Here is a 57,671-nt window from a genome sequence, read left to right on the forward strand (position 1 = left end):
GCGGCACGACCAATCGTCTGAATAAGCGAACGCTCTGAACGCAAGAAACCTTCTTTATCAGCATCAAATATCGCTACCAGTGATACCTCAGGCATATCCAAGCCTTCACGTAATAAGTTGATACCGACCAGCACATCATGTACGCCAGTACGCAGCTCATGAATAATCTGCATACGCTCAACAGTATCGATGTCCGAATGTAGATAGGCGACCTTTACATCGTACTCTTTGAGGTAACTGGTCAGATCTTCCGACATACGCTTGGTCAACGTGGTAATCAGTACACGTTCGTCTTTTTCACGGCGTTTGGTAATCTCAGACAGCACATCATCAACCTGCGTCAAGACAGGACGTATCTCAATCTCAGGATCAATCAGACCCGTCGGACGGACGACCTGCTCTACGACTTGCTCGCTATGCTCGAGCTCATACAATGCTGGCGTGGCACTGACATAAATGGTTTTGGGCTTGATGCGCTCCCATTCTTCAAACTTCATAGGACGATTATTCATCGCACTGGGTAATCTAAAACCATAATTGACCAAGTTTTCTTTACGTGATCTATCGCCTTTATACATCGCGCCAATCTGCGAAACCGTCACATGCGACTCATCCAGGAACAACAAGGCATCTTCTGGAATATAATCAAACAAAGTCGGCGGCGCTTCTCCTGATGGACGACCAGAGAGATGCTGTGAGTAGTTTTCGATACCGTTACAATAGCCTAGCTGCTGAATCATCTCCAAGTCATACTGAGTACGCTCTTTGAGACGCTGTGCTTCGATCAGCTTGTTATTGTCACGGAAGTATTCCAAACGCGGCTCTAACTCAGCACGAATCGTATGGCTAGCAGCTTCTAACTTATTACGCGGCGTCACATAGTGCGACTTTGGATAAATGGTAATACGTGGCACGCTGCGTACCGTCTTACCCGTTAAGGGATCAAACCACGTAATCTTCTCGACTTCGTTGTCAAATAAATGCACACGTACGGCTAGCTGCTCAGACTCAGCAGGATAAATATCTAACAGCTCTCCACGCAAGCGATACGTACCACGACCAAAATCTAGCTCATTACGTGTGTACTGCATCTCAACCAAACGCTTGATAGTCGCTGTACGGTCGATGTTATCGCCTACAACGACATGCAGTAGCATTTTTAGATAGCTCTCTGGATCACCCAAACCATAGATACAGGATACCGAAGCGACGATGATCGCATCACGGCGCTCTAACAAGGCACGCGTGGCTGACAGGCGCATCTGATCAATATGATCATTGATAGCGCTGTCTTTTTCGATGAAGGTATCACTAGCAGCGACATACGCTTCTGGCTGATAGTAATCATAATAGCTGACGAAATATTCGACCGCATTATTAGGAAAGAACGATTTGAACTCACCATATAGCTGAGCGGCTAGCGTTTTATTATGCGCCATAATAATGGTCGGACGCTGAGTTTCAGCGATGACCTTTGCCATGGTATAGGTCTTACCAGAGCCAGTCACACCTAGTAGCAACTGCTCGTCCATGTCCGAGTTGATACCGTTGACTAGCTTTTTGATGGCTTGCGGCTGGTCGCCTGCTGGCTCAAAGTCAGTCACCATCTCAAAGGCACGACTTGATATTTGCGTCCCTGACGCATTAACACCACTAATTTCAGCTTCGCCTTGGAGCTGAGTGGCCAATTGATTTAACTGACGCGATGAGCGCGGTTCAGGCATTCGCATAATGGCTTTCTTCTTCTTAAGGTTTATAACAATATGGGGTCTGAGCAGCGGTTTTTAAAGGAGAATAAGGAGTCTTATCCTATAGTCGAAATGCTCTCTCGCTGCCCAAAATATAAGTATATAAAGGTAAGGTTTATTAAAAGTTAAGGCTTAATATTAGCGGATAAAACTTACATCGTTATAAAAAACGCACACAGTATTCGATAAATTTACAAAGCTTTTCATGGTTAACAAACTCGTTACATGACCACCTAACAAAGCCTAACACTCAAGGGTTCCAACACTGAGTTAAGCTGCTATTATCGTTCTTGAATTAACAAGTTGATGACTTCTAAGTATCAATGATCAGTACTAATGGATAAATAGCTTTATAGCAATTCGTATCATTAGCTTTAACTTAATTGTCATCGAATAGAAGACCAATAAAAATACATTGAACTTTTATTCAATATAATAATTTTAAATAAATGACGGAGTAAAATATGAGAGAACGTTACGCAAGTGGTATTTCAGACGAAACTGCGAAAAAAATGATTGATTTGCTAAACGCTAACCTAGCAAACGTTATCGATTTAACCTTGGATGGCAAACAGTGCCATTGGAATCTACAAGGCACCGGCTTTATCGGTGTGCATCAATTATTAGATGAGACATCAGATCGTATCCTTGAAGTATCAGATACTATCGCAGAGCGTATTGTAATTTTAGGTGGGCAACCAAACGGTTTGGCAAGTCGCGTAGTCAAAGAATCTATTTTAGATGACTATCCAACTGACATCACTGAAGTAGATCAGCATGTTCGTGAGTTGACTAGCCGCTATAAGAAAGTAGCCGAGACATTACGTGAAGCAATTGCTACTGCTGGCGACGCAGGTGATGAAGACACTGCTGACTTATTTACAGAAGCTAGCCGTATCGTTGATAAAGATGCATGGTTCATCGGCGCAAACGCACCAAAAAAATAATAGCATTCAATTTGACTAGTCACTAAGCACTAGAGTTATAGAAAAAGCCGTCATAATTGACGGCTTTTTTGTGCCTTGGGTTTTTGAATTTAGAAAGCGTACTTAAAAGCATTCGATAAGACCTACATATTACACATTCAATCCATCAAATCCCTAGATTAAATATTCTCTAAACTTAGAAGCTCAGCGTTAGGTTCTGATAACGTCAAGATAGCCTCTTGAAAGACTGGGTTACCTCTGAATAGATTTTCAATCTCTTCAAACTTTTGAGCGATATGCTCTTCTTTTTGATTGCCGGCGATATCTACTGCCGCCACCATAAATATCTTCTTTGGTCCGACCCACTCTAAGTGCAGGTAAGACACACTATCGATATCTGGATGATTCAGCAGCTCGCTTAAAACGTATTCGTGCATCCGGTCAGTGACTCTATGCCCGACTAAGAAATCTCGGTTACGACTAATCAAGAATATCGCGACGACGCCCAATAGTAGACCGACAATGATAGACCCTAACGCATCCCAATATGGTTCGCCCGTATAAGCGTGCATACCCATAGCAGCAGCGGCAATCACCAAACCGATGACTGCTGCTAAATCTTCAAAGAATACGCCGCGCAACGTTGGGTTGGACGTATCTACGACATAGCCAAGTGCACTGATATCGAGCGCTTCACCATGCTTTTTACTTTGTCTGTATGCCTGAATCAATGAGATCCCTTCGAGCACAAACGCTACTGCCAATACGATAAAGCCAATCGTATAGTTAGCCTCAGACTCAGTAGCGTTCCATTCCTTAATACCGGTATAGATAGAGACAATCGAACCTGCCGTAAATACACCGAAAGCCGCAATCATCGACCAAACGTAAGACTCTTTGCCATAGCCTAACGGATGGCTTTTGTCAGCAGGTTTGATGGATTTTTTTTCTGCGACGATCAGCAATGTACCATTGCCAGCATCTGCCCATGAGTGAGCTGCTTCTGCAATCATGGAGGCTGAGCCTGTCATAAAGGCGGCAACTGTTTTTGCGATTGCAATAACCAGATTGGCCCCGACCGCAATCAACACAGTGATCAGTGAGCCTGAATGCTCATCGTTGGTTTCAGGGCTTTGATTAAGGGTATGTTTTAATTCAGGGTCGTTTAGAATTTTAGGATTGCCTGCCCCACGCGCGCGAGGTGTTTGCGCCTTAGGAGAGGCTGGTAAATGGCGCTGGGGATTAGCAATAGATGGCTTTAGACTCATGCTAGACTCACTGAAATAACGTATTAATAGTAGAATTTTTCGCCGTAGATGAATGGCTTGAAATATATATCAGCTTAAAATAAGCGCTCTACAATATCAGTGTCTTTTTAGTGAGTCGTTGTATGAATTATTAATTCAATAAAACTAGATAACTTTATACAATATACAATTTTAGCTAGTTCTAAATAACTAGGGCTATTTTTCTATTTCGTCATACTCTTCGTTCTCGCCAAACTGCTTATTAATTTCTTCGAAGTCGCAACTAGGACGATGCGAGCTTTCCATACGCAGCTTTTTTCGTTCTTTGGCCGCATCCGCTCGACATTGCTGCATCTTGTTTTTGATATCGAGTGGCGGTGCGGATGTTGGTTTACCATTGTCATCGATAGCCACCATCGTAAAGTAACAGCTATTGGTATGACGAACAGTACGACCACGCACATCTTCTGCTTCGACGCGGATACCTACTTCCATTGAGGTATTACCAACATAATTGACACTGGCTGCAAAAGTAACCAACTCGCCCACATATATCGGCTCACGGAACATCACCTGATCGACAGACAGTGTCACTACATAGTTACCACTATAGCGACTGGCACAAGCATAAGCGACCTGATCAAGCATCTTGAGCAAATCCCCACCATGCACATTGCCAATGAAATTCGCCATATCAGGCGTCATAAGTACTGACATGTATAGCTCATGGTTTAATGGGGCTTTTTTGGCAGTGGAGCTGGTATTGTATTGCGGCATAATATTCCTTAATGGTTTGACACTTATTTATTATGCCTACCATTTATACAGCAGGTCGCCGTATAGCACAAACAGACCTCTGTCATTAGACAGTCTAAATTGTGTAAATTGGCACTATTTAAACAGCGTTATATAGGCCAAGATATAAGCGCTAGCTCAACCAATGAAAGCGATACGCAAGCCATGCCACTATCGCACTAACCGAACCAGTCAAAATACCACCCCATACAAAATCAACCAACGCTGTATCTAGTGTAAAGCCTTTATACAGTGCCAAATTGGTAAAGTCATATGTCCCGTAAGCCATTAAGCCAATCAGCCCGCCGAGTAGGAAGATATGGCCAACAGATGCGCCAGCTTTGACTTGCGGATACAGAACCAAAATACAAAGTGCCAATATATAAAACATATAAAACACGCCAGCGGCCATCATGTTTGGCTCATCAGCTAATAGATGCCCAATACGCGACTCATAAAAGGCGCCTTTCATGGTCGTCAGCCAGACAGCATCGACACCCAAAAAGATAACCACAGCAGCGAGATAAATAAAAACGTAACCCATGATATTACCTCTTATAAAATGAATAAAAACGGATAAAATTTATAGTGTTAGTCTTGGTTGGATAAATTCTAAAAATGCCAGAATACGCGAAGATACCGCACTGTTTTTGTAATATACCGCCTGTATGGCTTCGCGGTTATTTGGCCTGACTATCGCCTCAGGCAATATTTCAACCAATCTGCCAGATTCCAAGTCTTCACCAATCATGAAATGCGACAATAAAGCGATCCCTTGGTGATTTAAACATAGCTGACGCAAGGTCTCGCCACTACTGCCAGTCATATGAAAATTGAGCTTCACTAGTGTTTTTAGTGGCCAACTATTTAGTTTTGACGCATCGTTAAAGCCAATTAATTTATGAGTGCTCAAATCATCAACATGAGTCACCTCATTATACTGATGTAAATATTCAGGACTGGATACTAGCCGCAGCTTACTTTTACCTAATAGACGTGCATGCAAATTTGAGTCTTTTAAATCGCCAATTCTGATAGCTAGATCCGTCTTATGCTCAAGTAAATCAATAATATTGTCATGCGAGGTGAGGTCGAGAGTGATGTGTGGATATTGCGCCACAAAATCACCAACCAAAGGCGTCAGTTGATGAAAGACAAACGGGCTCGCGGCGTCAATTCTTAGGTGTCCACTCGGCACTTGTTTTAACAGCTTAATCGCCTCTTCACCAGTATATAACGTATTTAAACTCTCACGCGCATATCTAATAAAGACATGCCCTTCCTCCGTCAGCTCCAAGCGCCGTGTCGTTCTATTTAGCAGCGTGCATTGCAGCGTATCTTCGAGTCTGGACACCGCACGAGATACTTTGGCTACTTGCTGATTCAGTAAGTTGGCAGCGCCAGTAAAGCTGCCCGTGTCTACTACCGTCAAAAATATCTCTATGTCTTCTGTTTTAGCATGTCCCATCATCATGATTACCTTTACAAAATTGACAAAGGTATTTTGTCATTTGTGCTGTTTTTTGCAAACTATAAATACGTCAAACTACGCGCATCATTTAATTATTAGGATGTCGTTATGCCACTCGCTTTATGGGCGCTTACTCTAAGCGCATTTGCAATTGGAACAACCGAATTTGTCATCGTTGGATTGGTACCAACTATTGCCGCAGATCTAGGCGTGAGCTTACCTTCAGCAGGGTTACTCGTCAGCCTATATGCTGTCGGTGTTGCTATCGGCGCCCCTATACTTACCGCACTCACTGGCCGCTGGAACCGCAAAATCGTACTGATGAGCCTAATGGGTCTGTTTGTCATCGGCAACTTACTGGCTTGGCAAGCACCCAGTTATGAAACCTTAATACTTGCCCGTATCTTGACCGGTCTGGCGCATGGTGTATTTTTCTCTATTGGTTCCATGATTGCTACTAGCCTTGTCAGTAAAGAAAAAGAAGCCAGCGCGATTGCCATTATGTTTACAGGACTTACCGTGGCGCTCGTCACTGGTGTACCCCTTGGCACATGGATTGGACAGCATTTCGGTTGGCGCGCTACGTTTTTGGTCGTCTCAGTACTGGGTTTAATTGCTTTAATTGGTAGCGCAATATTAGTACCAAAAAACCTAAAAAAATCTATCCCTGCAACGTTCAAAGAGCAATTACAAGTCATTGTAAAACCACAGTTACTGCTGGTTTATCTAATGACTATTCTTGGCTATGGCGGTACGTTTACGGCGTTTACCTACCTAGCACCTATCTTAGAGCAGCAGACCAAATTTGCGCCATCAGCCATTGGTCTTATCATGCTCGTATATGGCGTGTCCGTTGCAATCGGTAATATCTGGGGCGGAAAACTTGCAGATAAACGCGGCCCTATTAGTGCGCTTAGCATTATATTTAGCGCCTTAAGTGTCATTCTTTTATTGTTCACCTTTACTATGCACTCCAAGATTGCTGCTGTACTGACTATTCTGGTATGGGGTGCTTTCGCCTTTGGTAATGTACCGGGTCTACAAATCTACGTGGTCAAGCAAGCTGAAAAATATACGCCAAATGCCGTCGATGTCGCCTCTGGATTGAACATTGCTGCATTCAATATCGGTATTGCACTGGGCTCCATCATCGGTGGTAGCGTGGTTGAAAATATGTCATTACAAGACACGGCTTGGATCGGTGCTGTCATATCTTTAATGGCATTAGCGGTCACACGTTATTCAGGTCTACGTGATAAGCGTGCCCTGCAAGCATCGTAGAACTTTTTAATGTACAACCTTTCAATGTAGAACTGTTCAATACATAGGTCTCAAACTGTTCATGCAGTATGAGACCCTATGAATGTTATGAACAAACCATATCTATATCACCTGACTTATACCGATGCTGTGTCTGACATATCTTCTTCACTAAATGTCTCATCATTCAAAACCGTTTTATGATTTAAGACAGCAGATGGCAGATCAGAAAAATGTAGCGTATCGATATTGTTAGGCTTCACCGCTGTAACTTGTACCACACCGATCGTGCGCTCCAAAAACCCACCTTCGCAATAGCAAAAGTAAAACTCCCATAGGCGGATAAAGGCATCGTCATAGCCAAGCGCTTGAATCTCTGCACGCTGGGCCATAAATGCAGCACGCCAGTCACGCAGCGTGTACGCATAATCAAAGCCATAATCATGCAATTGTTTGACGACCATATCGGTCTGCTCAGTGAATTGGGTCGTCAGCTCTTGGTTTGAAAGCAGACAACCACCTGGGAAGATATGCGTTTGGATAAAATCGACTGAATCGATATAGTCTTGATAATTTTGATCATTAAAAGTGATGGCCTGTAATACCATAAGACCTGTCGGCTTGAGCAAGCTATTACATTTAGCAAAGAAAGTCGGTAAATACTCATGCCCCACCGCTTCAATCATCTCGATACTGACTAACTTGTCATATTGACCTGTCAGCTCGCGGTAATCTTGCTTAAGCAATGTAATCTTGTCAGACAGACCTGCTGCCTCGACTCGTCGCTTCGCTTCATCATACTGGGCATCAGAGATAGTCGTGGTTGTCACATGGCAGCCGTAATGCTTGGCCGCAAAGATAGCAAAGCCGCCCCACCCTGTACCAATTTCAATCACACTATCATCAGCGCTGAGCTGTAAACGTTGGCATATGAGCGACAGTTTGTGCTGCTGAGCATCGCTGAGCGTCACGTCAGGCGTAGGATAGACTGCTGATGAGTACATCATCGTATCGTCCAAAAAACGCTCATACATATCGTTGCCCAAATCATAATGCGCTAGGATATTGGATTTTGAGCCAGATTTGTCATTGCTACGCAGCTGATGCTTCGCTTTTTCAAAGGCTTTACTAATACCAGCAAAACGATTCTCTAGTTTATTGAGCACTGCTAAGTTACGAGCTGCCAAGCGAATCAAACCTGTTAGATCATCCGTATCCCACTCACCATTGATATAACTGTCTGCTAGGGCGATAGAGCCGCCAAGTAATAGCTGGCGATAGACAGCAGAATCATGAATCTGTAACGTCACATGTAGTGAATGGCGACCAACCGCCGAGCTACTAGCATCGTTAGTAGCTACTTTGCCAAAGCTACTTATCTTAGGTTCCTGCTCGTCAAATGTTTCAATCAGCGTGAGACTACCAAACTGAATGTGCTGTAACGCACGAAATATAAGCTTTCTAGCTAAGTGATTCACACTATTGCTGACTGGCTGTAGTACAGCACTTTCATTAACCACTTTGCTCACACGAGCAGTTAATTTTTCTAGTTTTGTGACTGGTGCTCGATCGGTCGGTCGTGCTGGCATCGTGTATTTATCCTTGTTTAAATGCTTTGTTTTTTAGTGGTTCATTTTTAGTATTACATTGACGAGATTTTTGGATTGTTGATATTTAAAAATTACTGTAACTCTAAGACATCTTTTGCGCTCGATACTGCTAGCTGCTTTTCTACTGTCTATTTTTCTGTTGTCCACCTTTCTGCTGACTGTCGGCCAATTTTTCATCGTAGTTGATATACGGCACTTTTTTAATCGCATAGAGCTTAAACGCATGCCAATAAATACGGGTTAAAGACGTTATATTCATCAGAGGGTTTTTTCGTAAGCTATGACGAACAGCCTCTTCTGTCATTGGCACCCCTGATATCTTTATACCAGTTTTTAGAACTTCACCGCGCTCATCGCTGATATTGATAGCAATACGCACTTGCAAGCCAGTATTAGGTTTCTCTTCTGTTTTTGTACGTTTTACCGTAACCTGCCAGCGGTACAGCTGATCAATAGGGTTAAAAGGTGATACGTGAAAATCCTTGTCATGACAGAACTCAGTATCTTCTCCTTCTAACAGAAACCCGTAGTAATGACGCTTGTCCCAAGGCGTATTAGACACTTCAGCCAGCAGATGAGTTGGCGTCTGCTGCGCATCAAATCCTAAGTAAAAGTTGACTGGGCTAAAGTACATGCCCACATTACGGCAGACAAGTAATCCCAAAATATCGCCTTCAGGCGCGCTCCCTGCATGTTTTTCAAATGCTTGAATTAGGCGTTTTTCTAGTGCTTGAATAGACTTTACATTACTATCAAATTTTTTAGCATCACTTAGGCTATTGGCACTCTGTAGGTCAGTATGCTGTAGATAGTCATCAGCACAGAATCGTTGTAGCGATTTTTTCTTTGCTGAAAATAGAGGCAGACCTTTTGCTAGTAGCTTTTTCGGTAATACTTTACGTAATGGTAATTTTTCTAAAAACTTACTCTCATCAAATGATACCGTGTTAATTTCAGGAAGTTCCTTCCCTTTCGCAAGCGCGCTAATATTGACGCCCCAATAGCGATAAGGGTAAACGAATTTATTCACACTAGGTAGCAGCCGACTGTGCCATGTCGTACCCTCAAACAGCTGATGCGGCAATGCAGTGGTATCACAAGAAGACTCATGGTTTGGCGTAGCATTGGTATCTCGAGCAGACATAGTCATCAATAATCTCTTGTATAACAGCGTACTTTTCATATGGCGAATCTTTCAAAACACTTAGAATACATAAAGATATTAATCGTCATATTATTTGGCTTTACGGCGACCGAATAAGCCACGTTTCTTGTATTGGCTCGTATCAGCAGCTACATTCTGCAAACGATTAGCATACTCAACCAGCTCCTGATTGGTCGTCGCTGTGGTTACTTCGCGCTTATTTAACCTACGTAATTTGGTATCCGCTTTTATAGGTAAGTCTTTATAACGAAACGGCGTATGCGCGCTATCAGCGTCAGGTAAATGGGCTGGGTCAACTTCGTCTTTTATATCAATATCAAGACCGAGCGCCTGACAGACACGTAGGCCACTGTGTACGCCATCTTCATGAAAGCCATTAAACCAATAAGCTCCGCAGAAATGCGTGTGCGAACCGTTACCAGAGACACTCGACCATTTAGTCTGCGCATCAATCATCGCAAGATCGAACACTGGATGACTATAATTGATGCTCTTAATTATTTGCTTATCATCGACGCTTTTATTGTCTACAGCTGGGTTCAGTGTGACCAAATAATTGTGCTTTTTAGTCAAGCGTTGCAGGATATTCATGTGATAAGTCAGCACTGGCTTTGCAGGTATCTGTGCGTTTCCAGCCGCTTGCTCATCCTTAGCATTGCCTGAAACTGTTTCATCTATTAAGTAATTCCAGCTTGCCCATGCCAGTGGTTTCTTAGGTAACACACTGGTATCGGTGTGCAGTACAGCCGTATTTTTGGTAAAGCGAAAATGACCTAATACTTCAGATTCATCGGTGCTCGCATCCTTTAAAATCTTTAGTGCGGTATCTGCATGACAAGCAAAAATAACCTCATCGAATACAAGATTTTCGCTACGGATGTCAGCGTTACCTTTATCCTGCACTGTCAAAGCATTCTGTACTGTCAAAGTCACTTGCTCACCATCACGAACCACAGACTGTACTGGGCTATTGACTCGTATCTTGCCACCCACTTTAATAAAGCGTGGAATCAGTTTATTGACGTACTGCTTTGAGCCGCCTTTTATCGTAAACCACTGCGGACGGTTGACCACGTCGAGCAACCCGTGGTTGTCAAAGAATTGTGCAAAAAACACTAGTGGAAATTCTTGTACTTCATCTAGGCTGGTTGACCAAATAGCCGAGACCATTGGCAGTAAATAGTTATCGGTAAATAGCTGACCATATTTCTTTTGCGTCAAATAACCACCGAGCGTTTGCTCTGCAAAGCTACTGACATCTTGTCCTTGGGTACGCGCGCTATCATAATCTTGGCGTAGCTGTTTGATATGCTTATTAAACTGCAAAATATCTTTGATAAACTGCCAGAATTTTGGATTGAGTAAATTTTTACGTTGTGACAATAAAGTGTTGAGCGTATGACCATTGTATTCAAAATGACGTGCAGTATTTTTGACAGAAAAGCTCATATCCGTTGCCTGAAAAGGTACCTGCAACTCATGAAGCAAACGAAAGAAGTTCGGGTATGTGCGCTCATTAAAAACAATAAAACCTGTATCTATCGCACTACTCTCTACATTGCTACTCTTTGCTTTTTTACCGTCTTGTAGTGCCACATCAATCGTGTTTACATGCCCGCCGATATAATCATTGGCTTCAAATACCGTCACATCATGTTGTGTACCTAAATAATGCGCGCATGTCAGTCCTGATACACCTGAGCCGATGATAGCAATACGTTTTTGGGTAGTCTGATGGTCAGAATCTGTTGTAGCATTGGTAGCATTTTTTTGGTTACTTGCACGCTTGAAACGAGTAAACGGCATAAAAGCATTCCCTTCTGTATTTTTCTGTCGATATGATGGCTGAGAGTTCTACTGATAGTAGATTATTTTTTATTAAGTTTTTCACTAACTTGCTGCCAAACCAAATCAGGCAACGTACCCAATGCTTTTAATGGCATAGTTAGTTTTTTCGGAAATTCAATCACCTCATGCCCGCTTTCGATACCGTCACGTATGGCTTGACTTGCCTGCGCTGGCGTCTGGATAAATGGCATCGGAAAGTCATTCTGTTTGGTCATCGGTGTCTCAACAAAACCAGGTACAACTAAGCTAACTGACACATCGTGCGGAGCAAGGCTAATCTGTAGAGTCTTCATTAGATAATGGATAGCAGCTTTTGAGCTACCATAGGCTTCAGCGCGCGCAAAAGGCACATAAGCAGACGCTGAACCGATACCGACCAAGCGACCTTTTGAAGCGATTAGCTTTGGCAGCACTCCTTCGATCGCATGGGACAACGTACCCATATTGACCGACATGACTTTCATAAAGACACTGCTATCAAAGTTCGGCATATCTAAGTACTCGCACATACCAGCGCCGCAAATAGCTAGATCGACATTGTCGATTTTTTCAAAAGCTTCGATGACCTTTTCTCGATCCATTAAGTCTAAATCAATCGTTTCTGCGCCTAACGCCTGAAGTTCAGCCAACGCTTCGTCGTCACGGCCGACCGCATATACATGATGATCTGCTAGCAGATAGTCTTTTGCCAACTGCTTACCAATGCCTGACGTCGCCCCAGTAATGAGAATATGTAATTTTTCAGTAGAATCTGTCATCGTAAATATCCTTTTTGAGTATTCTTATCTTTTTAAGTATTTTCATAATATGGAATTAATGCTCTTAAACTGATTGCTTAATGAAAATTTAGATGTGTGATAACAGCTAGCTATTATTGTTATTCTTCGCAGCTATCATTGGTCGCATTTAATTAAGCTATAAGCCATTCTATTTAACAAATCTAAATAATTATAGTGGTCGGCTACAGGTTTATTGTTGTGTCTTCGCAATCGTCTGGGCTCAAGCTTAATCTCAGCGTGTTGTTTACTACCTTCACAAGGATACTGCTATCACAAGCGACAACACAATATTCTGTTACTAGGGCCATAAGACAGCTCAATATCAGCATGCTACAATGCAAAAATTAGCAATCGCGTCGTTTGCCGAAGCATCATCACCATTATCTATAATCGAATGATCGCCGTATTACGGTAAGATGACATTATCTTTTTTCAAACTGCATGACATCTTGTCCTGATAGCAATGAAAACGTTATATAATTAATATCAGATTTTCACCAACCCCACCCTCATATAAAAAAGGATCTCTCATGAGCGAGTTGCAACTGTCTGACCGCGTTAACAACATCCAACCATCACCTACGCTAGCGATCACCAATAAAGCCAAAGAGTTAAAAGCAGCTGGTAAAGATATTATCGGTTTGGGCGCTGGTGAACCTGATTTTGATACCCCTGAACACATCAAAAAAGCAGCAATCGATGCAATCAATAATGGCTTCACTAAATATACAGCTGTCGATGGTACGCCAGAGCTAAAAACAGCCATCATCGAGAAATTCAAGCGCGACAACAACATCAGCTATGAGCCAAACGAAATCCTAGTATCGGTCGGCGGTAAGCAGTCGTTTTTTAACCTTGCCCAAGCATTTATCAATCCTGGCGACGAAGTCATCATTCCAGCACCATATTGGGTCAGCTATCCTGACATGGTTATCATCGCAGAAGGCGTGCCAGTCATCGTCAAATGCCCAGCTGAACAAGATTTCAAAATCACTCCTGAGCAGCTAGAAGAAGCGATCACTGACAAGACTAAACTATTGGTATTAAACAGCCCATCTAACCCAACGGGTATGATTTATACATTAGATGAGCTAAAGGCCATCGCTGAAGTATTGAAAAAACATCCACAAGTCTATGTAGCTTCAGACGATATGTACGAGCACATCCGCTGGACAGGCGATAAGTTCTACAATATCTTAAACGCGGCGCCTGAGCTAAAAGATCGTACCATCATCTTGAACGGTGTATCTAAAGCGTATGCGATGACAGGCTGGCGTATCGGCTATGCGGGTGGCCCTGCTAAGCTAATCGGCGCGATGAAAAAGGTACAGTCACAATCTACCTCATGCCCAACATCAATCAGCCAAGTAGCAGCGGAAGTCGCTATCAGTGGTGATCAGAGCGTACTAGAGCCGATGGTAGCCGCCTTTAAGAAACGCTGTGACCTAGTCGTAGATGGTTTAAATGCGATTAAAGGTATTACCTGCCTGCGTCCTGATGGCGCATTCTATGTGTATCCAAATATCGTACCGCTAATCAAAGCGGCTGGCCTGTCGTCATGTACTGAATTCTCAGCATGGTTATTGGACAAAGTTGGCGTGGCAGTCGTACCTGGTGATGCGTTCGGTCTTGGCGGCTATATGCGTATCTCGTACGCTACTGATGAGGCGACGTTAAAAGACGCCCTATCGCGTATCGAAAAAGCAGTGGCTGACTTAGACGTTGCTGAATAAATCGTAAATAGCAACAAGTCTTACCGCTGTTCATAAAAAAGACGCCCTATACATTCTATAGGGCGTCTTTTTTACGCGAGTCTTAGGCATAACTAGGAAAAACACGCTATCTCATCATTAAAATGACAATTTTTACTAATTATGCAAAAAAAGGCTTGACGTATTTTTTAACTTTGCTAGAATACGCCCCACTTAGCAAGAACTCGTTAGAGACTTCTAAGGCTCGTTGTAAGCGATTAAACACTTACAGCCTATTCTCCAATAGCTCAGTTGGTAGAGCAACGGACTGTTAATCCGTGTGTCCCTGGTTCGAGCCCAGGTTGGAGAGCCACATTTTAGTAGTAAATTTCTTGAGTCAACTTTGATTCAATTATGGCATTTGCCAAAACCCTCATCAATTTGATGAGGGTTTTTTTATGCGTATCATTTAAGGTCTGTTGAACATTCAAATATTAGGACTGCTGATCACTAAAATCGCATCAAAATAGGCGTAAACTGACGATAATGTCGAGACCTTAACTAGGCTTGCAACAACGTTTGAGGTGATTTTAGCATCAGCCTTTCAGGGCAGGGCTATTTTTTGCCAATACCACATTTTGAATGTTCAATAGACCCTAATATTGGTTATCTATTTTGCCAATTTGATAAGCGCTAATCACTACTTTATTTCATACTCGATTATGACAATCATATTCAAAAGTAAATATCATTGTCACGATAAAATATTACTGTAGTAAGTTTTCTATTGGCTAGCTTAGCTTGGCAACATTGTTAGCATTGGCAACCATAACACCAATGCCAACAGTGTCACTAACAACACAGGCGGCGTGATCAGTAGACCAATCTTTATGTACTGTCCCCAGCTGATTTTGTAGTCCTTCTCTGCCAACACATGTAACCATAGCAAAGTAGCAAGACTGCCAATCGGCGTAAACTTAGGGCCCAAATCATTGCCGATGACATTGGCATAAATCATTAGCTCTCGTGTTGCTGCAGGCACTTGTGCTTGATCAATCGCAAGTGCGCCGACTAGGGTCGCTGGCATATTATTCATAACAGAAGCAACTATGGCGGATAAGAACCCTGTTCCAACCGTAGCAATGACTTCGCCTTGTTGTCCCAACCAGTTGAGTACTTGCGCCCCATAGGCAGTGAGACCTGCATTACCCAGACCGTATACCACTAGATACATACCGATTGAAAATAGTACGATTTGCCAAGGCGCTTTACGTACTACATCGGTCACTGAGACCACCGCACCCTGCCCGCCTTGCCATATACGACCAGCGATTGCCATTAACGCGACAGCAGCGATACCTGTAACCAGTGAAATAGGTAGCCCCAACGGCTCTGTTGCAAAATAGGCGACTAGTAGCAAACCTAATAGTGGAAAAGCAGCTCGGAATACCAATGGATCGGTAATAGCAGACTCTGGAGCGCTGAGCTCGCTAGTCGAGTAGGTTTTTGGAATATGACGTGCGTAGACAACCCACAATACCAGTAGCGTCGCTAAGACAGACACTATATTGACCGGTACCATCACCGCCGCATAACGACCAAAGCCTATGTCAAAATAATTGGCACTGACGATATTGACTAAATTTGAGGTAACCAATGGCAGGCTTGCCGTATCAGCGATAAAACCAGTCGCTATAATAAATGCCAGAGCTGATGGTGGCGAAAATTTCAGACGCAGCAAGATAGCGATGACAATCGGGGTTAGTAATAGCGCAGCACCATCATTGGCAAAAAAGGCAGAAATAAAGGCGCCGAGTACGACAATCATCGGAAACAATAAGCGCCCTTGCCCATTACCAAGGCGTGCCACATGTAATGCAGCCCAGCCGAAAAACCCTGCCCGATCTAAGATAAGCGAGATGATAATCAGTGCCACAAAAGTAAAGGTCGCATCCCAGACAATATCCCAGACGATACCCACATCTGATAACTGCACGACGCCAAGCGCTAACGCGACTAAGGCACCACCCATGGCGCTCCAGCCGATACCCAATCCTTTAGGTTGCCAGATAACTAAGACTAAAGTGACCACAAAAATAGCGAATGCAAGCATTGTACGACCTTACTTGAGCTGACTTTATTCAGCCGATTTAATATAGGAAATTAGATCGATTAGGGGGTTAGATCGATTTTTGATTGACGCGGCTCGATAGTTCTTCAGCACTCTCGACGCGTTCTGAATAGCGATCAGTGAGATAATCTGAACGTCCACGTGTAAGCCAAGTAAACTTCACTAACTCCTCACAGACATCGACAAGCCGCAGATATAACGGAGACATATCCATGCGATTGTCGTCGTTAAACTCCAAAAATGCTTTGGGTATCGAAGATTGATTGGGGATAGTGATCATCCGCATCCAGCGTCCGAGAATACGCATTTGATTAACCGTATTAAAGCTCTGACTACCACCGCTGACTTGCATCAGTGCTAGGGTTTTACCTTGAGTTGGACGTACGCCACCTAGTGACAGCGGTATCCAGTCGATTTGCGCTTTCATAATACTGGTGATACTGCCGTGACGCTCTGGACTCACCCACAGCATACCTTCTGACCACTGCGCCAGCTCCCGCAATTCTTGCACTTTAGGATGGTCTGAGTCTACATCGTCAGGTAACGGCAAGCCGGATGGATCAAACATTTTTACTTCACAACCATACCAACGCAGCAACCGGCTTGACTCTTCAGCGGCCAATCTAGAAAACGAGCGTGCACGGACAGAACCGTATAGCACTAATATTTTCGGTGGATGACGTGAGTCATTCGGTGCAACCAAAGACTCAATGTCGATAGGTTGAAGATTATCTATATCAATATTGGGCAAATCGTCTAAGCTAAATTTTGGCGAAACAGTAGATTCGGCTTCTAATACTTGGTCAACCTCAGTGTTTGTCATGAGTAATAACCTCGCCGTCTTCTTTTGTGAAGCTACTTACTGGATTGGCTAGCAATTCAAACACACGCTCTGAAGGACGACATAGAGCAGCGCCTTTATCAGTCACTACGATAGGACGGTTGATTAAAATAGGATGCGCAATCATGGCATCGATAATTTGATCGTCAGACAACTCAGGATTATCCAGACCAAGCTCATCATTGATAGCTTCTTTGCTTCTTAATAGCTCTCTAGGCGAAATCTGCATTTGTGCCAACAGCTCCACTAAACGGTCGCGCGTTGGTGTATTTTTCAGATATTCCACCACTTCTGGCTCTTCACCTGATGCTTTAATAATGGCAAGTGTGTTACGAGATGTACCGCATTTAGGATTATGAAAAATTAATGGCTCCATAGTGTTTACACCTATTTTATGTATTTATTGAAATGATAATTGGTTTAATCATTACTTTGCTCAGTAGACTCATTTACTTTGCAGCCACTCAGGCTATCCATGAGTGACGCACATAATTCTGGATGTCCCGCACAGCAATCTTGCAACAGGAACTGAATGACGTTTTCCATATGTGATAGCGAAGCACGATAGATAATCTGTCGGCTATGACGCTGTGAGACCACCCATCCTGCCCGTGCTAGCACCGATAAGTGGGCTGACATTGTGTTATGAGGAACAGAGAGCTGACGGGCTATTTCACCCGCAGGTAGGCCTTCAGGCTCATGGCTGACTAGCAGCTTAAAAGCCTTTAAACGAGTATCTTGAGAGAGCGCAGCAAAGCTTGCGATAGCATTAGTTATTTCCATATGTCCAATAATACAGACATATTAAAATAATTCAATGTTTTTTGAACGGTTTTTTCGCTTATTTTAAGTGTCAAAACTTAGTAAAAATGCGACGATAAATATATTTTCTAAGCAGTTGATGCTAATACTTACTAACATAAGATTAATTACTACGTATGCTCAAGTAGCTATATTACATGTTCGCGTGAAGACAATGCTTAACCACTTTGAGTCTAACCTTCTCTGATGGTTTGAGGCTACCATTTATCCAAAAATCATTATCTAGCTTATCCATATGATTTTCAGATCTTTTCGAATGCTCTTTTTTAAAACCAAAATCCTTTAACTCAATTAACGTATAGCCCTGCTTTTCCTCCTCGCTGAGTAACACTTTAGGAATCCAACCATTAATTTTTATTGCATGATCTAGCTTAAAATTAATACTAAAAATTAACCAATATTGAGTTTCCTCGCCTTCATCTGTTAAATAACTCAATGTAAAATTATTTTTATACCAAAAAATAAAATTATCCGTGGATTTTAAGAAATACCAAGTTAAATCCAACAATTCTCTACAACGTTCAATATTAGGCGGTAGAGCATCATTATGTTCAATGTCATTTCTAATAATCATCATCTGTTTTAACATATAAGGTCGAACTAAGCCCAAAGACTCTAAGTATTCTAGATATCCTTTTGGTGAATCAGATAAAGCAATTTTTTTGAGCGAATATACGTGTTCTATAAACTTTAGTCTTTGATTGAGACAGCGCTTTAAGTTAGAAACAACATCTACTCGATTAAACTCATTTGCATTCCCTGTCAAAATTAAGTCAGCATGATTCCAAAGATCGTATGCTCTCAGATGATCTGCTTCGTTCGTATAACTATAGCTCTCTATTGTTGCAGGCCAATCTAATACTGAATCGCATAACCACATATATTCTTTCTTCATATTTTATTACTCAATTTTTCTAACTGATTAACATCATTATATAGAAACTTAGAACAGACCAACCTTAAAAAACAATCTTTGTAAAGTTGCCTCACCTAGCCTTTCAATTAAATGCTTACAGATAAAAAAGCCAAGAAATCTAATGGTAAAAGTGAGCATTTCTTAACCTTCTCAACCTAAAGCCTTCTACGTTTGGCCTTATGTAAATAACAAGTTTAATATATGTTATTGTATATTGATGATACTTAGAAGTTCATGCTAGATTGAGTGCAAGTTTATGCAACAGTAAAACTAGATTTGGCTGGTAGCTCTCGCTCTGTACTGCCAATAAACCTGATTAAAATAACTATTATGATTAAAATAACTATTATGATTAAAACAACAATAAGGAAATGACCATGCTACTAGAGAAAATTAAAACACCTGGACTTTCGCACTTATCCTACTTGGTAGGCTCTGGCGGTCAAGCAGCGGTAATTGACCCACGTCGTGACTGCGCGATATATGTAGAAAAGGCGCGCGCAGCAGGGCTTGAGATTACTCATATTTTTGAGACACATCGTAATGAAGATTTGGTTTCTGGCGCACCTATCTTGGCCGCAATGACAGGGGCAACAGTTTTACATGGCCCTAATCCAGAACGACCTGTTGTCTACGCTGAGACCGCACGTAATGGTGATTGCTTTTCAATTGGCCAATTAGAAATCCGTGTCTTAGAAACGCCTGGCCATACCGATGATCATCTTGCTTATGCGCTGTTTGACACGGCGTACCCTGACAAGGCGGTTGGCGTTTTTACTGGCGATGCGCTTTTTGTAGGTGATGTCGGTCGTACTGACTTTTATCCTGAGCGTCGCAGAGAAGTCGCAGGTCTACTTTATGACTCGTTGCAAGACATTTTGGCACTCGGAGATCAGGCAATTATTTATCCGGCTCATGGTGCTGGGTCCGTCTGCGGATCAGGTATGGCGGAACGTGAGTTTTCTACCGTTGGTCACGAAAGAATCAACAACCCACGTTTACAGATTACCGATCGTGAGACATTTATTGACTTCAAGACGAGCGAAAACCATTATCAACCACCCTACTTCAGATTGATGGAGCGCCTTAATATGGAAGGTGGTGAAGCGCCTCCAGTCGTTATGCGTCCGCGTAACCTTTCGCTCAAACAGCTGCATGACTGCGATGCTGATCATCTCATCGATATTCGTGAACCAATGGCGTATGCGTCAGGACACCTGCCCGGTTCTATGAGCTTACCTGTCAACATGCTACCTGCGTTTGCTGGATGGTTTATCGAGGAAGGGCAAAGCTTGGTACTGATTGCCTCTGATGAAGAACAACTTGCGACTGCGATGGAGCATCTGGTACGTATTGCTTTTGATAATGTTATAGGTGGCTATGTGGGTGTCGTCCCTGCCGCTGCTAAAGGTGAGCAGATGCAGCAAACCCCTATGATCGATACAACCGAGGTAGAAAATCGTCTTAATAATGCTCAGAACTGGACATTGCTTGATGTACGCGATATTGATGAGAGGAATACCAATGCGATTGAAGGTTCACAGCATATCTATGTTGGTCACCTAAACAAGCGTTGGCATGAGCTTGACCAAAGTCGCCACTATACATTGATGTGCGCCAGTGGTGCTCGAGCAACAATAGCAGCAGGGTGGCTCGCTAGTCGAGGTTTTGAGAACATTGATATTTATCTAGGGTCTATGGGCGCATGGCAAGCAACGCATAAGTAAGTCTTTACCCGTAGCTAAAATCTACAACTATCTAAAACGCGTCATAGATTCTGGATAATGCGTTTTAAGCAAAGGCATTTTAAAGTGCTGTAACTAAGATAAATACGACAACCCTTCTTTTATTCAATATAAGACTGATATAAAAGAAGGGTTTACGTTTTAGCTGACCTTTGATTGATACGACTTAAGTGAATATAAGTCATAGTACTAGGTTCTAACTCTTACTGTACTTCCTTATATGACTTATAACTCATAGAACATAGATACATAAAAAACAGACACAAAAAAACCTCAAACAATCTAATGCTTGAGGCGAAACTTGCTTAAACCCAAAGGTTTAAATTCGTTTTAAATATGGCGCAGCGGACGGGACTCGAACCCGCGACCCCCGGCGTGACAGGCCGGTATTCTAACCAACTGAACTACCGCTGCTTAGGTCTCTTAGCTTGTTTAGCCACTTGCTAAGAAGTGGTGGGTGATGACGGATTCGAACCGCCGACATTCTGCGTGTAAGGCAGACGCTCTACCAACTGAGCTAATCACCCTTCGAATAATTGCTAGGCAATTTATTCAACATCAACTGAGCTCTTAAGTTTGTCACTAAGCTCCGTTGCTGTGGGTGTGTATTATATAGATTTACTGTTGGGTGTCAAACAGTATTTACCACTTTTTTAGATATTTTTTCTATTTTTATTAGAATACCCAGCAAGCATTTGTTTTTATTGATTTTATATTTTCACACAAAACCAATATTTCTTAGATTTAATGCTTATTTGTTAGCTAATGCTTGCTCGATGTCATTTTTGATGGCTTCTGGCTTGGTCGTTGGTGCATAACGGTCAATCACCTGACCTTTACTATCGACTAGGAACTTGGTGAAATTCCACTTGATACCATCTGTCAGTACGCCACCCTTTTGTTCCTTGAGCCATTGATAGATAGGATGAGCATCTGCGCCATTGACATCAGTCTTTGCCATCATCGGAAAGCTGACTCCATAGTTCTTTTGGCAAAACGCACCAATCTCGTCATTGCTACCTGGGTCTTGGCTACCAAATTGGTTACAAGGAAAACCGACGACGACCAGTCCTTGATCTTTATACTGTTGATATAGCGACTCTAAACCTTCGAACTGCGGCGTAAATCCACATTTGCTTGCGGTATTGACGATTAATAATACTTTATCTTGGTAATCTGAAAATGCTTGCGAGCTACCATCCATGCGCTCAACCGTAAAATCATAAATTGTACTCATCATTTATCCTTAAATTGAGGTTTTTATTGTTTTGGGTGTTTATGCACTACTTCTTTTTCTATCATACACATAATAAAACTATTGAAAAGGAAGCACCCTGTACTTCCCTTTCACGTTTCTAATACTACCTAAGCTACTTATTTCTCAGACTTATCTAAATCGATAGATACTGAGTTAATGCAATAGCGCATGCCTGTTGTCTCAGTAGGACCATCAGGGAATACATGGCCTAAATGTGCGCCGCAGTTGCTACAAGTGACTTCGGTGCGAGTCATGCCTAGCGAGTTATCTACGTGCTCTTCAATCGCGCTGTTATCGATACCTTGATCAAAACTTGGCCAGCCACAGCTCGCATCAAATTTATTGCTTGAGTCAAATAAGCTTGCACCGCAGCCTTTACAACGGTAAACGCCATCGTCGGTCGCATCATTATATACACCTGTAAATGGGCGTTCAGTGCCCTTCTCACGCATAATATGATACTCATCAGCGGTTAAACGCTCTTTCCAGTCAGCTTCAGTCAACTGGCTGATCTCTTCTTTGCTTAGTTGATTGTCTTGCATAATTTATCCTTATTCGAGTATTTATTATCTAATCTTGGTAACTATTTTATCGCCATATAATTATGAAAACGACGTGCTCTATCTGTTGGTTATCGACGCACTATTCAAGGCATATATAAGAAAAGCACTCTCTATATTGTGAGATAGACAACATGATTGAGGAGATTAACTAAGCTAAATATACCAAATTAATTTTAGATAATGATGGGTAAAGATGTAATTTTGATACCTATACATTTTATAGTCTATATAAGAGATTTAGAGCCATATAAATATAAGCCAAATGCCAATTGCAAGATATACTTGCAAATACTAATAGGGCTGATTATAAAATCATTTGCAAATTAACTATCAATGCAATAATATCTTGCATTAGTGTTTAACTAAAATGTTTAATATATCTCTGCACAGAATATTTACTGATTAACAAAGGCTCAAACGACAATGTCTGACGACAATAGCAAAAGTACGCAAGCGGAACGACTGGTACAGTTGCGCCGTGACAAAGGATTTACTGCTGAGCAGCTAGCACAAGCCATGACAGCCGCTGGTGCAAAAGTGAGTCGTGGTGCTATTTCAAACTGGGAGCGCGGTACCAACGGCATTGTCTCATCCAAGCTGCCTACGCTCGCGCGTATTTTGGGCTGTAGTGAGGGATATCTGTTGCGCGGCGACCTCAACAATGAGGCTATTGATTCAGACGAGTCGACATCATCTGTAGAGCGCAATGAACATCAAGAAATAGGCAAGGCTTCACATACCCAGTCAGATATTAAAATAACTGATGCTCAATCAACAAAACCTTTTACTGCTCCTAAAGGCTCAAAAACCAATTCGAAAAACGGTCATGCTATGAACACTATAAAAAAATCTGATAAATTACAAAACGTTTGCTATGACATTCGTGGCCCTCTATTGCAGACTGCCAATAAGATGGAGGCAGAAGGCAAACGCATATTAAAACTAAACGTGGGCAATCCAGCGCCTTTTGGTTTAGAAGCCCCGCATGAGATTTTGCGCGATGTCGCTATGAACTTATCTGAGGCAACTGGCTATTCAGACTCGCAGGGGATTTTCTCAGCGCGTAAAGCCATTTTGCAATATTACCAATCAAAGGGGTTGCTGTCGGCCGTTGACGTACGTGACGTGTATTTGGGCAATGGGGTTTCTGAGCTTATTGTCATGACTATGCAGGCGTTGATGAATGACGGTGATGAAGTCCTAATTCCAATGCCAGACTACCCGCTTTGGACTGCAGCGGCCAACCTCGCTGGTGGTACTGCGGTGCACTATCGCTGCAATGAAGAGGACAACTGGCATCCTGATATTGAAGACATTAAGTCTAAAATCACGAGCAAAACGAAAGGTATCGTGGTCATTAACCCAAATAACCCGACAGGCTCCCTTTATAGTGATGAGCTATTAAAGCAAATCATCGAAGTTGCTAAAGAGCATGATTTAATCATCATGGCTGATGAGATTTACGATCGTATTCTCTATGATGATAATGTACATACCCCGATGAGCACCCTAACTGACGACGTGCTGGTACTTTCTTACAATGGCTTGTCGAAGTCACATCGTATTGCAGGATTCCGCTCAGGTTGGATGATGGTATCGGGTCGTAAACAGCATGCAGCTGACTTTATTGAAGGCTTAGATATGCTCGCATCTATGCGTCTTTGCTCTAACGTGCAAGGACAGTATGCTATTCAAACAGCGATGGGTGGGCATCAGAGCATGCAAGACCTGACTTCTGAAAAGGGTCGCCTATATAAGCAACGTGAAATGGCAGTCTCACGTCTTAATGCTATTAAAGGCATTTCTTGTACCATGCCTCAAGGCGCGTTTTACTGTTTTCCAAAAATGGATCCAGAGGTTTACCCTATCACCGATGATATGGATTTTATGATGGACTTGCTCGTTGAAGAAAACGTATTGATGGTTCAAGGTACTGGGTTTAACTGGGACAGACCCGACCATTTCCGTCTGGTGTTCTTACCTAACTTGCTTGACCTAGAGAATGCGATGGATAGATTAGACAGATTTTTTGCCAAAAAACGTAAGCAATTTGGTACCGAGTAAATCGTCATACATCATTAAAAAAACGCTTATCGGCATGATGCTGATAAGCGTTTTTTATTGCGTTGAACCTAATTATTCAAACTCAATTATGATAATTCACTGATAAAAACAGCGCATTAAAAAATATTGCTCAATACGAGATAACTGATAGCTGACATAGTAGCCGCTGCAGGCAGTGTCACAATCCAAGCCAAGCCAATCGGCTTCATAAGCTTCCAGTTAGTATCTCTGTTGACGATACCGATACCCAGTACCGCACCTACTAGCGTGTGAGTACTTGATACAGGCAGACCCATCGTCGATGCACCCATCACAACAGCTGCTGCTGCCAACTCAGCTGAGAAGCCTGAAGCTGGATGCATTTTTGCTAGATTGGTACCAACGGTTTGAATCACTTCTTTACCAATGAACCAAAGACCAACGATTAATGCTACACCAAAAGTCAGCATGACAGCAGGTGGCACGGCAGCTTCAGTAGCGATACTATTAGTACGAATCACATCCATAATGGCGGCAAAAGGACCAACCGCGTTGGCGATATCGTTTGAACCATGACTAAAGGCAAAAGCTGACGCGGTAAAGACCTGCATCCAGCTAAACATAATAAATGTCGCTTTGGTCAAATCTTCTTTGTGCTTACCGCGGATACTTTTGGTATAGATATAGGTCGCTAACCATACTAGCGCCGCTATCATCCCCATAATCAAGAAGCCCTGTAGTGTGGTCAGGCCGCTATTAACGTTTTTTAGACCTTTAAAGACGACTAGAGAAGTCATCACCGCACCACCTGCGGCAGCAATGATAGGTACCCACTGCTTAAGTGCTTTTAGAGTATCAAGGCTACTACGCTCATTCTCAATATCATAAAGCTTTTTATAATAATCAGTTTCTAAATCTTCAACGATACAATCATCATCTTTATAGATTTCCTGATCGCGTAACATCGCTGACGTATATGCCAATTGCTCAGACTCTGTCAAACCATCCAAAAACTCTTTATGGTTTTGCTTTAAGACTTTTTTATTGCCTTTTAGCGTCGCAATATAGGCTTCGGTTTTATCATTATATTCAATGATGTTTTTCTTGATTTGTCCATATAAAAGATAAGACAACACGCCACCTAGTAGCGGTGACAGCACCCAAGAAATAGCGATAGTTCCAACCGTTCCCCAGTCTACCGTTGATAGCGCCATGTCCGTACCACCCAACGTGATACCTAAAACAATGGAGCTACCAATCACACCGCCAATAATGGAGTGAGTGGTCGAAACAGGCAGACCTTTTTTGGTTGCAAATAACAGCCAAAATGCTGCTGCAACCAATGCGGAGAGCATGACATAAATGAACTGATTGGGCGTCACTGATAGACCATCTAGATCGACAATGCCGCTTCGAATCGTATCAGTCACCTCCCCGCCTGCAAGGACTGCCCCCGATACTTCAAATATCGCGGCAATACCCAATGCTTGCGGGATAGTCAACGTCCCTGCACCCACCGAAGTACCAAAGGAGTTGGCGACATCGTTACCACCGATATTGAATGCCATAAAGACACCAAAAGCGGTCGCCACGATGAATAGCGTCGTTTGCTGACGCATGGTGTAATCTAAACCCCACCACAAAAAGTAGGAAGTCATCGCAATCAGTAAAATGGCAAAAAATAGATTGATTCTCATAGAGCCAACTGGCTTGACTGACTCTGTAGAACTGCTGCTAATACCCATACGTTAGTACGTCCTGCGTAAGCTGATTAAAATTATATGAGGTTGATAATATTGCGCTGCTACTCACAATGCTTTTTACGGCATCTAATGAAGTAGCATATATAAAATATACAACATGCGATTAGAAGGTCTTAAACCGACTAGAGCGAAAGTAAATAATACATCTCTCAACATGTCACAAAGCCGCAAGTGATATTGCCAAATCGTCTGATTACAGCATCTTGCGGCTTATATATTTCTTAGCGATATTTGTGGTACTACTAACAGCTATTGTAACAATTTTTGTCGTAATTATTAAGTTATCTATACTAAATAACTAAAACACGTTGTTTGCTAAATTAAAATTATTATTTAGCAGAAGCTGTTTTGCGCTCTATTATATTAAATATGAGCACATAATGCATAATGATATTGCGAGATTTGTAACTGCGAGTGTATACGGACAAGACCACACTCTATAAAAGACAGGATAGCTCGAATATGGTTCGAGCCATCCTACTTAGAAAATACAATTATATAAATCTATAATAGTCCTTAAACTTCAGGCATCTTTGACAACTATTTGCTTTCAGTCAGTGCAGACAACTGCTCAATAGCATGATCTAACACGTCTAAACGCGCCTGACGCTTTTCGTTGGTCGCAATAACACACCATGGCGCTGTCGTTGTATCCGTGCGTGCCAGCATATCTGCTGCAGACTGCACATAGTCTGACCATTTATCACGGTTACGCCAGTCATCATCTGTCAGTTTAAATTGCTTATGCGGTGTTTCTTGACGATCTTCAAACCGTTTAAGCTGCTCTTTTTTATCAATCGCTAACCAATATTTGATAACCAACGTTCCTGCTGCTGCCAAATCCGCCTCAAAACGATTGATTTCATCATATGCTCGTTGCCATTCATCAATAGACGCAAATCCTTCAATACGCTCAACCAGCACGCGTCCATACCACGTACGATCAAAAATGGCGATACGGCTAATACGATTGGTTTGCTCGTCAGGCAATCTCGTCCAGAATCGCCACAAGTAAGGATGCTGAGTCTCATATAACATCGGTGCGCCAATATTATAGATTTGATACTCGCGAGGATCTAGCGGTGCGACCAACCTTTTGATTGCGCCGCCCTTGCCAGCAGCGTCCATTCCTTCAAAGGCAAACACAACATGCCGACCTTGGCGTGCACGTAGCAACTCAGCTAGTTTTGCTTGCTTCTCCGCCAACGCCTCACGATAGTCGGACTTACTGATTTTTTTATCTTTAATAGACGTCAGCTGCTTAGGTATCGGTACAGGCTCAAACTGTTTTTGTTTAGTATCTGAGTTAAGTTCCAGTGTCTCGGACTGGGAATGGTTTTCTGATGTTTCATTGTTATTGTCGTTGTCATTGCCATTGCTATCTGTCTGACTACTCGCCAACGCGGTTTGCATAGCATGTAGCACCAAGTGACAAAAGTTATCAGCGGCCTCTAACTTATCGTCACCATCAATGATGACCCAATCATCCTGTTGACGCAGCAAGGTCGCAGCCACCTCGTTGAACTTCTCGATGACTTGTTTGTTATTCCAGTCAATTTGATACAAAAACTGCGGATCTGCTTCATCATCCTTTAAGCGACTGTGCAACGTTTCAATATCAACATGGAACCAACATTTTAATAATTTGGTTTGATTGGCAATGAGGTCGTTTTCAAATGCCTTTAGCGTGTCTAACTGCTGCTGTAGATAGTCTTGCCACTGAGCGATAGGAAGCGAATTTTTACCTTTTTGACCTTTATCATTTGATAATGCTTCAAGGTTCTCACTATCTGATGTCGCTAGTCGCATGACATTGTATAATAAATCAGCATACCAGTTGCCGAAATAAACCATGACATCACCATGGCGCGGCATTGCGCTAGTATGCGCTTGCCAAATGGGTTGATAACTCAATGGCGAATGACCAATGGTTGCCTCAACTTTAAGCAGTCTTGGATCCACCCATTGCCTTAACTGCTTAACGGCGGTGCCTTTACCTGCCTGCTCCATTCCGTTCACTAGTACTAACAGGCCTGTTGGTTTATTGAGGGTCGGTGGCGTTTGTTGGCGAGTGGCTTTTAAAGCATACTGAGCTGTCACCAGTGCCAATCTAAGCGAATCCTCATCCAGTGAAAACTGACTCAAAGGATTCGGCTTTAGACGCTGCTCCACAACTTGCTCACTAAATTGTGTACTTACTGCTTGTGGTGCTTTTGGTTCAGTAGTATCATTTTTTTTAGACATGATTACACTCGCTATTATTGTTATTGGGCTGCTTTACTGTTGAGTGACTTATGGGATAGCTATTAATAGGACAACTCTTAATATTTCGATCTTATCGCTCATATTTATCTCATTTAATCATAGCACTGCGCCAATCGAGTAAATAATATTGCTGTGTAACAGATTGGTATTTGTATTCTTAATTATTTTCTTTTAAGGTGAACACAATTTTGGGTATAGGGTAGAACAGTTGTTGAAAACCTTATAACCCTGAACCACTATACTTAAAACAACCATACTCAAACTTGATTACCCTATTTACTTCTACAGGATTCACTGCCATGACCGCTTTAGCTGATTTACAACAGCATTTGACACGTTTTTGGGCGATGCCTCATCACCAAGATGATGAATTAAATGCTAAGCTCAAAGAAGTACAATCATGGCAACAAGCACGTCTCCAGCAGACGCATCGCGAACTATTTGAACAACCTAAAAACCAGCTAATGGCAGATTACTTTCTCACCCAACTATATGGCGGCGAAGAATTCAAGTTATTGGCAGAGCAGTTAGCACGTATCTTGCCAAAAGCGAAAAAGCTAGAGCGTCTTGCTAAAGAGTCAGCTCTAGAGGCTGGTAGCATGGGTATCCAAGCAGCGATTTTTGCCATTGAGCTAGATCTGCATTTAGCCCAGTGGTTACTCGCTCAAGATTTACCAGTAAACGAAGAGAACATGCTAACCGCCTACCGTACTGTCGATGAAGAAGACGAGCGTAGAGTTCAGATTACCAATCTAAAAGACGTCTGCTATCGCACGGACAAACATCTAAATTCGTTTATGCTCAAAAAAGCCTTTGCACTAGCAAAAAGCACAGCCTATCGTCATGGTTACCAGCCGCTTTATGATTTTATTGATACAGGCTTTAAGGCCATGAAACCTCTGAGCAGCGTCAGCGATTTTATTGAGCCGTTCTGCAAGCGTGAACTATCCATTATCGATCAGGTTCATGATACGGATAATGGCAGTAAGCCAGTAGCGTTTGGTGTATCATAAGCTCAATATGTTAAATAGCCAATTGACGCTTACTATTTAACGACTTCCTCCGATAAAGACAATCATAAAAATAAATTCTAGGACAACATGATGACTGATAATTCAAAAGATAGCAGCGCTCCTTCCAATCAAGCCACAACGACCAATGGTCATTTGCAAGACAAGCTGGTAAAAGACAGCATTGCTCATAATCAGCAGATTAGCGCGCAGATATTACGCAATCAAACCACCAATGTCGTGCCGAGCAAGAATAACAGCGTTGCTAGTGATGACAATAGCGACTTTACTAAAGTTCAAGACCTACCTACTGGAACGCCGCAAGGCCAACAAACCACTATGCCAAACAACGACAAAACGACTCGCACAAACCCTTCAGAGCAAACCATAAAACAAACGCTATTCAATCAGCGTGATGACATCAATAATCCTCACACGCCTGAAACAGATGGTAATGAGCAGACGCATTTTGGCTATAAGACCGTCAATAAAGCAGAAAAACAAGCACGTGTGGCTGACGTATTCACTTCTGTTGCCAAAAAATACGACATCATGAATGATTTGATGTCATTCGGTATTCATCGTCTGTGGAAACGCTATGCGATTAGTCTATCAGGCGTGCGTGCTGGTCAGCATGTCCTTGATATCGCTGGTGGTACGGGCGATTTGGCCAAAGTATTTAGCCGTGAAGTCGGTAGAAATGGCCACGTGGTACTATCTGATATCAATGCTGCGATGCTAGAAGTGGGCCGTGAGCGCCTAATCAATGCTGGTTGTAATAACGTTGACTTTGTATTAGCAAACGCTGAAACATTAGCTCCTTTTGATGACGAAAGCTTCGATTTAGTCACTATTAGCTTTGGTTTGCGTAACGTCACAGACAAAGATGCTGCGCTGAAGTCTATGTATCGCGTCCTAAAGCCAGGCGGTCGTCTATTGATTTTAGAATTCTCAAAGCCAGTCTTTGAGCCACTCTCTAAAGCCTATGATTTGTATTCATTTACCGCGTTGCCAGTGATGGGTAAACTGATTGCGAATGATGCTGAAAGTTATCAGTACTTGGCTGAGTCAATTCGTATGCATCCTGATCAGCAGACACTTAAGCAGATGATGCAACAAGCTGGGTTTGAGAACTGTGACTATCATAACCTGACTGCTGGTATCGTGGCTGTCCATCGCGGCTTTAAAGCGTAACGCTAAATTACGATTGGCAAGACCATTACGTTTAACAGGCCCTATTGAACCTAACACAAACATACTATGCGCTGATGCAGCTAATGCAAAAGCGCTCATTTACCGATGCGAGAGCCTTATGCTGACTGTCTTTCTATTAGCTGGAGCCGAAAAGCTAATTAACATTGCCATTGCTAGTGATGAGATTACCAAAGCAGGTTTAGCGCCGCTTGCAGGTAAAGTGTTACGTCTTAATATGGGGCTGCCTGAGATTCATTTAGACATCCTGTTCACTCATGAGCGTTTGCGCTTTGAGCCGGTCACAACGGAGAGCGTATTTGAGCCAAGTGGCCAGATGAATGAGCGCCAAAAAGCTAGCACGGAGCGCGCGCGTTTTGGTCACAGTCGTCCAGACTGTACTATTAACGTAGATAATGCTGCTCAACTGCTCAATCTGATGCGTGGCGCTGAAGGTAACCTGCCAATCGCTGGCGATTACAAAGTGCTAATGCAGCTCAAGCAATTGGTTGCAGGGTTTGACCCTGACGTGGCTGGACAGCTTGAACCATTTATTGGTAAACCAATGGCTAACCAGTTACACATTCTTATCTCTCAGCTTAAAGGTAGCTGGCGTCATAGTGCCAAACGTGCTTTTGATGACGTCAGTGATTGGGCCAATGAAGTGGCTGGCAATAGCACACCTGATCCTATCGAGGTTGCTGAAGTAACTGATCTAAAACAGCAACTGTTAAAATTACGTGCTGACGTCGAACGGGAAGAAGCCAAACTTGCTGCTATCAAAGAAGAGCAAGCACAGTTTCTTAATAACTCGTTTCATCAATAGCCGATTACATCAATCATAAATAAACGCTATTACCGATGGCACTATTTATGATTAAGCACAGCGCTTACCCCCTTTTCGTCTTTGTTTAGAGTACTTAATCCCATGCTATTATCGCACCGCGCTCGTCTACTTGAGCTTTGGCGTATCGCCGCAATGTATCGCCTTGATACCCATTTTTCTATCGAAGAAGCACCGCAGCTGCAGCCTTTGGCGCGATTGATTCGCATGCATCCAGCAGCATGGGGCAAGAAGCACCAACCAAATGCGATTAAGTATGCGCTTGAGGACATGGGTACGCTGTTTTTGAAACTTGGCCAGTTACTCTCAACACGTCGCGACTTGGTACCGCCTGAGATTATCGCTCAATTGATTCAATTGCAGGACAAAGTTAAGCCTTTTGACGCTGATATTGCTGTCGCTCAAATTCAACACCCTAAACATGGTCTTGGCCAGCCGATTGAAACGCTGTTTGCCCGATTTGATATCAAACCGCTAGCGGCCGCTTCTATCGCCCAAGTTCATACTGCTGCTCTACATGATGGGCGTGAAGTCGTGGTAAAAGTAGTGCGCCCTGATATTCGCACTGTGATTGTCTCTGATTTTGAGCTACTGCGGGAATTGGCAAGTTGGGCATCTGCACGCATTGAGGCGGCACGTGCCATCCATATCATTGATATTGTCGAAGACTATCGGCAAGTCATGCTCAATGAGCTTGATTTGACACTTGAGGCTGACAATACTACTCAGATGCGTAATAACTTCTTGGGTTCAGCATTGATGTATGTGCCTGAAGTTTATGACGCTGCCAAAAACGTGATAGTCATGGAGCGTATCCAAGGCGTCCCTATTTCACAAGTTGAGATGTTTGATCAGTTAGGCTATGACCGTGCAGCGCTTGCAGAAAAAGGCTTAACGATATTTTTTACTCAGGTCTTCCGTGATAATTTCTTTCATGCTGATATGCATCCAGGCAATGTGTTCGTAGAGACGCCACCTGTGCAAACTCTACATGCAGGTATGGCCGCAGTTGATTTAGGTCATGAGCCACGTTATATCGGGCTTGATTGCGCCATCATGGGCACTTTATCAAAAGACGATCAGCTCATCGTGGCGCGGATGTTACTTGCCGTGATGAACAATAACTTTACCGCTGTGGTTGATATTGTGAGCCGTGCAGGTTGGATACCACCAAATGCTGATAAGCATGCCCTGATGCGTGATATGAAACGTACCGTCGGCCCTATGCTACAAAAGTCAATCGATGATATCGACTTTGCTGGCGTACTGATGCAGATTTTGGACATTGCGCGTAGACATCATATGAGTATCCCGCCGCAGCTGATGCTCCTGCTAAAAACTTTGGTCCATGTAGAAGGGCTCGGTCGTGATTTATATCCTGATCTAGACATTTGGTCACTTGCCAAACCAATTCTAAGCAGTTGGATTAAAGAGCAGTTAGATCCTATGCGTAATCTATATCAACTGCGCCAACAACTGCCTGAAATGCTCCTGTCTACCACTGATATTCCTAAACTATTAGATCAAGGACTACAAAGCCTTGCCTCACAGGGCTCTCGTCAGGACAGTCAACTACGCGAGATACAACAGATTCGCGCTGACATGCTAAACGACCGTCGTCGTGATTGGTTGGCCCTTGCAGGGTTTGCTATTTTTATCGCTATCGCTACGCAAGTTATCGGTTGGCTATCACCTATATTTTATATACTGGCTATCTTGGTAGTGGTTTGGCGAATTTTAGCTTAGACAGCAGATTTATTTTTACTCAATCAGTTCAGAAAAATTTTCATAATTTTAGATTTAAATGAAGAAAATGCGCCTACTTTCAATCAAAAGCAGGCGCATTTTTTGTGCTGAATATTGAATACTATAACATCTGATCGATTGCCATCTGTGTCAGTACGCGGCCACGAGCAGTACGCAGCACATAACCTTGTTGAATCAGATACGGCTCAATCACATCTTCGAGCGTACCACGGTCTTCAGCCATCGCTGCTGCCACTGCTTCAACACCAGCAGGACCACCGTCAAAGCGCTCGTGCAATATTTCGATATAGCGTCTGTCTAGATGATCAAGACCGCGTCTATCCACTGCCAACATATCTAGCGCGCTACCTGCAATCGCGCCATTAATACTACCGTCGCCTCTCACCTCGGCATAGTCACGCACACGGCGTAATAGGCGGTTAGCAATCCTTGGTGTACCACGTGCGCGGCGCGCAATCTCTACAGCGCCATCTTCACTCATTGGTACACGCATTAAACGTGCGGCGCGACTGACAATCGTCGTTAGATCAGCGATATTATAAAATTCAAGGCGCTGTACAATCCCAAAACGGTCACGTAGTGGTGAGGTTAGCAGCCCTGCTCTAGTCGTTGCTGCTACTAAGGTAAACGGCGGCAAATCAAGCTTGATAGAACGCGCAGCAGGCCCTTCACCAATCATAATGTCTAATTGGAAATCTTCCATTGCTGGATAAAGGATCTCTTCAATAACCGAGCTTAGACGGTGAATTTCATCAATAAACAGTACGTCACCCGCTTCTAGATTGGTCAGCATGGCTGCCAAATCTCCTGGGCGCTCAAGCACAGGCCCTGAAGTAGAACGCAAATTGCCACCCATTTCACGAGCGATAATATTGGCGAGGGTCGTCTTGCCCAGACCCGGTGGACCAAATATAAGTGTGTGATCTAGCGCTTCGTCACGGCCACGAGCAGCACCGATGAACACTTCCATCTGCTCACGCACCACCGGCTGACCAATATACTCGGCCAATAATGCTGGTCGGATATTGGCATCAGGAGCGTCACTTGCACCTTCTAGCGGATTAATTAAACGATCTTGCGTCATAGAATTTATCATTATATTAAAAAATTAGTTAACAAATAGCATAACCAAACGCTGCGCATAAGTCATGCAAAACCTCATTACGCGAGCATTAAAACGAAAATAAGCGACATTTAATGTCGCTTATTAATTTAATACATTATGTGGCTGTCATCGATAGAAGGCTAATTAATATGAATTAAAAGCCAGATAGCTGCTGCAAAGTAGCTTTTAACAAGCCCTGAGTATCAGCAAAAGTATCTCCTTTACTCTTAGCAGCTTTAATCGCTAGCTGAGCTTCTTTTTCTTTGTAGCCCAAGCTAATCAACGCGCCTTCCACTTCAGCGATGATACTGCCTTCGTGAGAAATCGTAGTTTCCTGAGGTGTCAATTCAAACGTACCATTATCAACGTCGATATTCTTTAACTTGTCTTTTAGCTCAATCAATAAACGTTGCGCCGTCTTTTTACCGATGCCAGGGATACGAGTTAATGCTGTTTCCGACTCTTGCTCGACGTGCATCTTTAGCTCAGCTGCTGACATTGCAGACAGCATCGCCAAGGCCATTTTTGCCCCAACCCCGTTAATTTTAATTAACTGGCGAAAAACATCACGCTCTTTTCGATCGATAAAGCCATAGAGCAATTGGGCATCTTCGCGAACATGGAAATGTGTCCAAATGCTGGCTTGTTCATTCAGCTGTAACTGACAAAATGAAGGCAATGGCAGTTCGATATCATAACCCACACCAGAGGTCGTCATGATACAAGCCGTCGGTGCCATCAAGTACTGCACCTGTCCGGTAATCAATCCAATCATTATTTACGACCTCTTATGTAAAATATTATAAAATCTGCTGCTACTTCATGATTAACAACTACGTTCTACAACACAGTCTTATTGGTAAAAGTTCACCATACCTTCAAGACTGGTTGGGCGAATTTTGTGTGCTTGACCTGCAGAGCCGAACGCTTCAAAACGATTGGTACAGATATCTGACATCGCTACCATAGACGCTTTGAAATATTTGCGTGGATCAAATTCACTTGGATTTTTTGCAAGGAATTCACGGATAGCACCAGTTGATGCCAGACGTAAATCCGTATCGATGTTTACTTTGCGTACGCCATGTTTAATCGCTTCAACGATTTGCTCAACTGGCACACCATAAGTTTCGCCGATATCACCGCCATTTTCATTAATAACTTTTAGCCATTCTTGTGGCACTGATGAAGAACCATGCATAACAAGATGAGTATTAGGAATACGGGCATGAATCTCTTTTACGCGCTCAATAGATAAGATATCGCCTGTCGGTGGACGTGTGAACTTATAGGCACCATGACTAGTACCGATAGCAATCGCTAACGCATCGACATTGGTATCTTTTACAAACTGCTCAGCTTCATCAGCACTGGTCAAAAGCTGCTCATGATCCAATACGCCTTCAGCGCCAGAGCCGTCTTCTTCACCAGCCATACCAGTTTCAAGACTACCTAAACAACCAATTTCGCCCTCTACAGAGACGCCGCAAGCATGAGCCATCTTAACAACTTCGCGCGTGACGCTAGCATTGTAATCATAGTCCATTGGCGTTTTGCCATCTTCACCAAGTGAGCCATCCATCATCACTGATGAGAAACCTAATTGGATTGAGCGTTGGCAGATAGCTGGCGACATACCATGATCTTGATGCATTACCACTGGAATATGTGGCCATTCTTCGATCGCAGCGATAATCAAATGACGCAAAAATGCTGACCCTGCATAGTTACGTGCGCCTGCACTGGCTTGGACAATAACAGGTGAATCACAAGCATCCGCAGCCATCATGATTGCACGCATTTGCTCTAAGTTATTGACGTTAAAGGCAGGAACACCATAGCTGTGTTCAGCGGCATGATCTAGAAGTTGACGTAAGGATATTAGGGCCATAAGACGCTCTCTGATTGGATTTTGAATAGTATTTTAAAAAACAGCTTAATAGCAATCATTTCACTGTATATTCGACCATACTGACCGTATATAGGCTAGTGAAAGTCTGAATGATATTGGATATGATTACCATGCGGTGATTATAGCAAAAATTGTTCTGTCTTCGTAGCGGTTGACCGACTATTTGTCAGTCTATACCGTCTCTTGATATCAGTTTAATTTTATAAACTGTCACTTTATAAACTGCCACAACAACATACAACGCAAAAAGCCTTGGCAATCACCAAGGCTTTTCTAGTATTTTGAGGCTTATAAAGCAATGACCGTTTTTATAGATTATTTACCAATGAGTATCTACCAATCGATAGCATCCCAGCAAATCAGTCATTATAGTGCTTAGTTATCGCGTAGCTTAGTACTGTTGCTCTGCATCAACTGCAACATCATTTGCGCCATCAGCAACAGCGTTAGCGCCATCAGCAACAGCTTCAGCAGTATTTTCAACCGCTGTGTTAGTGCTTTCAGCAATAGCATCCCCAGTGTTTTCTAGAGCGTCTGTCGCAGCTGCACCGGCAGTTTCAGCGCCTTCAGCAACTTCAGTACCAGCGTCTTGAGCAGCAGCTTCAGCTTCAGCAGCAGCAGCGTCTGTTTCAGCGGCAGCAGCATCAGCGTTTGCAGCAGCATCGTCGCCAGCAGATTCAACAGCAGCTTCAGTGTTTTCTTCTGTTTGTTGGCTACATGCAGTGATTGCAAAGGTACCAGCAAGTACGCTAGCAAGTAATAAATGACGTTTTAACATAATAAACCTCTCGTAAATAATGCATGTCAAAATACATGGTCGCGCTATTTTATAGAGTGCGAATCAGACATGCAATAATAATTTTCAGTATATAAATAAATAATTACTGCTTAATAATAATCGATGGCTATTGCGCTTACTTATATCAATAAAAACAAGCAAATCAACAGCCAAAATATTATTTTTACAGACTACATTAGTTATTTAAAGTTAGTTGTACATCTAATGTTACTAAGCTACAGAGTATCGTTAATTAGTTAGGCATCTATTTGCAGCGCAGCGACTGCTGGAAGTACTTTACCTTCTACAAACTCTAAAAACGCACCGCCACCCGTTGACATATAGCTCACACCGTCAGCAACCTGATATTTATCAATAGCCGCTAACGTATCACCGCCGCCCGCGATAGAGAAACCATCGCTGTCTCTTACAGCAGTGGCCAATATCTGTGTGCCTTGCCCGAAAGCATCGACTTCAAAGACACCCACTGGACCATTCCACAAGATAGTTTTTGCATTGATAATGGCATCAGCAAGCTGCTTTGCGCTTTCTGGTGCGATGTCCAATATCATATCATTGTCACCGATCGCATCAACTGATTTGATCGTTGCAGTGGCTTTTTGCAATGAGCCAGTAAAGTCAGCGAAATCGATGTCGTTTTTATCAGCGACTACGACATATTCAGGCAGCAAAATTTCAGTCTTGGTCATAATGTCACGTGCAGTATCAAGCAAATCTGCTTCGTACAATGAGGCCCCAACACTGTGTCCTTGTGCTGCTAAGAAAGTATTGGCAATACCGCCACCAACGATAATCTGTGTGCAAACTTCAGCCAAGCTGTGTAGCACTTCTAATTTGGTAGACACTTTTGACCCACCAACGATAGCAAGCATTGGCTGTGCTGGTGTTTCAAGTGCTAGGCTCAACGCATCAAGCTCAGCAGCTAACAATGGCCCTGCACAAACGGTTTTGTCTGCTTGACGCATCGCTTGCGTAACGCCTTCTGTTGATGCCTGTGCACGGTGCGCTGTACCAAAAGCATCCATCACAAACACATCGCACAAATCAGCGTACTTTTTCGCTAACATGGCATCGTTTTTCTTTTCACCGTCATTGAAGCGTACATTTTCTAATAGAACCACTTCGCCAGATTTTACATTGGCACCTTGGGTAAGATAATCACTATTAAGACGTACAGGTGTCGATAGTTGCGAGCTTAATTTGTCCGTCAAATAGTCAGCAACCGGCGCTAATGAATATACAGCTTCAGGATTGCCTTCTGTTGGGCGGCCTAAATGTGAGCAAACAATTACCGCGGCGCCTTTTTCGAGCGCCATCTTGATGGTAGGAAGACTGGCTTGCAAGCGCGCATCGCTCGTGACCTTACCATCTTTAATAGGCACATTTAAATCTTCTCGGATCAACACCACTTTATCTGTTAAGTTCAACTCACTCATACGCAAAAAATTCATCACCTGCTCCTATGCATCAATATATCTGTTAATTTGCGATTACTGTCGTTACTGATATGACTATTATAATCAGCTCTATATAAATCAGACCCAGTGTTAAGCTCGATCAATCTACTATTTAGTAGCATTCTTACTCGCCTGCTTTATAACTACGCTATCTTATATCTAAGCTATATAGTCACTATCAGCTTTATTACGTTTTAATGTTTTTTAACGCTTGGCTCTTACACTTATCAAACCACTCTGATGAGCCGATTAAGTAAGCAGAATTCAGCGGCGGTGTATTCTACCAGTTTTCTAGCGCAGTCTCACAAGCAACCTGTCACAAATTTCAGCACGTTTAAAATATTCAGTCTAAATTCTCAGACTGTTATTCAATGGCAACAATTGCAGTTGCTAGCTTTAAGCATAGTCAATAAACCGTAACATTTCGTGGTGGTACTCAGCAGTCAAGCTCTTTATGATAGAAACATTGACAATAAAAATAATCCATTAGGAGAAAATAATGAGCATCAATCTAGACACTGCTAAACAAAACCTATTAAAATTAAAAGATGAGTACGAATCTCGAATTGATAAGATAGAAGATCATATCCAAAACCCACAAGATGATCTCAATGAACATTGGGAAGATCAGGCCATATCCTATCGTCAAAACGACATGCGCAAAAACTTAATGAGCGAGGCGCGTCAAAGCTTAATCTATGTCGAGAATGCATTGAGTCGAATTGAAAATGGTACTTATGGCGAGTGCGAAGTCTGCGGTGAACAGATCGAAGAGCAACGCTTAGAAGCGCTACCCTATGCTACCTTATGTATGGAACATGCTGAGTAACGCTGTCATATTAATATTCTATTGTAAGACTATTGCTACTCTAAAACTTCTCTAAGAAGTATGTTTCAAGTAGGTGTTTTCCATTTAGAAAATGCCTGCTGCCACTCACAACAGCGCTGAGCTATGTCCGCTACCGGCAAGTCCATAATATCCCCGACTACTGCCACAAGCGCAATGGGCAAATCTACTAGCGCTGAGATATTTTCTGCAGTTAACCCACCTATCACACATATTGGTATGCCTTGCTGACACCCTTCCTCAAGCTGCTGACGTGAAACGATATTAGCATCTGGCTTAGTTGTAGAGGTAAATACTGCACCCATCGCAGCATAACTTGCGCCATCATTTTTTGCTTCTTTAATCAGCGCTATATCACCATGACAGGTACGACCAATTATTTGATGTGGTAAAAGAGACTGTAGAGCATCACCGATACTGCCGTCTGTTTGTCCAAGGTGCACCCCAACGCCAAGCCTTTCGGCTAACTTCACGTCATCATTAATAACAACTGGCACGTTGTATATTTTAGCTAACTCGACGATTTTTTGCGCTTCATCAAAAAGCTTCAAAGCTCCATCAGGTAGACTAAGAACTTGCTTACGACGAATTTGTAATAGTGCAATTAACCCTGTCGATAAGGCTGCCTCTAGCTTTTGATACAACAGCTCGAACTCATCGTCGTTGGTCAACAAATATAGCTTAGGTATAACTGAGGAGAATGGTGAATAAATCATAGCGTGTATCCTTAATTCTTAAATTCAACACAATAAAAAAGCTGTTATATGATATAACAGCTTTTTTATACATTTAGAACCGATAGCTTATACTGTACGGCGTGTAGCCAAACTATTTAAGATATTTTTAGCATCGCCCCAACGTGTTGCTGAGCTGTTTGCACCTAAGATAACGATAATCGCAGGACGGTTATTGACCCGAGTTTCCATTACAACACAACGTCCGGCTTCATTAATAAATCCTGTCTTAGAAATCCCGATTGGATAGCTGCCATCACGAACCAACGTGCTGGTATTACTGGCTTTATAGGTACGGTTACCACTTGAGTAATTTGAGACAAAAAAGTCATAGCTCTTAGTGGTAGAAAAACGACGAATCACATCATAGTTACCAGCGGCACGTACCATCTTAACCAGATCCTTTGACGAAGCTACGTTGCGCTTATCAAGTCCAGTTGGATCACCAAAAAATGCTGTATTCATGCCCAAATCTTGCGCTTTACGATTCATCGCACGCATAAAGGCATCATAGCCACCTGGGTAATTACGCGCTAAACTCTTCGCTGCTGGATTTTCAGACTTCATCAACGCCATCAATAGCATCTCAGCGCGGTTTAAACGATCACCTGATTTCAAACGTGAGCTTGCACGCTTTGGACCAACGAAATCTTCTGGATCAAGCGTGATTTCTTCACGCATATCAAGGCCTGCATCCAACACGACCATAGCCGTCATAACCTTAGTGATACTAGCCATTGGGCGCGCGATATCAGCATCTTTTTCGTAGATAGATTCGCCAGTTTCAGCATCGATCACCGCAACACTACGTGAATCAGTACTAATCGGAATCATATCGCTACTACCGAAAGCCCCGCGATAGGTTGTGTTATAGCGAGCACTATTGGTGTTATTACTACTAGCAAAACTATTAGTATTCGTGATGTTGGTAGTGCCGTAGCCATTATCGACTTTCTTAATAGCAGAGCCATTAGACTTGTACATTATGTTGCGGGCTTCAGACAAACTATCAGCGCCGCCCCAACTCAGGCGTGCACTAGAGGCAGTGTCAGTGCTACCATTAATTGTAAGTGCGGCTTGTGCAACACTGCCCAAACTCAATGAAATCATAGCAGCGATCAATTGCTGTTTGGTTAATGGTAGTTGCTTCATTATGCCTCCTGCTGTCGCTATTACGCCAGTTACATATTGTCTGACGCCAAAAACGTACGTAGCGTTTATAGATGTGTTTGTAAGTACTCACATAGAGCTTTTGTATTTTTAGTGTATCATGGTTTACATTTAAGTTTAATCTATCAAACTGATTTAGTAGTTTTTTTTGGCTTCGTTCAAACTTTGCTACAACCAATTTATATTATAGAAACATCAATTCACACTGCAGCAATATAATTTAACTTCGAATGTTATGATTACTCGTATTTTGTTATATTAATCAGCGGTATTTTGAATATACGAAGATAAAAACAATGGTTGAAATATATTCATTTTTTATACTATTTGGACCTAATAAAGCGTTCATTCTGACAATCAATAAAGAGTATGGTTATGATTAAAGTATTAGTGGTAGATGATCATGATTTGGTACGGATGGGTATTAGCCGTATGTTGTCAGACAGCCCCGATATTGAAGTAGTAGGTGAAGCAGACAGCGGTGACATGGCTATCAAACAAGCCAAACAACTACATCCTGATGTAATTTTGCTAGACGTCAATATGCCGAATATTGGCGGGCTTGAAGCAACCAAACGTCTGATACAACTCGACATGGGTATCAAGATTTTGGCGGTCAGTAGTATGTCTGCACAGCCCTATCCTTCAATGCTGATTAAAGCAGGTGTCAATGGTTACATTACTAAAGGCACGCCGCTTGATGAAATGATACGTGCGGTCAAAAAGATTTATCAAGGAGGTCGTTACTTCAGTCAAGATGTCGCTGAACAGTTAGCAGACGTTTTATTGTCTGATAATGCTAATTCACCTTTTGACTTATTAAGTGACAGAGAGAAACAAGTGGCTATGATGGTTGTCAATTGTCAGAGCCCTCAGCAAATAGCCGATCAATTGTTTGTTAGCGTCAAGACCATTAATACGTATCGCTACCGTATTTATGAAAAAGTTGGGGTTGATAGTGATGTTAAATTAACTCATTTGGCCATTCGTCATGGTCTGATTCAACCATAAACCATTTAGCGTTTATTTTATTACGGCCAGTTTATGAACCCTGCTACCAATCTTAGCTCTGCCATTACTCGTTATGTTCATCATGACGATACGCTTCCTCTGCCGCAATTACGTAAATTAGGGCTAATCTATAGCAGTTATCGTTTCGTCGTCAGCCTGTTTTCTATGCTCATGCTATACATCTCTGCTCGTACTGGTGATAGCGCGTCTTTACCGAGTTTTTTGCAACAAACGACTCTAAGCTTCTACGTCCTGTTAAGCTTGATATTGCTTGGGCTATTTTATGTTGTTAGAAAACATATGCGCCGCCAACTGGCATTCGGACTGGCCTTAGACGTTATTATATTAAGTCTGCTGCTCTACACGACAGGTAACCCTGATTTGCAGTTAACCATGCTATACATGGTGGTCGTCGCGGCCAGCTTTATGCTACTACATGGCTCGCAAGCATTGGTTATTACTTTACTTGCCATCATTCTCGTTATTTATCAGCAATTTTTTTACGCTATTGCTAATAGCATGAGTTTAGCTAATCTAGGCGATGCGCTACTGATGTCAGCGAGCTTCTTAGCAGTGGGCGGTTTGAGTTGGTCTATCTCTCAGCGATTGGTACAGCTTGAAAAGGTCGCGGCAAACCATGCTAAGGAAGTTGAGCGACTCAACGTGATTAATCAAGAGGTTATCACGCAGATGGTGAATGGTGTTATCGTTATCGATAAGCAACATGTTGTCTTAGCAAATCTTGCCGCACATCAGTTGCTGAGTCTATCACTTGTCACGCCTGTCACAGCACAGAATACCCTTGAAGATGTGAAAGAGACTCATAGCAAAGCACTTCTCTCTAATTTTGAGCAGCAACTCAATGAACAGCATTCACAGTTGTTTAATGCCTGCTTGTCGGTAGCATCTGGGCAGTCACGCGCTTTTACCTACGATGTGCCAGCTGTGGCAAATGCCTCAATATTTGGCAAATTACGCGTACAGATTATTCCACTAAAAGACGATAGCAAACTTGTCATATTAGAAGACTTACGCCGTGAGCAAGCCAGTGCTCAACAGTTGAAACTGGCTTCTTTAGGGCAATTAACTGCCAGTATTGCCCATGAAATCAGAAACCCATTAGCAGCGATATCGCAAGCCAGTCAGCTATTAATGGAAGATGTTGCAGAACAAATGGAAGATGACAGTGCATCAACAAGTGAATCGAATACTGCCATAACCGGCAACCATGAGCTTTATGAGATGATATTTTCACAGACAAAACGTGTAAACCGTATCATTGAGGATATTTTAAAGCTGTCTCGTCAGCAGACGGCTACCCAGCAGGTGCTCGAATTGGCTGAATGGATGCCATCGTTTTTGGAGAATTACTTTCAAGGACACGACATTTTTCTACGAATCAAAACCAAACCCATCATATCATTTGATACTCATCAGTTAGAGCAGATATTAATCAACCTAATCAACAATGGCTTGCGTTATAGCAGCTATGCTCATCCCCACGCTTATGTGGAAATCGACATTTACTGCGCAGACAACGATGTTATAATCGATATATTAGATAATGGTAATGGTGTTAGTGCTGGAAATTTAGAACTTTTGTTTGATCCGTTTTTTACAACAGATAAAGCTGGTACAGGACTGGGGCTCTATTTATCACAAGCATTTTGTGAAGCCAATCAAGCGCGTTTACTCTACATTCCTGAACATGAGAAAACATGTTTTCGGTTAATTGTACCTTCTATTAAATCTGATAATAAATTTCAAACTATCGAAGAAAATCTTACCTAAATTTGCCCTTTAAAAGCTATTACACCCATTTAGACCCAGCTATTGATTTTATAGCCATAAAATACGATGAGATGATGTATGACAACAACCGCGCTAGTCGTCGATGATGAAGTAGATTTATGTCGATTGATGCAAATTACCTTGACTAAAATGGGTATCAAAAGTGATGTGGCTTATACATTGTCGCAAGCAAGAACGTTTTGGCAAGACAATGACTACGATTTCTGTCTGACGGATTTAAAACTGCCAGATGGCTCTGGACTGGAGCTGGTAAAAGAAATTAGCAATAGCTCTAATATTCCAATAGCAGTGATTACGGCTCATGGCAGCATGGATTTAGCTATTGAAGCGTTAAAGCTTGGTGCCTTTGATTTTGTCAATAAACCGCTAGAACTACCACGTTTACGTCAACTGGTAGAGAATGCCATAAAAGTTATTCATCAAGACAACGAAGTACAGGTCGCACCGGAATGCTCTCCTGAACAAAAAATGCTAGATAGTAGATTGATTGGTAATTCTGCTGTCATGCATCCCCTCAAAAACACTATTCTAAAGCTAGCACGCTCACAGGCACCTGTGTTTTTATCGGGCGCTTCTGGCACAGGTAAAGAAGTGGTCGCCAGATTGATTCATGATTTAAGTCCACGGCGTGATGGCAGCTTTGTACCAGTGAACTGCGGTGCGATACCATCGGAGTTAATGGAGTCGGAGTTTTTTGGTCATAAAAAAGGCAGCTTTACAGGGGCTGTCGCTGATAAACAGGGATTATTCCAGCAAGCCAATGGCGGCACGTTATTTTTAGATGAAGTGGCAGACTTACCTTTAGCCATGCAGGTTAAATTGTTACGTGCCATTCAAGAAAAAACAGTAAGGGCAATTGGTGATACAAAAGAAGTTCCAGTAGACATCCGCATTTTGTCTGCCACTCACAAAGACCTGAGCCAATTGGTACAAGATGGTGCATTTCGACAAGATTTGTATTATCGCATCAATGTCATTGAGCTAAAGCTTCCAACACTTAATGCACGCCGTGATGACATCCCTGTGTTGGCAGACCACTTTTTGGCGATGATTGCTGACGACTGGCAACTAGAGTCGCCGCCGTCACTGACGGTGGAAGCCTGCGAACGCTTACAACGCCACGATTTTGCGGGTAATGTCCGTGAACTGCGCAACTTATTGGAGCGTGCAGTTACGTTAGCTGAGGCCTCATACATAGACGTTAGTCATTTAGGTCTTCCTGACATTGAACCTGAGCTTATAAATATACAAGAGCAAAATCATAGTTCAACTATCAATAGCTCTGAGCTACCTGCCCGTAACGTAGAAAGTCAAATAGACGTTCAATCTACAGTCCAATCAACAAAGGACGATGAGCAAGTCATTCAATCTAGTCGCAATATGACGACGCAGGTTGAACAAAGAGCGACCAATTTACATCCTTATCGTACTAATATCAACCACTACCCTTCAACGGTACAGCATTCGTCAGCTAGTCATAACAGTTCGTCAACCAACGTAGCAAGTACCCATGACAAAGAGTCGATCCTTGACTCCACCGCCCAACAAGAAACCTCTAAAGACATATCAGGTTTACAAGAATTGTTCGACGGTCAACTACCGCCTCAAGGGTTAGAGCATTATTTACAGGAACAAGAAAAACAGCTGATTATCACGGCACTCAAACAAACTGGCTGGAACAAAACCCAAGCAGCTGAATTATTAGGAACCACCTTTCGCTCTTTACGCTACCGTATGAAAAAGCTCGAAATTTCTGAAGATGCGTTCGACTAGTTTCTTTTGAACGTCGTCATCAAATATTTTTAAGCGTTGAATGGTATGTGCTGTTAATTAATTGCTACGAAATTCTATTCTTTCGTAGCATTTTTTCTAACAAAGCGAATACCAGAATCAAGTGCGCGCGCCTTTACTAATTCTAATGCTTGCTGCGCCCACGTGTTCTCGCTGCCTGATAAGGTCACATCAGGTTCTACACCGATCTCGTCTATTTGTTTGCCTGCTGCCGTCATATAATTGGCCACAGTCAATTTGACGGCTTGCTCATCGTTTAGCGGTATGACCGACTGTACTGAGCCCTTACCATAGCTAACTTCACCGATAATAGTAGCGCGTTTTTGTGCTTGTAAACTACTGGCAAGCACCTCTGCTGCTGATGCTGAATAGCGGTTTTGTAATACCACTAATGGCAAAGGTTTAAGTATCGCATCACCTTGGGTCGATAGTACCCGTGATTTATTTTGACGTGCTTGCACCTGCACCACATCGGTATCATCCATAAATAAACTGGCCACGCTCACTGCCGATGTCAGTACACCACCTGGATTATCACGCATATCTAGTAAAATGCCTGAGATAGGTGCATCTAAATTAATCAAACCTTCCAACAGCTTTTCACGGCTGTTGTTTTGAAATGCTGGTAATTTAACAATGGCAATACCATCAACCAGTTTGGTCTCGATAATCTGCGGATGACTATTATTACGCTGCAACGTCGTTGTGTGCTTACGGCGACCAGCTTTGGAAGTAATAATATCTACCTGCGTACCGGCAATACCCGTTAAGAGTTGCTCAACATCATTGACCTGTCGCCCGTCGTCTAGCTTAAACTCATCAACCTGATGCAAATAATCACCAACTGCGATGCCTTTTTTGTCTGCAGGTGAATCATCGATAACCTCTGTCACGACCCAATAACCTGCTTCTGGCTGGTAATTAACCTTAATACCAATATCACCAACGTCGCCCTCAGTGAAAGCACGTAGATTCTCATAAGCTTCTGCGTCCAAAAACTCAGCATGGCTGTCAAGCTTGGTCAGCATACCGCTCATCGCATTGCTAAATAACTCTTCATCATTGACCGCATCGACATATTGACGACGTACTAAATCTACCACAGCCACAAATGTCTTTAGCGTCTCAGGAGAGATAGCATTTAGCGATACTTGTGCGACCTCTGCTGGAATGTCCGTATCAATATCATCGGCATCATCCGTTAGCGCGCTTTCATCTGGCACACTATCTATCGAGTCATCTGGCTCATCAGCGACATCTAACATATCAGCAATGTTAGATAAATTATCAGCGTCGTTTTCATCCGCTATCTCATCTGCATTTAAACTGATGAGCTGTAGGCCATTTGTAGGATTATCATTATTTGTAGAAGCTCCCACTGCTGCTTGTGCATTTATGCTAATCACACAACCAAGCACACCTATTAAAATTGCAGGCTGCAAAATCTTGGACGCGACTGATGCTTTCCCTACTGATTTACTTAACCCTTTGGATAAAAAAGAACGTGCAAAAGAAATAGGCTGCATAAAAGAACTCATTTAAATAATAGAGAATACGAATTTATCGTTATATAGCGACTTATAAGATAGCACCAAACGCATATTTCGAACTAGCATAGTATTGCAAGTAAATTAAGTAAAATGTATCACAAAAAAAGGAAAGGATAATAGGTTATCCTTTCCTTTTTGATATCTTCTGGTACAGCTGTCAAGTCAGTATAAACCACAGTCATTCAAGTACTGTGTTTTAATTCGACTGGCCTAGACTGCTGGAACCAATAAGCTTTCACCTGTCATTTCGGTAGGGGCATCAACATTCATCAATGATAAAATAGTCGGTGCCACATCACTGAGTTTACCGCCGCGGCGCACTTGCAGCTTTTGGTCGCCTACATAAATCAATGGCACATGCTCTGTCGTATGCTGTGTATGTACTTGTCCGCTTTCATAGTCTTGCATCTGCTCGCAGTTACCATGGTCAGCTGTGATAAGCATATCACCACCAGCAGCACGCACCGCTGACTCGATACGGCCAACACATACATCTAAAGCTTCTACTGCTTTTACCGCTGCATCAAAGATACCTGTGTGTCCAACCATATCACCATTGGCATAATTGACCACCAATACGTCATACTTACCAGACTCAATCGCTTCTACTAATTTATCAGTGACTTCAGGCGCGCTCATCTCAGGCTGTAGGTCATAAGTTGCAACGTCTGGAGATGGCACTAGAATACGAGTTTCACCCTGATACTCTTCTTCGCGGCCGCCACTAAAGAAAAACGTCACATGCGCATATTTTTCAGTTTCAGCGATTCGCAGCTGGGTTTTTCCTTGATCCTGCAAGTACTCTCCCAATGTGTTGGCTAAAGACGTTGGGTAGTAAGCAATGCTGGTTTTTGGATTGTCAGCTAGGACATCTGAATACTTAGTTAGCATCACAAACGCCGCCAGTTTTGGCTGCTTTTGACGCGCAAATCCAGAAAACTCATGATCTGGCAAGACAAACGCTTGGGCAAGCTCACGAGCACGGTCGGCACGGAAATTCATAAAAATAAGTGCGTCATTGTCATTGACAGTATATGGCACTTCATCACGTCCAATTACGGTCGTTGGACTGACAAACTCATCGGTCTCACGCGCTTTATAAGCAGCTTGAACAGCGCCATCTGCCCGTGTCGATAGACGATCAGCTTTGCCTTCAGTAATCAGCTCATAGGCTTTTTGTACTCTATCCCAACGATTGTCGCGATCCATTGCATAGTAGCGACCGATGATACTCGCAATCTGTACGCGGCCACCTTCGTAATGAGCATTCAATTTATTGACATAGTCGCGCAGACGATTGATGTACTTATCAGCAGATTTAGGCGGGGTATCACGGCCATCTAAAAAGCAATGAATAAAGACATTCTTGGCACCATGGACCAATGCTGAATGACACATACCTTCGATATGGTCTTGATGAGAGTGAACACCGCCATCAGAGAGCAAGCCCATAATATGGACGTTACCGCCACGTTCATTGGCCGCTTTTACCGCATTGACCAATGCTTCGTTTTTATAAAATTCACGATTGGCCAGCTCACTTGAGATACGAGTTGAGTCCTGATAAAGAACACGCCCCGCCCCTAAATTCATGTGACCAACTTCTGAATTACCAAACTGACCATCTGGCAAACCAACATCTTCCCCTGAAGCTGAAATCAGCCCATGAGGATATTGCTGATAAATCTTGTCTAAATTTGGCATATTGGCGGCAGCGATGGCGTTATCTTTATCTTCTTCACGATGACCAAAGCCGTCCAATATCATCAAGACATGCGGTATTTTTTTATTCTGTGCACCGTCTTGGTTATTGCTAAGCTGTGTTTTATTATTATCAATAGAGTCTGATGCTTGTTGGGTACTGGTCATATATTACCGCTCCTCGAGTGAATGAACGCCTATAATGCTGTGTAAGGGAATATAAAGCCCTCTATATTAACACACATCTTGAAATAGCTGAAAAACTGAGCATTTTTCGTGAGTTTATGAATAATTTTATAGGGTTATCTTGCGATGATTTTTCTATATAATATAATATGAATGCGGCCAATCAACCAAGCTACGTATCAATCTGTAATTCAGACTTGCAATCACTCTTTTCATTGGTTAAGATAAAACTATTCTGAAGTGTTGGCTAGTAGATGTTTATTCCCTGAGCCGATAATGCTTTACCAGGATGTGGTACCTATTGTCTCATTGTGTATGCCTGCACCGCTTGCGGTGTATCAGGAAACCTGCAGAGATGATGACGCATCCGCCCTGAACTTCACGGTTCATGGGTCACCATCTTACAGCGGCACTTCGGTTGTTTCATTCGGTTAGTAAATATATTTCTTATAATTTGTTCACTACCACCAAAAAGCCCCTTTCGTCATCGACTAGAGGGGCTTTTTTTATGCTTACGATTTAACTGAATAGTTATTCGTCATTAGCAGACTTGGTAATTTTCTTTACATCTTTAGGGATGTTTTTGGCAGTACCATCAACCGTAGTATGCTGTTTAAACACATCACCAAATGGGTTTTGCTGCTGTTGACCAAATGGATTTTGACCATTCATGCCACCTGCGCCACCGAACGGGTTTTGACCGCCCATGCCCCCAGCACCGCCAAACGGATTTTGACCACCACCCATTTGACCACCCATCTGCTTGGCCATCATTTCCATCATCTTTTGCTGATTATTCATGACGTAATTATTGGCCAAGTCTTTTAGCTTTTTCTGCACAGGTGGCAATACGACCAACAGCGCCATCAAATCACTAAGTACCCCAGGAATAAGCAGTAAAATACCAGCAGCTGCCATCGCGATACTCTTAATCATCGTGGTCTCTGGCGGACGCATCGCAGGGTTCATCATGCCACCAGCTTTCATTTGCTGCGCCATTGGATTAAGAGCAGCCATACCTTTGCGCATCAAGGAGATACCGATAACCGCGGCGATAATAAACCACATAAACACCCACCAGCCGCTCATAAACTGAGCAAGCAAATACCACAGTAGCATCTCGATAATAAACCAAACGATGGCTATACCAACTATCTGACCCATAAAGTGTCGTCCTATAAAATAAAAACCAATAAATTGAGCGCCATGAAAATTAAAATGGCTAACATATGATGTATATGGGGATTGGTTGCTATACTATCAAACTTAAGGCTAATTTTTAAGCCATATAGTCGGTACGATATAATTTGGATACAAGTAAAGTGAGCGACAGTACTACGAGTAGCATGCTGAGCAAGTCTGACTCCGTATCCGATTTATATAGGATTGAATATAAAATGACAGGTAAGCAAGACGGAATATTATGGCAATTATTATAGGAATTGATCCAGGGTCACGCATGACCGGTTATGGGATAGTACAGCAGACAGGTGACAAGCTGACCTATATCGATGCAGGGACGATTCGCACAGATACTAAAGAGATGCCTGAACGCCTCAAACGTATCTTTAATGGATTAACGCGTATCACACAGCATCATTTAAAATATGCAGACGAGCCTATCTATACAGCGATTGAGCAAGTATTTATGGCGGAAAACCCTGATTCTGCACTTAAGCTTGGGCAAGCAAGAGGTGCAGCGATTGCAGCAATGGTTGCACTAGATTTAGAAGTGTCAGAATATACGGCTCGGCAAATCAAACAAGCCGTCTGTGGTTATGGAGCGGCAGCCAAAGAGCAAGTACAAGAGATGGTCTGCCGGATATTAGCGTTAGAAGTCGTACCGCAACAAGATGCTGCCGATGGACTTGCCTGCGCCATCTGTCACGCTCACTCAAGCCATTCAATGAACAAACTGATATTGAATAGCGCTATGCGTGGTCGCAGCGCTTCCAAGAAGAAAGGTCGTTGGCGTTTAACTGAAGAAGATTTGGGTAACTTGCGTTAAAAATCAGCGTTGAAACAGAAACGCGTCAAAATAGATAAACAGCAAAGTAGACATCCCATAAAAAAACACGCGCTATTAGACGCGTGTTTTTTATGACTATGAACATTTCAAATGCTCAAACTATAATAAGCTACTCTACAACTGCACTTTCAATGACAGCATCTAATATATAAGCATACTTTTCATCAGCAGTATCATCTTTAGTTGGTTCACTGGTCTCTGATAATTCATCGATGTTTAGCGGATAGCGTTGTAAGCGTAGTACTTCTTCGTGTTTGCTATCATGCTGATAGCCATCGATTTCACCAACGAATACTCGCCACTGTCCTTCGTGAGTTTTAATACCTTGATCATTATAAGTAATAGGCTTAACTTGTAGACACTGCTCAGAGTTACCTGCTTCGCAAGGTATAGTTTCGGAGTTTACTGCCCAAAATACTGTTTCACCCTTACTGTTATATTTCGCTTGTGCAGTAAGCCTACCATTCCAAACCAGAGTTACATCATCGTCGGTAAACTGGGTTAATACTGGATTATCGCCTTGATCAATTTTGAACTCACTACTGCCCTGCATCAACGTATTCAAGGTGTTTTCTGCCACGTCTAAATCGCTACAAGACATCTTTGTACTCATACCCTCTTCAGTAGTTAAGGTATGCCCTTTTAACTGATAGCCAGCACTAATCGTATTACAGCCTACGCTATAGCTTAGCGTGTCTTGCCCTTGATATTGGTTGAATGCAAGCGTTACCTGACTGTTGATATTCGCAAATTCAGCCATAGGTTGTTCATTGGCGTCGACTGCATTTACTAACGTCCAGCGATGATGAGATAAGGTGGTCGTCAGCTTGTCTTGAGCGGTTAATTCAACAGGTTCAGATTCGTCTGATGTAGGGCTCATACTAGATACCAGACCTTCACTTACGGCTGAGTCTGTCATCTTGCCAGCTTCAGCACCCTGCGATGTATCATTTTCACTAGACGCCGCTTCTTTTTGACACGCACTTAGCATCAGACTAACTGCCATCATACTGGGTAATAGCAGTAATTTTAACGTTGACTTATTTCGGCTACCTACCATATTACATACCTCTTAGTAAGCTTGTACAACTTATCTCGCGTACCATCTATGTTTTAAAAACCTATTCAAAAGAAGTCATAATTTAAAAGCATTCCTCTTTAATGAATAAGTAAGAAACATAATTGATATAACTAAGCTAGATTAACCACTATAACCTTGGCTCTATTAACTTATGTAACGAAATGTTGATTTTTATTATATTTCATAAAAAAACAGCTAACGATTGAGGTTAGCTGTTTTGCTTTATAGTGATCAGTTTACTAAACAGGTTAATAGATAAATTTTATGATTTAAACTATTTTTCTAGAACCTTTTAGTCATTCACACTTGCAGGTTTGGCTTTAGCCATATTCTTAATACTGAAACGTTCATTCATCTTTTGATAAAAACGAGCTAGGTTTTCGCCTTGCTCATTAGGATTAATTTTTAATACTTTACCAAAATCCAAACTGAGATATAGCACAATATCCGCAAAACTTAATTGCTCACCTACTAGGTATTCACGACCTTCTAATATCGTCTCAAAATATGCCATGGCTTTAACCGCACGAGCAATTGATGGTGCGACGAACTCTGGCACTTGCTCAATACGTTGTGCTTTAGATGGATGACTGTGCTGAAACGCGAGCATCAAGTTATACATCACTTCAAACTCTGCAACACGGCGCATAGAGCAAACTTGCGCACGCTGTACCACATCATTACCCATGACCGAACGCTCACCGTAAACACGATCCAGATACTCACAAACTGCCTGCGAATCATTCAGTACTGTACCATCATCTAAGGTCAAAACAGGTACGGTCTGCATTGGATTCATTTGCGTAAAGGCTTCTGACATTTGCTCATTTGCCGCAAAATCAATATCGATCACATCCACATCATCCATATCATCAACATCGATACCTTTTGAAGCTAATAGGATAAGTGCTTTACGTGGATTGGGCGCTGTACGGGTAATATATAGTTTTTTCATAGCAAACTCCTTGTAAGAATGATTGGACAGCGATTTGACGCTGATACGCTTTATTATGGTTGTTGTACTGATAAGCACAAATATTGATACGCTATACCACAGTTATAGCCTAATCTGGCCATCATGGCAAAGTGTTATTAATCATAAAGTAGAAATAATAAAAGCCCCATAACCTTGAGTCATGGGGCTTTATTTAATCACATTTATACATCAGTCTAATTATTTGTTTGGTGCAGGTGTGGTGCGTAGATACGGCTTAATCTCTTTGTGACCTTTTGGATATTTTGCAGCGATATCTTCATTTTTCACACTTGGTGGAATGATCACATCGTCGCCATCTTTCCAGTCTACAGGTGTTGCAATGTTGTACTCATCCGACAACTGTAGTGCGTCAATTACGCGGATAATTTCATCAAAGTTACGGCCACAGCTGGCAGGATATGTCAGCGTTAGACGAACTTTTTTGCTTGGATCAATGATAAAGACGCTACGTACTGTATGAGTGCTGTCGGCATTAGGATGCATCATGTCATATAGCTCAGCGACTTCTTTATTAGGATCAGCGATGATTGGGAAGTTCATATCTGTGCCTTGAGTCTCACCGATATCGCTCGCCCACGCTTTGTGATCTTCTAAGCTATCAACAGAAATACAAATCGGCTTTACATTGCGCTTTTGGAACTCGCCATTCAGTGCAGCGGCGCGACCAAGCTCAGTGGTACATACTGGCGTAAAATCTGCTGGATGCGAGAAGAAAACGACCCAATGATCACCTGCCCACTCGTGAAAATTGATGTCACCTTCTGTGGTTGTAGCGTCAAAATTTGGTGCGGTATCACCTAAACGTAAATGTGCCATGCTTGATTCCTTAGCTATGTGAATGAACGCTTATATCGACACGTCGGCCTCGCGTTCTATTATTATCATCGACGTGCTCAGTTATCAAATATAACATAAAGCACATCCGTAAAAACTGACTTTATCTTAACAAACTGGTTATGAATGTCTTGTGACGGATTGTAATGCGGTTATTCCGTTTAACTCTAAGCTGATGGACAAATCTTTTAATGAACTCTTATGGACAAGTAGCTTTGATAAATAATTAAACCACCATCCCTGCATCCCATAAGCAAAACTCGCCAAACTTACCCTTCTTGCTCGTACCACCAGCTGCACGTCCAGCATCGGTCAATACTAGCTCACCATCTTGCGATTGTAGGTAACCCGCTGCAAGCAGCTTGTCATTCAACTCTTGCGTTTTAAAGCCCAACTCTTTAGCAAGCTTGGCGGTGGTCAGTTTAGAGTAATTAGGTGTGATTTCTGTCGTAGAGTTAACGCTTACGTTGGTAGTAGAGTTTGTTGTTTTGGTACTAGGCTCAGACTCACTTTCAGTTTCGGTCACTTTTTCAAGAGACATTCTCACTTCATCACTGATACGAATGATGCGCTGCGCTTCCTCATAAGTATCGGCATAAAGTTTGGCATCATCATTACGATAAATCAGTACGCCCATCTCATTGTTATTAACTTGGCTAAATTCATAAAGATTTAAACTGGTAATAATGCACTCATTTTCATTCAGGTAGCATTTCGCATGTAAGTTTTTGCAAAAGCTAGTACGAATAAAGGTCAGGTTTTTGAGCCAGTTTATTTCTTCAGGGTGCAAATCATTCTTGCCATAAACAATTCGAATGTCGATCTTGAGACGGTTGCGGTCTTCCAATAATTCTTTGATACGTTCATTAAGCTTCAAGTATGGGCTAATAATAATCAACCGATCAGACGCATTTTTAATCAACTCTTCTAAATGATACGTTGTACCACTGCTGTTTAGAAACTTTGCCATTCTTATTTCCTCAAATCTTACTATGCTTAACTTTATAACTACACACAAAAAAGCCCATTCCTAGCGTACTAGAAATGGGCTAATTTGCAAACTACTATTGTTCAGTATTATTCCAAAATATCTATTTGAATAACGATACTTTTCATATACTGAGTCAACATAAATTAAGCTGGCTTATAGCTATCACGCAAGCTAACGATTTGGTTAAATACTGGCTTATCCGTGCTGTGATCTTCGCTATCAGAGATGAAGTAACCTTCACGCTCAAACTGGAAGCGCGTGCCAGCATCTGCATTGACCAGAGACGGCTCAACCACTGCATTTAGCTCAGTGAGCGAGTTCGGGTTTAGCGCTTGATGAACATCAGCGACGCCACTTGGGTCCTCAGCACTGAATAGCTGCTCGTACATACGTACGGTCGCTGGTACGCCTTGACTGGCTGATACCCAATGAATCACGCCTTTAACCTTACGTCCTTCAGGGTTATTGCCCAAAGTAGCAGGGTCAATCGTCGCTTTTAGCTCAACGACATTGCCATTTTCATCAGTGATATGCTCAGTGACTGCTAGTACGTAGGTGTTACGCAGACGAATCTCTGGCTTTTCTGGAGAGAGACGCTTGTAGCCTGCAGGCGGCTCAATTTCATAATCACCTTGGTCAATGTATAGCGTTTCGGTGAATGGAATCTCACGCTCACCCATATCGACGTTAGGATGGTTCGGCTGAGTCAACCAAAGCGTCTGAGTCGCATCGTCAAAACGTGCATTAACGCTATCGGCTTTTTGCGACTCCCAGCTGCTGACCGCTTCGCTAAAGTTAGTGATGGTCACTTTTAATGGCTTTAGTACCGCCATACCGCGACCAGTTGTCGTCTCTAATGACTGACGAACGCTAAACTCTAGCAAACGGAAATCAACCACACTATCCGCTTTGGTCACACCCACACGCTCACAAAAATCACGCAAGCCCTCTGGCGTATAACCACGGCGACGCATGCCAGCGACAGTCGGCATACGTGGATCGTCCCAACCGCTTACGATACCTTCATCTACTAGCTGCTTTAGCTTACGCTTACTGGTCAATGTATGGTCAACGTTTAAGCGGCTAAACTCGTACTGATGCGGCGGTACGTCAAAGCCGATTTTTTCGATGACCCAATCATAGAATGGACGATGATCTTCAAACTCAAGCGTACATAATGAATGGGTAATCCCTTCTAACGCATCCGAGAGTGGATGAGCAAAGTCATACATCGGATAGATGCACCATTTATCACCAGTCTGATGATGCGCTTGATGCATCACGCGATAGATAACAGGATCACGTAGGTTCATATTTGGGCTGGCCATATCGATCTTGGCGCGCAAAATAGCCTTTCCTTCAGCGTATTTACCGTCTTTCATATCATTGAACAGCGCTAGGTTTTCTTCAACGCTGGCATCACGATATGGTGAAGGCGTTCCCGCTTCATTGAATGAACCACGGTTTTCTTTGATTTGCTCAGGGGTTTGCAAATCAACATAAGCGTCGCCTTGCTCAATCAACTGAATTGCCCATGCATGCAATTGATCAAAATAACCTGAGGCATGATGCGCCTCGCCTGCCCACTCGAAACCTAACCATTGCACATCGTTCTTAATATTGTCGATGTAATCTTGCTTTTCAGCAGTTGGGTTGGTGTCATCAAAACGCAGGTTGCACACACCGCCGAACTCTTTGGCCACACCAAAGTTTAAGCAGATAGATTTTACGTGACCTAAATGCAGGTAGCCATTTGGCTCAGGCGGAAAGCGCGTTACAATTTGCTGGTATTTTTGCGCATTGACATCGTCACGAATGATATTACGAATAAAATCGTTTTTTGCTTCGTCTTTTTGTGCATTGTTGCTTGAGTGATCACTCATCGGGCATTGCTCCTAACGCAAATTGTCAGTTCATGGTGCGTGCCATCACGCATCACGAAACGTTTAAACTAAAGTGTTAAAA

Annotated in this window: 46 protein-coding genes, 3 tRNA genes, 1 other RNA gene and 2 pseudogenes (1 of these 52 running past the window's edge); 17 read left to right on the forward strand and 35 right to left on the reverse strand. The window is 42.6% G+C overall.

Annotation, left to right across the window (positions count from 1 at the left end; genetic code table 11):
- On the reverse strand, window positions 1–1,730 hold the 5' portion of the coding sequence (uvrB, locus tag V6252_RS05320; protein ID WP_101206411.1) for an excinuclease ABC subunit UvrB. Its footprint begins 382 nt before the window's first position; the window shows 1,730 of its 2,112 coding nt (coding positions 1–1,730); the start codon lies at window positions 1,728–1,730; its stop codon lies off the left edge, out of view.
- A gap of 482 nt (window positions 1,731–2,212) precedes the next feature.
- On the opposite strand from uvrB, the gene dps reads away from it, so the two are divergent.
- Window positions 2,213–2,695, forward strand: a complete 483-nt coding sequence (gene dps, locus V6252_RS05325; RefSeq protein WP_057760902.1) for a DNA starvation/stationary phase protection protein Dps — start codon at window positions 2,213–2,215, stop codon at window positions 2,693–2,695.
- 158 nt (window positions 2,696–2,853) lie between these two features.
- Here dps and V6252_RS05330 read toward each other — a convergent pair whose 3' ends face one another.
- The 4 genes from V6252_RS05330 to V6252_RS05345 form a co-directional block, all read right to left on the reverse strand.
- Window positions 2,854–3,942 (reverse strand): cation diffusion facilitator family transporter, encoded by a 1,089-nt coding sequence (locus V6252_RS05330; RefSeq protein WP_341609648.1) that lies wholly within the window; start codon window positions 3,940–3,942, stop codon window positions 2,854–2,856.
- 195 nt (window positions 3,943–4,137) lie between these two features.
- Window positions 4,138–4,698 (reverse strand): acyl-CoA thioesterase, encoded by a 561-nt coding sequence (locus tag V6252_RS05335; RefSeq protein ID WP_341609649.1) that lies wholly within the window; start codon window positions 4,696–4,698, stop codon window positions 4,138–4,140.
- 151 nt (window positions 4,699–4,849) lie between these two features.
- A complete protein-coding gene (locus V6252_RS05340; RefSeq protein ID WP_341609650.1) occupies window positions 4,850–5,260 on the reverse strand; it encodes a DUF2177 family protein in 411 nt (136 codons plus the stop codon).
- Window positions 5,261–5,299: 39 nt separating this feature from the next.
- Entirely contained in the window at window positions 5,300–6,190 is an 891-nt protein-coding gene (locus V6252_RS05345) for a LysR substrate-binding domain-containing protein (RefSeq protein WP_341609651.1), read from the reverse strand.
- A gap of 105 nt (window positions 6,191–6,295) precedes the next feature.
- On the opposite strand from V6252_RS05345, the gene V6252_RS05350 reads away from it, so the two are divergent.
- Complete coding sequence (locus V6252_RS05350) at window positions 6,296–7,468, forward strand: MFS transporter (protein ID WP_341609652.1); 1,173 nt, start codon at window positions 6,296–6,298, stop codon at window positions 7,466–7,468.
- A 116-nt stretch (window positions 7,469–7,584) separates the two neighbouring features.
- On the opposite strand, the gene V6252_RS05355 is transcribed toward V6252_RS05350, so the two are convergent.
- The 4 genes from V6252_RS05355 to V6252_RS05370 all read right to left on the reverse strand — a co-directional run bounded on the left by V6252_RS05355 (window position 7,585) and on the right by V6252_RS05370 (window position 12,828).
- The gene (locus V6252_RS05355) at window positions 7,585–9,036 is read right to left on the reverse strand and encodes a cyclopropane-fatty-acyl-phospholipid synthase family protein (protein ID WP_341609653.1); all 1,452 of its coding nucleotides are present in this window, start codon (window positions 9,034–9,036) and stop codon (window positions 7,585–7,587) included.
- Between the two features lie 142 nt (window positions 9,037–9,178).
- A complete protein-coding gene (locus tag V6252_RS05360; RefSeq protein ID WP_341609654.1) occupies window positions 9,179–10,207 on the reverse strand; it encodes a DUF1365 domain-containing protein in 1,029 nt (342 codons plus the stop codon).
- Window positions 10,208–10,291: 84 nt separating this feature from the next.
- Window positions 10,292–12,028 (reverse strand): NAD(P)/FAD-dependent oxidoreductase, encoded by a 1,737-nt coding sequence (locus tag V6252_RS05365; RefSeq protein WP_341609655.1) that lies wholly within the window; start codon window positions 12,026–12,028, stop codon window positions 10,292–10,294.
- Between the two features lie 62 nt (window positions 12,029–12,090).
- Window positions 12,091–12,828, reverse strand: coding sequence for an SDR family NAD(P)-dependent oxidoreductase (locus V6252_RS05370; protein WP_290177588.1), 738 nt, complete (start codon window positions 12,826–12,828; stop codon window positions 12,091–12,093).
- Window positions 12,829–13,379: 551 nt separating this feature from the next.
- On the opposite strand from V6252_RS05370, the gene V6252_RS05375 reads away from it, so the two are divergent.
- Both V6252_RS05375 and V6252_RS05380 read left to right on the forward strand, forming a co-directional pair.
- Entirely contained in the window at window positions 13,380–14,582 is a 1,203-nt protein-coding gene (locus V6252_RS05375) for a pyridoxal phosphate-dependent aminotransferase (RefSeq protein WP_341609656.1), read from the forward strand.
- Between the two features lie 255 nt (window positions 14,583–14,837).
- Window positions 14,838–14,913, forward strand: a tRNA-Asn gene (locus V6252_RS05380).
- A gap of 423 nt (window positions 14,914–15,336) precedes the next feature.
- Here the strand turns inward: V6252_RS05380 and V6252_RS05385 are convergent.
- The 5 genes from V6252_RS05385 to V6252_RS05405 form a co-directional block, all read right to left on the reverse strand.
- Window positions 15,337–16,653, reverse strand: coding sequence for an arsenic transporter (locus V6252_RS05385; protein ID WP_341609657.1), 1,317 nt, complete (start codon window positions 16,651–16,653; stop codon window positions 15,337–15,339).
- Window positions 16,654–16,720: 67 nt separating this feature from the next.
- A complete protein-coding gene (arsH, locus tag V6252_RS05390) occupies window positions 16,721–17,494 on the reverse strand; it encodes an arsenical resistance protein ArsH (protein WP_341609658.1) in 774 nt (257 codons plus the stop codon).
- A complete protein-coding gene (arsC, locus tag V6252_RS05395) occupies window positions 17,481–17,888 on the reverse strand; it encodes an arsenate reductase (glutaredoxin) (protein ID WP_341609659.1) in 408 nt (135 codons plus the stop codon). The genes arsH and arsC overlap by 14 nt, the downstream gene beginning before the upstream one ends.
- Window positions 17,889–17,932: 44 nt before the next feature.
- Window positions 17,933–18,295: a winged helix-turn-helix domain-containing protein gene (locus V6252_RS05400; RefSeq protein ID WP_341609660.1), complete on the reverse strand. Its 363-nt coding sequence runs from the start codon at window positions 18,293–18,295 to the stop codon at window positions 17,933–17,935.
- A 172-nt stretch (window positions 18,296–18,467) separates the two neighbouring features.
- Window positions 18,468–19,229: a hypothetical protein gene (locus tag V6252_RS05405; protein WP_341609661.1), complete on the reverse strand. Its 762-nt coding sequence runs from the start codon at window positions 19,227–19,229 to the stop codon at window positions 18,468–18,470.
- Window positions 19,230–19,627: 398 nt separating this feature from the next.
- On the opposite strand from V6252_RS05405, the gene V6252_RS05410 reads away from it, so the two are divergent.
- The gene (locus tag V6252_RS05410) at window positions 19,628–20,977 is read left to right on the forward strand and encodes an MBL fold metallo-hydrolase (RefSeq protein ID WP_341609662.1); all 1,350 of its coding nucleotides are present in this window, start codon (window positions 19,628–19,630) and stop codon (window positions 20,975–20,977) included.
- A gap of 355 nt (window positions 20,978–21,332) precedes the next feature.
- Here the strand turns inward: V6252_RS05410 and V6252_RS05415 are convergent.
- From V6252_RS05415 to msrB, 4 genes are all read right to left on the reverse strand, one after another.
- A tRNA-Asp gene (locus V6252_RS05415) sits at window positions 21,333–21,409 on the reverse strand.
- A gap of 37 nt (window positions 21,410–21,446) precedes the next feature.
- Window positions 21,447–21,522 (reverse strand) — tRNA-Val (locus tag V6252_RS05420).
- 224 nt (window positions 21,523–21,746) lie between these two features.
- Window positions 21,747–22,232 (reverse strand): glutathione peroxidase, encoded by a 486-nt coding sequence (locus tag V6252_RS05425; RefSeq protein WP_341609663.1) that lies wholly within the window; start codon window positions 22,230–22,232, stop codon window positions 21,747–21,749.
- A 137-nt stretch (window positions 22,233–22,369) separates the two neighbouring features.
- Window positions 22,370–22,795, reverse strand: a complete 426-nt coding sequence (gene msrB, locus V6252_RS05430) for a peptide-methionine (R)-S-oxide reductase MsrB (RefSeq protein ID WP_057760931.1) — start codon at window positions 22,793–22,795, stop codon at window positions 22,370–22,372.
- 444 nt (window positions 22,796–23,239) lie between these two features.
- On the opposite strand from msrB, the pseudogene V6252_RS13865 reads away from it, so the two are divergent.
- A pseudogene (locus V6252_RS13865) lies at window positions 23,240–23,474 on the forward strand (helix-turn-helix domain-containing protein); the annotation flags it as partial.
- A gap of 53 nt (window positions 23,475–23,527) precedes the next feature.
- Window positions 23,528–24,880: pseudogene (locus V6252_RS05435) on the forward strand (aminotransferase class I/II-fold pyridoxal phosphate-dependent enzyme); the annotation flags it as partial.
- A gap of 116 nt (window positions 24,881–24,996) precedes the next feature.
- Here the strand turns inward: V6252_RS05435 and V6252_RS05440 are convergent.
- A complete protein-coding gene (locus V6252_RS05440; RefSeq protein ID WP_101206393.1) occupies window positions 24,997–26,604 on the reverse strand; it encodes an inorganic phosphate transporter in 1,608 nt (535 codons plus the stop codon).
- Between the two features lie 558 nt (window positions 26,605–27,162).
- Window positions 27,163–28,866 carry an ATPase gene (locus tag V6252_RS05445; protein WP_341609665.1) on the reverse strand — a complete coding sequence of 568 codons (1,704 nt, stop codon included), beginning with the start codon at window positions 28,864–28,866 and terminating at the stop codon, window positions 27,163–27,165.
- Between the two features lie 320 nt (window positions 28,867–29,186).
- Here V6252_RS05445 and V6252_RS05450 point away from each other — a divergent pair, with 320 nt between their 5' ends.
- The 4 genes from V6252_RS05450 (at window position 29,187) to V6252_RS05465 (ending at window position 33,678) form a co-directional block, all read left to right on the forward strand.
- Window positions 29,187–29,900 carry an FFLEELY motif protein gene (locus V6252_RS05450; RefSeq protein ID WP_341609666.1) on the forward strand — a complete coding sequence of 238 codons (714 nt, stop codon included), beginning with the start codon at window positions 29,187–29,189 and terminating at the stop codon, window positions 29,898–29,900.
- A gap of 90 nt (window positions 29,901–29,990) precedes the next feature.
- The gene (gene ubiE / locus V6252_RS05455; protein WP_341609667.1) at window positions 29,991–31,091 is read left to right on the forward strand and encodes a bifunctional demethylmenaquinone methyltransferase/2-methoxy-6-polyprenyl-1,4-benzoquinol methylase UbiE; all 1,101 of its coding nucleotides are present in this window, start codon (window positions 29,991–29,993) and stop codon (window positions 31,089–31,091) included.
- Between the two features lie 118 nt (window positions 31,092–31,209).
- Window positions 31,210–31,914 carry a hypothetical protein gene (locus tag V6252_RS05460; RefSeq protein ID WP_341609668.1) on the forward strand — a complete coding sequence of 235 codons (705 nt, stop codon included), beginning with the start codon at window positions 31,210–31,212 and terminating at the stop codon, window positions 31,912–31,914.
- Between the two features lie 102 nt (window positions 31,915–32,016).
- The gene (locus V6252_RS05465; RefSeq protein WP_341609669.1) at window positions 32,017–33,678 is read left to right on the forward strand and encodes an ABC1 kinase family protein; all 1,662 of its coding nucleotides are present in this window, start codon (window positions 32,017–32,019) and stop codon (window positions 33,676–33,678) included.
- Window positions 33,679–33,799: 121 nt separating this feature from the next.
- Here the strand turns inward: V6252_RS05465 and ruvB are convergent, their stop codons facing one another.
- The 5 genes from ruvB to V6252_RS05490 form a co-directional block, all read right to left on the reverse strand.
- Window positions 33,800–34,783, reverse strand: coding sequence for a Holliday junction branch migration DNA helicase RuvB (ruvB, locus tag V6252_RS05470; RefSeq protein ID WP_057760949.1), 984 nt, complete (start codon window positions 34,781–34,783; stop codon window positions 33,800–33,802).
- A gap of 175 nt (window positions 34,784–34,958) precedes the next feature.
- The gene (ruvA, locus tag V6252_RS05475) at window positions 34,959–35,579 is read right to left on the reverse strand and encodes a Holliday junction branch migration protein RuvA (RefSeq protein ID WP_165597025.1); all 621 of its coding nucleotides are present in this window, start codon (window positions 35,577–35,579) and stop codon (window positions 34,959–34,961) included.
- Window positions 35,580–35,657: 78 nt separating this feature from the next.
- Entirely contained in the window at window positions 35,658–36,695 is a 1,038-nt protein-coding gene (gene fba / locus V6252_RS05480; RefSeq protein ID WP_057760953.1) for a class II fructose-bisphosphate aldolase, read from the reverse strand.
- Between the two features lie 412 nt (window positions 36,696–37,107).
- Complete coding sequence (locus V6252_RS05485) at window positions 37,108–37,494, reverse strand: hypothetical protein (protein WP_201608241.1); 387 nt, start codon at window positions 37,492–37,494, stop codon at window positions 37,108–37,110.
- 257 nt (window positions 37,495–37,751) lie between these two features.
- On the reverse strand, window positions 37,752–38,966 hold the full coding sequence (locus V6252_RS05490; RefSeq protein WP_341609670.1) for a phosphoglycerate kinase: 1,215 nt from the start codon (window positions 38,964–38,966) through the stop codon (window positions 37,752–37,754).
- A 505-nt stretch (window positions 38,967–39,471) separates the two neighbouring features.
- On the opposite strand from V6252_RS05490, the gene V6252_RS05495 reads away from it, so the two are divergent.
- On the forward strand, window positions 39,472–39,801 hold the full coding sequence (locus V6252_RS05495; protein ID WP_341609671.1) for a TraR/DksA family transcriptional regulator: 330 nt from the start codon (window positions 39,472–39,474) through the stop codon (window positions 39,799–39,801).
- A gap of 65 nt (window positions 39,802–39,866) precedes the next feature.
- On the opposite strand, the gene V6252_RS05500 is transcribed toward V6252_RS05495, so the two are convergent.
- Window positions 39,867–40,535: a thiamine phosphate synthase gene (locus V6252_RS05500; RefSeq protein ID WP_341609672.1), complete on the reverse strand. Its 669-nt coding sequence runs from the start codon at window positions 40,533–40,535 to the stop codon at window positions 39,867–39,869.
- 87 nt (window positions 40,536–40,622) lie between these two features.
- Window positions 40,623–41,705, reverse strand: a complete 1,083-nt coding sequence (locus V6252_RS05505; protein ID WP_057760963.1) for a serine hydrolase — start codon at window positions 41,703–41,705, stop codon at window positions 40,623–40,625.
- A 393-nt stretch (window positions 41,706–42,098) separates the two neighbouring features.
- Here V6252_RS05505 and V6252_RS05510 point away from each other — a divergent pair, with 393 nt between their 5' ends.
- From V6252_RS05510 to V6252_RS05520, 3 genes are all read left to right on the forward strand, one after another.
- Window positions 42,099–42,734, forward strand: coding sequence for a response regulator (locus V6252_RS05510; RefSeq protein ID WP_101206382.1), 636 nt, complete (start codon window positions 42,099–42,101; stop codon window positions 42,732–42,734).
- A 33-nt stretch (window positions 42,735–42,767) separates the two neighbouring features.
- Window positions 42,768–44,525, forward strand: coding sequence for a sensor histidine kinase (locus tag V6252_RS05515; RefSeq protein WP_341609673.1), 1,758 nt, complete (start codon window positions 42,768–42,770; stop codon window positions 44,523–44,525).
- Between the two features lie 78 nt (window positions 44,526–44,603).
- Window positions 44,604–46,319: a sigma-54 dependent transcriptional regulator gene (locus V6252_RS05520; RefSeq protein ID WP_341609674.1), complete on the forward strand. Its 1,716-nt coding sequence runs from the start codon at window positions 44,604–44,606 to the stop codon at window positions 46,317–46,319.
- Between the two features lie 74 nt (window positions 46,320–46,393).
- Here the strand turns inward: V6252_RS05520 and V6252_RS05525 are convergent, their stop codons facing one another.
- Window positions 46,394–47,863: a S41 family peptidase gene (locus tag V6252_RS05525; protein ID WP_341609675.1), complete on the reverse strand. Its 1,470-nt coding sequence runs from the start codon at window positions 47,861–47,863 to the stop codon at window positions 46,394–46,396.
- A gap of 234 nt (window positions 47,864–48,097) precedes the next feature.
- Entirely contained in the window at window positions 48,098–49,756 is a 1,659-nt protein-coding gene (gene gpmI / locus V6252_RS05530) for a 2,3-bisphosphoglycerate-independent phosphoglycerate mutase (RefSeq protein WP_341609676.1), read from the reverse strand.
- A 247-nt stretch (window positions 49,757–50,003) separates the two neighbouring features.
- On the opposite strand from gpmI, the gene ssrS reads away from it, so the two are divergent.
- A non-coding RNA gene (gene ssrS, locus V6252_RS05535) (6S RNA) lies at window positions 50,004–50,199 on the forward strand.
- 106 nt (window positions 50,200–50,305) lie between these two features.
- Here ssrS and V6252_RS05540 read toward each other — a convergent pair.
- Window positions 50,306–50,938: an FxsA family protein gene (locus tag V6252_RS05540; protein ID WP_057760971.1), complete on the reverse strand. Its 633-nt coding sequence runs from the start codon at window positions 50,936–50,938 to the stop codon at window positions 50,306–50,308.
- A gap of 259 nt (window positions 50,939–51,197) precedes the next feature.
- Here V6252_RS05540 and ruvC point away from each other — a divergent pair, with 259 nt between their 5' ends.
- Entirely contained in the window at window positions 51,198–51,782 is a 585-nt protein-coding gene (ruvC, locus tag V6252_RS05545; RefSeq protein ID WP_341609677.1) for a crossover junction endodeoxyribonuclease RuvC, read from the forward strand.
- 130 nt (window positions 51,783–51,912) lie between these two features.
- Here ruvC and V6252_RS05550 read toward each other — a convergent pair whose 3' ends face one another.
- From V6252_RS05550 to V6252_RS05570, 5 genes are all read right to left on the reverse strand, one after another.
- Window positions 51,913–52,863, reverse strand: coding sequence for an META domain-containing protein (locus V6252_RS05550; RefSeq protein ID WP_341609678.1), 951 nt, complete (start codon window positions 52,861–52,863; stop codon window positions 51,913–51,915).
- Window positions 52,864–53,176: 313 nt separating this feature from the next.
- The gene (locus tag V6252_RS05555; RefSeq protein WP_191113951.1) at window positions 53,177–53,839 is read right to left on the reverse strand and encodes a glutathione S-transferase family protein; all 663 of its coding nucleotides are present in this window, start codon (window positions 53,837–53,839) and stop codon (window positions 53,177–53,179) included.
- 219 nt (window positions 53,840–54,058) lie between these two features.
- Window positions 54,059–54,697, reverse strand: coding sequence for a peroxiredoxin (locus V6252_RS05560; protein ID WP_057760978.1), 639 nt, complete (start codon window positions 54,695–54,697; stop codon window positions 54,059–54,061).
- Between the two features lie 244 nt (window positions 54,698–54,941).
- Window positions 54,942–55,685: a phospholipase D family protein gene (locus tag V6252_RS05565; protein WP_341609679.1), complete on the reverse strand. Its 744-nt coding sequence runs from the start codon at window positions 55,683–55,685 to the stop codon at window positions 54,942–54,944.
- A gap of 164 nt (window positions 55,686–55,849) precedes the next feature.
- Window positions 55,850–57,589 carry a glutamine--tRNA ligase/YqeY domain fusion protein gene (locus tag V6252_RS05570; protein ID WP_341609680.1) on the reverse strand — a complete coding sequence of 580 codons (1,740 nt, stop codon included), beginning with the start codon at window positions 57,587–57,589 and terminating at the stop codon, window positions 55,850–55,852.
- Window positions 57,590–57,671 lie beyond the last annotated feature (82 nt).

The sequence above is a fragment of the Psychrobacter proteolyticus genome, assembly GCF_038155145.1.
Classification (GTDB): Bacteria; Pseudomonadota; Gammaproteobacteria; order Pseudomonadales; family Moraxellaceae; genus Psychrobacter; species Psychrobacter proteolyticus_B.

Coding starts and splice junctions, on each gene's coding strand:
- V6252_RS05505 (WP_057760963.1), bottom strand. CDS start 41,705: ATGAAGCAACTACCATTAACCAAACAGCAATTGATCGCTGCTATGATT.
- V6252_RS05335 (WP_341609649.1), bottom strand. CDS start 4,698: ATGCCGCAATACAATACCAGCTCCACTGCCAAAAAAGCCCCATTAAAC.
- V6252_RS05500 (WP_341609672.1), bottom strand. CDS start 40,535: ATGATTTATTCACCATTCTCCTCAGTTATACCTAAGCTATATTTGTTG.
- ruvA (WP_165597025.1), bottom strand. CDS start 35,579: ATGATTGGATTGATTACCGGACAGGTGCAGTACTTGATGGCACCGACG.
- V6252_RS05520 (WP_341609674.1), top strand. CDS start 44,604: ATGACAACAACCGCGCTAGTCGTCGATGATGAAGTAGATTTATGTCGA.
- arsC (WP_341609659.1), bottom strand. CDS start 17,888: ATGGAGCCATTAATTTTTCATAATCCTAAATGCGGTACATCTCGTAAC.
- V6252_RS05385 (WP_341609657.1), bottom strand. CDS start 16,653: ATGCTTGCATTCGCTATTTTTGTGGTCACTTTAGTCTTAGTTATCTGG.
- V6252_RS05410 (WP_341609662.1), top strand. CDS start 19,628: ATGCTACTAGAGAAAATTAAAACACCTGGACTTTCGCACTTATCCTAC.
- arsH (WP_341609658.1), bottom strand. CDS start 17,494: ATGACAAACACTGAGGTTGACCAAGTATTAGAAGCCGAATCTACTGTT.
- V6252_RS05445 (WP_341609665.1), bottom strand. CDS start 28,866: ATGTCTAAAAAAAATGATACTACTGAACCAAAAGCACCACAAGCAGTA.
- V6252_RS05365 (WP_341609655.1), bottom strand. CDS start 12,028: ATGCCGTTTACTCGTTTCAAGCGTGCAAGTAACCAAAAAAATGCTACC.
- V6252_RS05345 (WP_341609651.1), bottom strand. CDS start 6,190: ATGATGATGGGACATGCTAAAACAGAAGACATAGAGATATTTTTGACG.
- gpmI (WP_341609676.1), bottom strand. CDS start 49,756: ATGACCAGTACCCAACAAGCATCAGACTCTATTGATAATAATAAAACA.
- V6252_RS05560 (WP_057760978.1), bottom strand. CDS start 54,697: ATGGCACATTTACGTTTAGGTGATACCGCACCAAATTTTGACGCTACA.
- V6252_RS05405 (WP_341609661.1), bottom strand. CDS start 19,229: ATGAAGAAAGAATATATGTGGTTATGCGATTCAGTATTAGATTGGCCT.
- ruvC (WP_341609677.1), top strand. CDS start 51,198: ATGGCAATTATTATAGGAATTGATCCAGGGTCACGCATGACCGGTTAT.
- V6252_RS05440 (WP_101206393.1), bottom strand. CDS start 26,604: ATGGGTATTAGCAGCAGTTCTACAGAGTCAGTCAAGCCAGTTGGCTCT.
- ruvB (WP_057760949.1), bottom strand. CDS start 34,783: ATGACGCAAGATCGTTTAATTAATCCGCTAGAAGGTGCAAGTGACGCT.
- V6252_RS05525 (WP_341609675.1), bottom strand. CDS start 47,863: ATGCAGCCTATTTCTTTTGCACGTTCTTTTTTATCCAAAGGGTTAAGT.
- V6252_RS05370 (WP_290177588.1), bottom strand. CDS start 12,828: ATGACAGATTCTACTGAAAAATTACATATTCTCATTACTGGGGCGACG.
- V6252_RS05425 (WP_341609663.1), bottom strand. CDS start 22,232: ATGAGTACAATTTATGATTTTACGGTTGAGCGCATGGATGGTAGCTCG.
- fba (WP_057760953.1), bottom strand. CDS start 36,695: ATGGCCCTAATATCCTTACGTCAACTTCTAGATCATGCCGCTGAACAC.
- ubiE (WP_341609667.1), top strand. CDS start 29,991: ATGACTGATAATTCAAAAGATAGCAGCGCTCCTTCCAATCAAGCCACA.
- V6252_RS05400 (WP_341609660.1), bottom strand. CDS start 18,295: ATGGAAATAACTAATGCTATCGCAAGCTTTGCTGCGCTCTCTCAAGAT.
- V6252_RS05485 (WP_201608241.1), bottom strand. CDS start 37,494: ATGTTAAAACGTCATTTATTACTTGCTAGCGTACTTGCTGGTACCTTT.
- V6252_RS05555 (WP_191113951.1), bottom strand. CDS start 53,839: ATGAAAAAACTATATATTACCCGTACAGCGCCCAATCCACGTAAAGCA.
- V6252_RS05465 (WP_341609669.1), top strand. CDS start 32,017: ATGCTATTATCGCACCGCGCTCGTCTACTTGAGCTTTGGCGTATCGCC.
- V6252_RS05360 (WP_341609654.1), bottom strand. CDS start 10,207: ATGACTATGTCTGCTCGAGATACCAATGCTACGCCAAACCATGAGTCT.
- V6252_RS05330 (WP_341609648.1), bottom strand. CDS start 3,942: ATGAGTCTAAAGCCATCTATTGCTAATCCCCAGCGCCATTTACCAGCC.
- V6252_RS05510 (WP_101206382.1), top strand. CDS start 42,099: ATGATTAAAGTATTAGTGGTAGATGATCATGATTTGGTACGGATGGGT.
- V6252_RS05515 (WP_341609673.1), top strand. CDS start 42,768: ATGAACCCTGCTACCAATCTTAGCTCTGCCATTACTCGTTATGTTCAT.
- V6252_RS05355 (WP_341609653.1), bottom strand. CDS start 9,036: ATGCCAGCACGACCGACCGATCGAGCACCAGTCACAAAACTAGAAAAA.
- V6252_RS05340 (WP_341609650.1), bottom strand. CDS start 5,260: ATGGGTTACGTTTTTATTTATCTCGCTGCTGTGGTTATCTTTTTGGGT.
- V6252_RS05460 (WP_341609668.1), top strand. CDS start 31,210: ATGCTGACTGTCTTTCTATTAGCTGGAGCCGAAAAGCTAATTAACATT.
- dps (WP_057760902.1), top strand. CDS start 2,213: ATGAGAGAACGTTACGCAAGTGGTATTTCAGACGAAACTGCGAAAAAA.
- V6252_RS05450 (WP_341609666.1), top strand. CDS start 29,187: ATGACCGCTTTAGCTGATTTACAACAGCATTTGACACGTTTTTGGGCG.
- V6252_RS05540 (WP_057760971.1), bottom strand. CDS start 50,938: ATGGGTCAGATAGTTGGTATAGCCATCGTTTGGTTTATTATCGAGATG.
- msrB (WP_057760931.1), bottom strand. CDS start 22,795: ATGCAAGACAATCAACTAAGCAAAGAAGAGATCAGCCAGTTGACTGAA.
- V6252_RS05490 (WP_341609670.1), bottom strand. CDS start 38,966: ATGAATTTTTTGCGTATGAGTGAGTTGAACTTAACAGATAAAGTGGTG.
- V6252_RS05570 (WP_341609680.1), bottom strand. CDS start 57,589: ATGAGTGATCACTCAAGCAACAATGCACAAAAAGACGAAGCAAAAAAC.
- V6252_RS05495 (WP_341609671.1), top strand. CDS start 39,472: ATGAGCATCAATCTAGACACTGCTAAACAAAACCTATTAAAATTAAAA.
- V6252_RS05350 (WP_341609652.1), top strand. CDS start 6,296: ATGCCACTCGCTTTATGGGCGCTTACTCTAAGCGCATTTGCAATTGGA.
- V6252_RS05565 (WP_341609679.1), bottom strand. CDS start 55,685: ATGGCAAAGTTTCTAAACAGCAGTGGTACAACGTATCATTTAGAAGAG.
- V6252_RS05375 (WP_341609656.1), top strand. CDS start 13,380: ATGAGCGAGTTGCAACTGTCTGACCGCGTTAACAACATCCAACCATCA.
- V6252_RS05550 (WP_341609678.1), bottom strand. CDS start 52,863: ATGGTAGGTAGCCGAAATAAGTCAACGTTAAAATTACTGCTATTACCC.